Source organism: Burkholderia sp. HI2500 (assembly GCF_002223055.1).
In the GTDB taxonomy this organism is placed as follows: domain Bacteria; phylum Pseudomonadota; class Gammaproteobacteria; order Burkholderiales; family Burkholderiaceae; genus Burkholderia.
Genome location: NZ_NKFL01000006.1, coordinates 1,431,390 through 1,489,060 on the forward strand (window position 1 = coordinate 1,431,390; position 57,671 = coordinate 1,489,060).

The window sequence follows — 57,671 nt, forward strand, 5'->3', positions numbered from 1 at the left end:
TACGGCATCGGCAAACACCTGCCAGTGCGCCCGTTGCGTAACCAGCGCGGCCAACGGCGCCGTCTGCCCGGTCGCCGCCAAACCGGCGATTTCGCCTTCGACCATCGCCAGTTCGCTGCCGCCGACGCCCGTGCACTCACCCGCCGCAAAAACACCATCGCGGCTCGTGCGCTGGTGCACATCGACCGCCACCGCGCCATCGTCGATCCGGCAGCCGAGATGACTCGGCAGCGCGGTGTTCGGCACGAGGCCGAAGCCGCACGCGAGCCGGTCGCAGTCGACGTCGAACTCGCGATCGCCCTGACGAATCCGCACGCGTTCGAGCCGCTTGTCGCCGAACGCCTCGACGACATGCGCATCAGGCCGATAGGCGGCGGTGACGAGCTTCGCGGCCTGCGCGAGCTTCGACGGCCAGCGCCACAGCCCTGCCCCGAAACCGGCCACGTCGCCCCATGCGGCCTGTTCGAGCACGTGCGACACGCGCGCGCCAGCCTGACGGGCCGTCGCCGCGCTCGCCAGCAGCAGCGGCCCGCTGCCCGCGATCACCGTGCGCTGCCCGCGCACGTCGAGGCCGTACTTGATCAACGCCTGCAAGCCGCCCGCGCCGGTAACACCCGGCAGCGTCCAGCCCGGAAACGGCAACAGCAGCTCGCGTGCGCCGCAGCAGAGAATCAGCGTGCGGAAATCGAGCAACAGCCCGCGTTCGTCGTCTTCGAGCAGCAGCGTGCCCGGCTGCGTTTCGGCGACGATGCGCGTCGCCGCGAGATGCGTGACGTTCGGCTGCCGCAATACGGCGAGCCGCTCGGCGGCGGCCGGCGTCGGCATCGCCGCCGCGCCTTGCCGCCAGATCTGCCCGCCCGCCCGCGGGTTGTCGTCGACGATCGCAACCGTCGCACCACTGCGTGCGGCGGCCCGCGCGGCCGACAGCCCGGCCGGCCCCGCGCCGACGATCGCGACGTCGACGCTCAATCGTTCCTGTTTCATCGCGTGCGCTCCACCTGCATTCCGTCGCGGCACAGCGTCTGGCAGGCCAGCCGGCGGCGTCCGTCGATCGTCATCCTGCACTCCTGGCAGATTCCCATCCCGCAAAACGGCGCACGCGCCGCACCCGTGCACGACACGCGCGTCGTGTCGTCGCCGCTCGCCGCGACGGCGGCCGCGACGGTCGCGCCGTCGGCCACCGTCAGCGCGCGGCCGTCCAGATGAATGATCATGTCAGCCTCCGCCGGGCCGCCCCAAGGAGGCTGACCGCCCCCGCGGGGGGCAGCGAACGATGAGAGCGTGGGGGTCGTTTCATCTCAGCCTCCGCCGGGCCGCCGCTGCGAGGGGCGCCGTGCATGGGACGGGAGTCAGCTCTGAAGCGCCAACACCGGTCGACAGCGAACGATGAGAGCGTGGGGGTCGTTTCATGTCAGCGCTCCGGCTACGAGGGACGCGCTCAGAAAGCGTCCCGGCAAATACGGTTCGATATCGATGGGCGGCCGTTCGCCGGCCATCAGCGCCGCGACGAGCCGCGCGCTGCCCGGCGCGGTCGTCACGCCGAGCCCTTCATGCCCGACCGCGAGCCACACGCCCGGCCGCGCCGGATGCTCGCCGAGCAGCGGCAGCCCGTCGGGGCTCGCGGAACGGAACCCCGTCCATGCGCGGATCCCGTTCAGGTCGGCCAGGTCCGGCAGATAACCCACCGCGCGGCGCAGCATGCGCGCGAGCACGGGCGGGTCGACTTGCGCGTCCTCGGTGTCGAACTGGCGCGACGAACCGATCAGCAACTGGCCGGTCGGCCGCGGCTGCACGTTGAACGCGACCGACGTGCCGTCGCTCGCATGCGCGCTCGCCGCATAGCCCAGCTCGACGAGCTGGTGCGACACCTGGCCCGGATAGCGGTCGGTAATCAGCAGATGGCCCTTTTTCGGGCGCAGCGGCAACTCGGGCAGCAGCGTGCGCGCGGCGACGCCGTTCGCGACGACCACCCGCTCCGCGCGCAGCGTGTCGCCGCTCGCGAGCGTCACGCTCGGGCCGTCGACCGCGACGGCCCGGTCGCGCCGCAACGTGATGCGCGGCGCGCGCTGCAGCAGCCAGTTCGCGGTGACGGGCGCATAGAGGATCGCGTCGCCGGGAATCTTCAGCGCACCGCCGAGGCCCGCGCGCAGCATCGGCTCCAGCCGCGCGAGCGTCGCCGCGTCGATCAGCTCGCCCGCCACGCCATGCGCGGCCAGCGTCGCCTGCTTCGCGCGCGCCAGATCCATTTCGTGCGCATCGGCGGCGAGCCACAACGTGCCGCAGTTGCGGTACGCGCACCCTTCCGGCATCTCGCCGCTCAGCGCGCGCCACAGTTCGATCGAGTAATGGCTGAGCGCGAGTTCGGCCGCGTTGTCGTCCATTGCGACGAGATGCCCCATGCCCGCGCCGGTTGCCCCGCCGCTCGCGTCGTCGACGACGAGCACGCGCAGCCCGCGCTGCGCGAGTTCGTGCGCGCACGCCGCGCCGACGATGCCGGCGCCGATCACGACGACATCCGTCTTCGTGTCGCTCACGGCGCAATACCCCAGCCGAATGGATCGTCTTCCTCGATCAGCAGCGTCGCTTCCGCGCTCAGGTGCGCACTGCCGCGAATCGTCGGCACGATGCCGCCGTCGGCCACTTCGTAGCTCGCCTGGAACACGCTGCCGATCACGCTCGCCTGCCGCCAAACGGCGCCCGGTTCGAGCTTGCCGTCGGCCGCGAGGCACGCGAGCTTCGCGCTCGTGCCGGTGCCGCACGGTGAGCGGTCGTACGCGAGGCCCGGGCACAGCACGAAGCTGCGGCTGTCGTGCTCGGGATCGTCGACGAACAGCTCGATATGGTCGATCTCGCCGCCGTTCGCGCCGGTGATGCCCGCGCGTTCGAGCCCTTCGCGCACGGCCGACGCATACGCGGTGAGCGCCGCGACGTTGTCGCCGGCAACGCGCTGCCCATGGTCGCTGATCAGGAAGAACCAGTTGCCGCCCCACGCGACGTCGCCCTTCACGGGGCCGTAACCCGGCACGTCGAGCGCGACGCCCTTCGCATGGCGATACGCAGGCACGTTGCGCACGCTGACCGACAGGTCGTCGTGCAGGGTCGCCTCGACGGTGCCGACGGGCGTCTCGATCCGGTGCACGCCGGGCGCGATGCGCCCCATATGGTGCAGCGTACGCACGACACCGATCGTGCCGTGCCCGCACATCCCGAGATAGCCGCTATTGTTGAAGAAGATCACGCCGGCCGCCGCCTCGGGCGACACGGGTTCGCACAGCAGCGCACCGACCAGCACGTCGCTGCCGCGCGGTTCGAGAATGCAGGCGGTGCGGTAGCGGTCGTGCTCGCGCGCGAGCACGTCGCGGCGCTCGGCCATGGTGCCGCTGCCGAGCGCGGGGAAACCGGACACGACGAGCCGAGTGGGTTCGCCGCCCGTGTGCGAATCGATGATCTGGATGCGCTTCATCATGAGCTGTCCGAAGTGGGGAAAGGAGCACAGCTTCCTCCGTCGCGCGTCCGCCCGCTTGTGGCTTTTCGATGAGGACGACGACGAAATCGGCATAGTGCGAAGCGCCCTTCCCGCGCCGTCCGGCCGCTGTGCCGATTTCGTCATTTTGCTCCGCGATACGACTCAAGCGTGATGGGCATTTGCGCGGCGATACTGGTTGCCACACCGACACCTGTCGGCCGACCGATACAAACACGTAGGAGATTGAAGTGAGCCGAAACGCCATTCAGTGGACCGGGGTTTTCCCGGCCGTCAGCACCCAGTTCAAGCCGGACTTTTCCCTCGACATCGATGCCACGCACCGCGTGGTGAAGAACCTGGTGAACGACGGCGTATCGGGCCTCGTGGTCTGCGGCACGGTCGGCGAGAACACGTCGCTGTCGACGAGCGAGAAGCTCCAGGTGATCGAGGCCGCACGCGACGCGGCCGGCGGCAAGATTCCGGTGATCGCCGGCATCGCCGAATTCACGACCGAATTCGCGCGCAACACGGTGCGTGAGGCGCAGCGCGTCGGTGTCGACGGCGTGATGGTGATGCCCGCCCTCGTCTACTCGGCGAAGCCGCACGAAACCGCCGCGCACTTCCGCGCGGTCGCAACCAGCACCGACCTGCCGGTGATGGTCTACAACAACCCGCCGATCTACAAGAACGACGTGACGCCCGACGTGCTGATCGCGCTGCAGGATTGCGAGAACATCGTCTGCTTCAAGGATTCGTCGGGCGATACGCGCCGTTTCATCGACCTGCGCAACGCCGTCGGCGATCGCTTCGTGCTGTTCGCGGGCCTCGACGACGTCGTGGTCGAGAGCATCGCCGTCGGCGCCGAAGGCTGGGTGTCGGGCATGTCGAACGCGTTCCCGAAGGAAGGCGAGACGCTGTTCCGCCTCGCGAAGCAGAAGCGCTTCGACGAAGCGCTCGCGCTGTATCGCTGGTTCATGCCGCTGCTGCACCTCGACGCGCGCCCCGACCTCGTGCAGTGCATCAAGCTGTGCGAAGAGCTGGTCGGCCGCGGCAGCGCGATCACGCGCCCGCCGCGCCTCGCGCTGCAGGGCGACACGCTCGCGGAAGTGAAGGCCATCGTCGCGAAGGCGCTCGAAACGCGCCCGGCGCTGCCCGACGTCGGTCTCTGACCGACTTCCCCTGCGGCGGCACGCGGGCTTTCCCCCTGCGCGCCGCCGTCTTCGGTCCGGCATGGCCTGCGGGCCCGTTCATACCGGCGCCCGAGCGCGCCGCGCGTGAACGCCCCGCAGCCCGCCCCGGTCGTTCGAACCGGGCGACGCCGGCCGGCAGGCTGGCGCCGCTGCTCCGTCGGAGCGCGGCGCACCTCGAGCCTGTGCCGACATTCCTCCAGGAGACACGCCCATGCCAGGCCAAGGCAACGCTCACCCGTCTGTCCCGCTTTCCCGTTCCGCGCACCCCGACGCGGGTCACGGCAAGTTCAAGAAACAGCTGTCGCTGACCGATCTCACGTTCATCGGTCTCGGCGCCATTTTCGGTTCGGGGTGGCTGTTCGCCGCGAGTCACGTGTCGACGATCGCGGGCCCGGCCGGCATCTTCTCGTGGCTGCTCGGCGGCTTCGCGGTGCTGCTGCTCGGCATCGTCTACTGCGAACTCGGCGCCGCGCTGCCGCGCGCGGGCGGCGTCGTGCGCTACCCGGTGTTCTCGCACGGCCCGCTGCTCGGCTACCTGATGGGCTTCATCACGCTGATCGCCTTTTCGAGCCTGATCGCGATCGAAGTCGTCGCCGCGCGCCAGTATGCGGCCGCGTGGTTTCCGGGCCTGACCGTCGCAGGATCGAGCGACCCGACCACGCTCGGCTGGCTCGTGCAGGCCGCGTTGCTGGGCTTCTTCTTTTACCTGAACTATTCGAGCGTGAAGACGTTCGCGAAGGCGAACAACATCATCAGCCTCTTCAAGTTCATCGTGCCGCTGGCGGTGATCGCGGTGCTGTTCACGTTCTTCAAGCCCGCGAACCTGACGATCCAGGGCTTCGCGCCGTTCGGTATGCCAGGCATCGAGATGGCCGTGTCCGCCGGCGGCATCATCTTCGCGTACCTCGGGCTCACGCCGATCGTGTCGGTCGCGAGCGAGGTGCGCAATCCGCAGCGCACGATCCCGATCGCGCTGATCCTGTCGATCCTGCTGTCGACGCTGATCTACGTGCTGCTGCAGCTCGCGTTCATCGGCAGCATCCCCACCGACATGCTCGCCGCCGGCTGGCACGACGTGAGCAAGGCGTTCTCGCTGCCGTACCGCGACATCGCGCTGGCGCTCGGCGTCGGCTGGCTCGCGGTGATGGTCGTCGCCGACGCGATGATCTCGCCGAGCGGCTGCGGCAACATCTACATGAACGCGACGCCGCGCGTGGTCTACGGCTGGGCGAAGACGGGCACGTTCTTCAAGGTGTTCACGCGCGTCGACGAAGCATCGGGCATTCCGCGCGCGGGCCTGTGGCTCACGTTCGGCCTCGCGATCTTCTGGACGCTGCCGTTCCCGTCGTGGGAAGCGCTGATCAACATCGTGTCAGCCGCGCTGGTGCTGAGCTATGCGGTCGCCCCCGTCTCGGTCGCCGCCCTCCGACGCACCGCACCCGACCTGCCGCGGCCGTTCCGCGCCAGCGCATTCGGCATCACCGGCCCCGCGTCGTTCGTGATCGCCGCGCTGATCGTCTACTGGTCGGGCTGGAGCACGGTGTCCTGGCTGCTCGGCCTGCAGATCGTGATGTTCGTGATCTATCTCGCGTGCCGTCGCTGGGTGCCGACCGCGCACCTTAGCCTCGCCGAGCAGGTGCGCTCGTCCGCGTGGCTGATCGCGTTCTATGCCGCGATGATCGTGCTGTCGTATCTCGGCGGCTTCGGCGGCACGGGCCAGCTTGCCCATCCGTACGACACGGTCGTCGTCGCGGCCGTCGCGCTCGTCATCTATTACTGGGGGGCGAACACCGGCGTGCGCTCGGAGAAGCTGCAACTCGACGACGACGAGGACTGACGCACTCGTTCCTTCTCCCATGATCCCTTCGGCCGGGCGCTCCACGCCCGGCTCCTGTTTTTCCCGAGGAAAACCATGCAACTCACAGGTCAGCTCCTGATCGGCCCATCCGCCGTCGCCGGACAGAACGGCACCCTCCACGCGATCGCCGCCGCCACCGGCGAACGGCTCGAACCCGCCTTCGGCGGTGCGAGCCTGCACGACCTGGAAACGGCCTGCGCGCTCGCCGACGACGCCTTCGACACCTATCGCGAAACGTCGCTCGAAGCCCGCGCCGCGTTTCTCGACGCGATCGGCCGCCACATCACGGCGCTCGGTGACGACCTGATCGAGCGCTGCGTCATCGAAACGGGCCTGCCGCGCGCGCGCATCGAAGGCGAGCGCGGCCGCACGGTCGGCCAGCTCGCGCTGTTCGCGTCGCTCGTGCGCGACGGCGCCTTTCTCGACGCGCGCATCGATCCGGCGCGCCCCGAGCGCAAGCCGCTGCCGCGCGTCGACCTGCGCCTGCGCAACGTCGCGGTCGGGCCCGTCGCCGTGTTCGGTGCGTCGAATTTCCCGCTCGCGTTCTCGGTCGCCGGCGGCGATACCGCGTCGGCGCTCGCGGCCGGCTGCCCGGTGATCGTCAAGGCGCATTCGGCGCATCCGGGCACGTCGGAACTCGTCGGCCGCGCAATCCAGCAAGCCGCGCGCGAATGCGGGATGCCGGCCGGCGTGTTCTCGCTGCTGTTCGACGCGTCGCGCGAGATCGGCCAGGCGCTCGTCGCCGATCCGCGCATCAAGGCCGTCGGCTTCACCGGCTCGCGCCGCGGCGGCGTCGCGCTGATGCACATCGCGGCCGCGCGCCCCGAGCCGATTCCCGTCTATGCGGAAATGAGCTCGATCAATCCCGTGCTGCTGTTTCCCGCCGCGCTCGACGCGCGCCACGATGCGATCGCGCCGCAGTTCGTCGCGTCGCTCACGCTCGGCGCAGGACAGTTCTGCACGAACCCGGGCCTCGTGCTCGCCGTCGACGGGCCCGGGCTGCGCGCGTTCGAGGAAACGGCCGCCGCTGCGGTGCGTGCCGCGCCCGCGCAAACGATGCTGACGCCGCCCATCCACGCCAGCTACGAACAGGGCGTCGCGGCGCTGCGCGATCACGCGGCCGTCGAGCTGCTCGCACAAGGCGCCGAAGGCAACCGCCTGCAGGCCCGCGCGGCACTGCTCGCGACCTCGGCCGACGCGTTCGTCGCGCATCCCGAATTGCGAGAAGAAGTGTTCGGCCCCGCTTCGCTGATCGTGCGTTGCCCGGACGCCGACACGCTGCATCGCGTGCTGAAGTCGCTCGAAGGCCAGCTGACGATCGCGGCACACCTCGCCGATGGCGACGCGCCGCTGTTCGCCGCGCTGCGCCCGCGGCTCGAGCGCAAGGCCGGCCGCATTCTCGTCAACGGCTTCGGCACGGGTGTCGAGGTCGGCCATGCGATGGTGCACGGCGGCCCGTTCCCGGCCACGTCCGACACGCGCACGACGTCCGTCGGCGCACGCGCGATCGAGCGCTTCCTGCGCCCGGTGTCGTATCAGGACCTGCCTGATGCGCTGCTGCCGGACGCGATCCGCAACGGCAATCCGCTGAACGTGCCGCAACGTATCGACGGCGTGCCCGCGCCGCGGGAGGCGTGAGATGACCGCCTCCACCGACGAAATCGTCCTGTCGCTCGATGACGTCCACGCGCTCGCGCTGCGCGTGCTGACGCACAACGGCATGTCCGACGCGCATGCGCGTGCCATCGCCAACGTGATCACGCAGGGCCAGCGCGACGAATGCCATTCGCATGGCGTGTACCGGCTGCTCGTCTGCGTGCGTTCGCTGAAGAAGGGCAAGGTCGATCCGCAAGCCGTGCCGACGCTGCGCCGGTTGTCGTCGTCGATCGTCTCGGTCGACGCACATCGCGGCTTTTCGCTGCTGGGCTTCGAGACCGGCCTGCCGGTGCTCGTCGAGATGGCGAAGCAGCACGGCATCGCCGCGATGACGATCAACCACTGCTACCACTTCTCCGCGCTGTGGCCGGAGGTCGAGGCCATCGCGGCCGAGGGGCTGGTCGGCATCGCGATGAACCCGAGCCATAGCTGGGTTGCACCGGAAGGCGGCAAGGAGCCGGTGTTCGGCACGAACCCGATCGCGTTCGCATGGCCGCGCCCGGGCGGCGTGCCGTTCGTGTTCGATTTCGCGACGAGCGCGATCGCGCGCGGCGACATCGAGCTGCATGCGAAGCAAGGCAAGGCGATCCCGCCGGAATGGGCGATCGACGCTGACGGCCGGCCGACCACCGATCCGAAAGCCGCGCTGCAGGGCGCGATGCGCACGTTCGGCGGCCACAAGGGTTCGGCGCTCGCGGCGATGGTCGAACTGCTCGGCGGCGCGCTGATCGGCGACATGACGAGCCGGGAATCGATGGACTTCGACGAAGGCGTCGGCGCGACGCCGTGCCACGGCGAGCTCGTGATCGCATTCGACCCGAAGGTGTTCCTCGGCGACGATCTCGACACGGGGCTCGCGCGCGGCGAACGGATGTTCGAATCGATCGTCGCGCAGGGTGCGCGGCTGCCGTCGCAACGCCGCTTCGACGCCCGCGCGCGCAGCATCGCGAACGGCGTGAGGATTCCGAAGGCGCTGTACGACGAGATCCTGACGCTGCTCGACTGACGCGCGATCGAGCGGCGCGGCTTCGTCGTCGGCAAGACGGGCGATGAAGCCGCTGCTGGGCTCCGCTGGCGATGGCCGGCTTCCGGCTTCGCGTGCTCCCGCCATTCCGTCTTCGCGCCGCGCTTTGTTCGGTTCTTTCGGCCTGTGCGCCCACGCGCTGCCCGCCGCGCCCCACCCGCGCCGGTCGGCCTTGCCCGCCGGCGCCGCGCGCCCGGCGGCTGTGGGATAATCACGAAGTTTGCCCAGGGCGCAGCTCAAGAGGTTGTTTGCACGGGCGCGAGAGAGGCCTTTATTCCCCGTGCCTCCACCCTTTTCCCGCGATATTTCTTCAGCAACGACCATGCCCACTTACCGTTCCAAAACCTCCACCGCTGGCCGCAACATGGCAGGGGCGCGCTCGCTCTGGCGCGCCACCGGCATGAAAGACGACGATTTCTCGAAGCCGATCATCGCGGTCGTCAACTCGTTCACGCAGTTCGTGCCGGGGCACGTGCACCTGAAGGATCTCGGCCAGCTCGTCGCGCGCGAGATCGAGGCGGCCGGCGGCGTCGCGAAGGAATTCAACACGATCGCGGTCGACGACGGCATCGCGATGGGCCACGACGGCATGCTGTATTCGCTGCCGAGCCGCGACATCATCGCCGACTCGGTCGAATACATGGTGAACGCGCACTGCGCGGACGCGATGGTCTGCATCTCGAACTGCGACAAGATCACGCCGGGGATGCTGATGGCCGCGATGCGCCTCAACATCCCGGTGATCTTCGTGTCGGGCGGCCCGATGGAAGCGGGCAAGACGCGCCTCGCGAACCCGGTCACCAAGGCCATCGAGGTGAAGAAGCTCGACCTCGTCGACGCGATGGTGATCGCGGTCGACCCGTCGTATTCCGACGCCGAAGTCGCCGAAGTCGAACGCTCGGCCTGCCCGACCTGCGGTTCGTGCTCGGGCATGTTCACCGCGAACTCGATGAACTGCCTGACCGAAGCCCTCGGCCTGTCGCTGCCCGGCAACGGCACGGTGGTGGCCACCCACGCCGACCGCGAGCAACTGTTCAAGCGCGCCGGCCGTCGCATCGTCGAACTCACCCGCCAGCACTACGAGCAGGACGACGAACGCGTGCTGCCGCGCTCGGTGGGCTTCAAGGCATTCGAGAACGCGATGACGCTCGACATCGCGATGGGCGGTTCGACCAACACGATCCTGCACCTGCTGGCGATCGCGCAGGAAGCCGGCATCGACTTCACGATGAAGGACATCGACCGCCTGTCGCGCGTCGTGCCGCAGCTGTGCAAGGTCGCGCCGAACACGAACAAGTACCACATCGAGGACGTGCACCGCGCAGGCGGCATCATGGCGATCCTCGGCGAGCTCGACCGCGCCGGCAAGCTGCACACCGACGTGCCGACCGTGCACGCGCCGTCGCTGAAGGACGCGCTCGACCAGTGGGACATCGTCCGCACGCAGGACGACGCGGTCCGCACGTTCTACCAGGCCGGCCCGGCCGGGATCCCGACGCAGGTCGCGTTCAGCCAGAACACGCGCTGGCCGAGCCTCGACCTCGATCGCGCCGAAGGCTGCATCCGCTCGTACGAGCATGCGTTCTCGAAGGAAGGCGGCCTCGCCGTGCTGACGGGCAACATCGCGGTCGACGGCTGCGTGGTGAAGACGGCCGGCGTCGACGAGAGCATCCTCGTGTTCGAAGGCACGGCACACGTGACCGAATCGCAGGATGAGGCAGTCGACAACATCCTGAACGACAAGGTCAAGGCCGGCGACGTGGTGATCGTGCGCTACGAAGGCCCGAAGGGCGGCCCCGGCATGCAGGAAATGCTCTACCCGACCAGCTACATCAAGTCGAAGGGCCTCGGCAAGGCATGCGCGCTGCTGACGGACGGCCGCTTCTCGGGCGGTACGTCGGGCCTCTCGATCGGCCATTGCTCGCCGGAAGCGGCAGCGGGCGGCGCGATCGGCCTCGTGCGCGACGGCGACAAGATCCGCATCGACATCCCGAACCGCACGATCGACGTGCTGGTGTCGGACGACGAACTGGCGCGCCGCCGCGAAGAGCAGAACGCCAAGGGCTGGAAGCCGGCGCAGCCGCGTCCGCGCAAGGTGTCCGCTGCGCTGAAGGCCTACGCGAAGCTGGTCATGTCCGCCGACAAGGGTGCGGTGCGCGACCTGTCGCTGCTCGACGACTGATTGGGGTAGCAACTAGCAAGGCCGGCTGCTTGTAACACGTAGCCGGTCAGGCTGCGGGCCGTCGCCCGCTCGCCCGATCCAGAAGCCGCTCTCCGGAGCGGCTTTTTTTCGTCCTGCGCCGACCGAATGCATCGGCATCGTCAGTGACGGAATTCTTCCGGGCCGCCGCCTCCGCCACCACCGTGGCTTCCGCCGCCGTTCCCGCCGCCTTGCGGACGCCCACCGCCGCCACCCCAACCACCGCCCGGGTGCACCGGTACCGGCATCGAACGGCCCTCACCGCCCGGCGCGGGAGGCGGACGCATGACGGCGGCCGGTGGCGGATGCATGACGGCCTGCGGCGGCGCTGCCGGACGCGGATTGCCGGCTGCACCCGGCATCGGCGCAGGCGCAGGCGCCGGCGCGGGCGCAGCCGGCGGCGGCGTGCGAATCGCGCCGTTCCAGCCGCCGCGTGCAGCGGACGGCCGCGCGTCATGCACGGGCGGCGGTCCGCCCGGTGCGGCCTGCGGCGGCCCACCCGGTTGCGGGCGCCCCTGTCCCGGCGGCACGCCGCCCGGGCCGAGCCGCGGTTCCGCTCGGTGTTCCCACCGATCGCGGTCATGGAACCAGGGGCGGTGACGGTAGTAGCGATCCCAGTACGCACCGATCGCGAACCCCGTGATCGGCACGCCGACGATCGCGCCATATTCGAGCAGCGGCGCATAACCGCCCTGGTACGGATAGTCGATCAGTTGCGCGTCGATCCAGCCGCGCACGCCCGGCAGCGCGACGTCGCACCACGTGTAGTCGCTCAGGCAGCCGAACACGTCCAGCGCGGTGCCCGGCGGAATCTGCGCGACGACCGGATAGTCGGGCGCGGGCCCGGCGAACAGTTCGGCCGGCGAATTCGTGTAGCCGGTGCTCTGTGCCTGTGTAATATCCGGCGCGGCCGCCAGGCCGAGCAGGACGACGCACAGGCTACGGACAATCGTGTTCCTCATGATGCTCTCCCGCGCGGTGCCGCCGCGCGCCGGTCAGTGCCGATGCCCGCCCCAGCCGCCGCCCCAGTGGCCGCCGCCCCACGGACGATGCCCGTACCCGCCGCGTCCACGCCAGCCGCCGCCCCATCCGCCCCAGAAGCCGACCGAGATCGCCGGTGCGCCCCAGCCGTACCAGCCCGGGTAATACGCGGGGGCATAGTACGGATACGGATAGGGATACGGTGGCGGATAGGCCGGCGCGACGTAGACGGGCGCCGGATCGACCACCGGCGGCGCGACCGCCGCCGCAGCCGGGCCCGGCGCAGTGGTGGCCGGCGCAGCCGGCGTGACGGGGATCTCGCGCTGCGTCAGCGTGGCCGGCGCCGGTGTGTAGTACGGCGCATAGCCATACGGACTCGTGTAATAACAGCCGCCGAGGGCCAGCGTCGTCAATGCGAATACCGCATACCTCGCGGCAGGAATCGGGGTCATCGGTTGCTCCGGCAGAATCCACGCGTCGCCGCCAGGCGCGCGCCTGACTCTAGCTTACGTCCCCTGCAGATTTCCGCCCGGTATGATCGGTTACTTTTTGTTTCGTGCACCGGACGGGCGCGCGGGCACGCCGCATGCTGGCACGTCTGCCGCACCCGCGTTGAAGTTCGCGCAAATGCCCTCAACTTGAACGATGTCAGGCTGGCCGGCGCGGACGGGGTTCGCGAGCAACCGGCGGCCCGAAACCAGCGGACTTCGGCCCGCCCAGACAGGAACGCGGCTCACGCCGCCATCGACATGACTACGCCACGGCCCACTCCCCGGGCGGACACGCCGCTCGATCCGATCATCCAGTTGCTGGCGCTCGCCGGCGAACAGGGTTATCTGACCCACGCCGACCTCGTCGACGCGCTGCCGCCCGAAAGCGACAGCCCCGACGCGCTCGACGTCGTGCGCGCCGCGCTCGCCGACATCGGCATCGCCGTGCTCGACGAGCCGGCCGCGCCTGCGCCGTTCGCCGGTTCGGCGCCTGTCGACGTCGATCGCGATGCGCTCGACGAAGGCCGCGCGATGCTCGGCGACCTCGCACGCGGCACGAGCGCGTCGACCGATCCGCTCGCCCTCTACATGCGCCGCATGCAGGCGGTGCCGCTGCTCACACGCGAAGGCGAAATCGTGCTGGCGCGCGAGATCGAGACGGGCCGCCACCAGATCCTGCACGCGCTCGCCGGCTATCCGGCGGCGGTGGACGCGCTGCTCGCGCGTCATCGCGCCCCGGTTTCGACCCGCGCAGCCGGGTCGTCCGACGACGACGCCGGCGACACGCCTGCGCCCGCCAGCTACGACGCGCTGCAGGCGGCCGTCGCGGCCTTGCGCGGCGCATTGCACGCGCACGGCTACCGTTCAGACGAATACCGTGACGCACGCAACCACGTCGCCGCCCTGCTCGGCTCGATCGCGTGGGTCGCACCGGCCGTCGACGACGCGAGCGGCGTCGTGCGCACGCTCGTGTCCGCGCCGCATCGCGCCGCGGCGGGCGAAGCCGCCTGCTTCGACACGGTCGCGCGGCGGGCACTCGCAGCCGCGCTCACCGACGGCCAGCAGAAAGTGCGCGACGCCACGCGCGCGATGCTCGAAGCGAACCTGCGGCTCGTGCTGTCGATCGCGCGCAAGTACATGAACCGCGGCGTCGACCTGCCCGATCTCGTGCAGGACGGCAGCCTCGGCCTGATGCGCGCGATCGAGAAATTCGAATACCGGCGCGGGTTCAAGTTCTCGACCTATGCGACCTGGTGGATCCGCCAGGCGATCGCGCGCGCGGTCGCGGATCGCGCCCGCACGATCCGCGTGCCCGTGCACGTCGGCGACCAGTACCAGCGGGTGCAGCGGCATGCGCTGCGTTTTCGGCAGCGCACGGGCCGCCGGGCGACGCCGGCCGACCTCGCCGCCGAAACCGGCCTCGACGAGGACAAGCTGCGCGCGGTGCTCGCGCTGCCTGCCGAGCCCGTGTCGCTCGACGCGCCGCTGCCCGACGCGGACACCGGCCTCGTCGAGCTGATCGAGGACCAGGCGTCGGCCAGCCCGTTCGAGCAACTGGCCGACACGCGGATGCGCGAATGCGTGAGGTCGCTGCTCCGGTCGGTCACGCCGGCCGAGGCAGACGTGCTGCGCCGGCGGTTCGGGCTCGGCGGCGCCGAGCCTGACACCTACGACGCGATCGCGCAGGACGCGGGCATGTCGCGCGAACGCGTGCGGCAGATCGAGAAGCGGGCGCTCGCCGCGTTGCGCACGGCCGCCGAGGCCGAAAACGCGCAGTCGTTCCTCGACGCGTGACCGCCTCACGCGACGCACGGTCGTGCCGCTTTCCGGCACGACCGTGCGCGTCGAACCTGTGCTACGGTTGCCATTGACGTGCGTCAAGTTTTCTTCATCGCGTGTCGCGACAATGATGAAAGGCCGACCGGCGCATCGTTCGCCGTGTCCATTCCGTTTGTGCTTCCCCGGATCCCTCGCCATGCAGACGACCGTCAGCCAAACGTTCGAGGAAAACCGGCATATCGCGGCCTGCCTGCGCGAGGCGGCGCAGCGGCTGGCTGACCAGGGCGCGAATCCGTACCGGGTCGCCGCGTACCGCGCGTCGGCCGAGACGGTCGACGCGCTCGACCTCGACATCCGCTCCCTGTTCGAATCCGGTGGCGTCGATGCGCTCGGGATGCTGCCCGAGGTCGGCACGGGCGTCGCCCAGGCGATTGCCGAGCTGCTGGTGACGGGGCGCTGGCGCCAGCTCGACCGGCTGTGCGGCGACGCCGAACGCACCTCCGCGTTCGAAGCGGTGCCGGGCATCGGCCACGCGCTCGCGCTGCGCATTCACGACCTGCTGCACATCGATACGCTCGAGGAACTCGAACGCGCGGCCCGCAACGGCCAGCTCGAAACGATCTCGGGCGTCGGCCCGCGGCGCGCGGCCGGCATCCGCGCCGCGCTCGACGACGTGCTGAGCCGCCGCCGGCGCTGGCAGGGCCACGTGCAGGACGCCGGCCGCGGCACGGAGCCGCCCGTCGAACTGCTGCTCTACATCGACCGCCTGTACCGCAACAAGGCCGCCGCCGGCGTGTTGCCGACGCCTGGCGTCGTACAACGCGTCACCGCGCATCGGCGCCCGAATGCGGACGACTACGTGCCGCTGCCCGTGATGCACATGACCAAGGGCGGCTGGCATTTCACCGCGCTGTGCCTGCATGCCGCGATGCGCACGCCGGAGGCGTCCCGCCCGACGGACTGGGTCTCGCTCTATTTCTACGACGCCCTGCAACGCGAGCATCAGCGGACCGTCTTCACCGAAACGTACGGCTCGCTCGTCGGCAAGCGCATCGTGCGCGGGCGCGAGCAGGAATGCCGCGTGTACTACGCGGGATGACTCAGTCGTCGCCGGTTTCGTCGACGTCGAACGGGACGTCGAGCACCGACGCGACTTCGCGACATGCATGGGTGAGCACGCGCGATCGGCGGCCGGAATAATCTGCCGCGAGATAGAACCAGGTCGAATGCGGCCCGCAATCGTCTTGACTGTTCCGTTTCGGTACGTCGAACCAGAACTTCACCATGTAGCCGCCCTTCCAGCGAACCGGAATCACCTGCGTGAGCTGCATTCTCGTGATTGCACCGTGGCGGAACCGGATGGTGTCGTCACCGACGCGGAACCCCGACCACGCGCCGTCGTTCGACACGAACACGGTCAGCATTTCGTCCGGCAGCACGACGGTCGGGGCGTCTTCCTGGGCCAGCTCGGCCGTCGACACCATCGCCGCCCCCGAACCGTCGCGCCCCGTCTCGACATCCACGTACGCTTCGATCGTCAGCTTCGCCTTGTCGTAGAAACTGCGCGTGACGTCGGACCGCACGGCGTCGGCGATCAGCACCAGTTGCTAGAATCGTGCACGCTCGCCGTATCGAAACGGCACATCGGGTGCGTCGCCGGGCTCGTCAGCCAGTTCGTCCTCCGGACTATCGGTCCGTACAGGCGGAGCGGCCATGACAGGCGGTTCAATGCCCCCGCACCGCCGAGTCACCCAATCGATTCCCAACGCCAGCAGCACTTGCGGCGTCACCATCACGACGGCCACCGTCGCGAGCCCGGCGAGCACCCCGTAATGCGGCGCGACCCGCGATGCCGCATACGCGGCAGGAAACACAAGCAAAATCCACACGCTGCAACCCCGTTGTTCCAGTTTGCGATGTCTGGCACCGCATGACTCCGCGCATCACCCTGCCATCGGCCAACCCGCCGATGCATACTCGCCGCCTACGCACCCTCCGTCTTCGTGCGGCGGGCCGGATGGCGATGCGCGGCGATCCGCAGCAGCTTCTGGAACGACGGGCATTCGAGATGGTTCGATGCCGGGCACACGGCCGCATGCCGCAACGCATCGCGCACGGCGCCGAGACGGCGGATCGTGCGGTCGAGTTCGTCGGCCTTGCCGTCGAGCTTCGCGCGATCGATCGCAGGCATGCCGTCCGTGCCGACCATCGCGAGGATGTCGTCGAGCGAAAAGCCGGCCTCGCGGCCCAGTGCGATCAGCGCCAGGCGCTCCAGCACCGACTCGTCGTATTGCCGCCGCAGCCCGTGGCGGCCGATCGGGACGATCAGCCCCTTTTCCTCGTAGTAGCGCAGCGTCGACGCGGGCAATCCCGAGCGTCGCGCCACCTCGGCAATGTCCAGCCGGCTCATGCTTGACCTCAAGTGAACTTGAGGTTGCAAGATAGTCGTTCGACTCGATGAAGACAAGCCCGGATCGCCATGAAACCGTTGAAACCACGCCGTATTCCGCTGCACCGCGCAGCCTGTTCCCTTCTCTGCGGAGGCACGCGATGAGCCTGCCCGACGTCCTGCCCGACCTGCTGCTGATCGGCACGGGCGCCACGCTCGTGATGGATCTGTGGACACTGTTCCGGCGGCGTGCATTCGGCATTCCGTCGCTCGACTATGCGCTGGTCGGCCGCTGGATCGGCCACATGATGCACGGCCGGTTCCGGCATGCGTCGATCGGAGCCGCGGCGCCCGTGCCGGGCGAACGTGCGCTCGGCTGGATCGCGCATTACGCGATCGGCATCGCGTTCGCGGCACTGCCTCTCCTGATCGCCGGCCCGGCGTGGATCGACGCGCCGACCCCGCTCCCCGCGCTAGTCGCCGGCCTCGCCAGCGTCGTCGCACCGTTCTTCGTGATGCAGCCCGCGTTCGGTTTCGGCATCGCGGCGTCGCGCACGCCGAACCCGGGCGTCGCGCGCCGGCGCAGTCTCATCACGCATCTGTCCTACGGTGTGGGGCTTTATCTGGCTGCGTACACGCTCGCGGCACTGACCCGTTGAGCAGATGGACTTCCGGAGGCCGTAACAGCTAGCGTCGGCTCAACCGAGCCGACGTCGATACCCACGCAAGCGCTTCGTCGAACATGGCGAGCGTATCGTCTCGTGTGCCAGCCGGACGACGGCCACGCCGGGCATCGGCACCCGCGCAACGGCGACGACAACGCCGCGTGCCGGCATGCGGGCAAACGCCGCATGCTCGCGCGCTGCCGCCCGGTGCTTTCAAGTCGTTCATCCGGCCCGCCCGACCGGCGGGCCACGTCACTCCCCGCCGCAATCGATCAGGTTGTGGCGCACGCGCCCGAGCAGCCGCACCAGCGTGTCGCGCTCGTCGGGCGTGAAGCCGCGCAGCCCGTCGTCGGCGACGGTGTCACCCACTTCGAGCATCTGCGGAAAGATCTCGCGCGACTTGTCGGTCAGCCGGATCACGAATGCGCGGCGGTCGTCGTCGTTCGCGATGCGCTCGATCCAGCCATAGCTTTCCATCCGGTCGAGCAACCGCGTGAGCGAGATCGGCGCGATCTCGAGCCATTCGGCGAGCCGCGCCTGATTCATCTCGCCCTTCCACGTCAGGTACGCGAGCACGCGGCTTTGCGCCCGGGTCAGCCCGATGCGCTTCGCGCGCCGGTCGAACAGGCGTCCGTTCAGGCGGGCGACATCGGCGATCAGATAGCCGATCCGGTTCTCGTAAGTCTTGTCCATCCGGCGATTATAGGGGTCAAGCCGGCCATGCCTCGGCGATAAGCGGATATATAATAAGCGTGCTTATAATTCCAGCCATACCGGATCGCCGCCCACGGCGACCGCCCCGTGGAGACACCCGCTTGAACCCCGCCGCCGACGCCCCCGCCTCGCCCGCCCTGAACCGGCCGATGCTGACCCTGTCGATCATGCTCGCCACGCTGATCCAGACCCTCGACAGCACGATCGCGAACGTCGCGCTGCCGCACATGCAGGGCACGCTGTCCGCGTCGCAGGACGAGATCACATGGGTGCTGACCTCGTATATCGTCGCCGCGGCGATCGCGACCCCGCTCACCGGCTGGCTGTCCGACCGGCTCAGCGTGAAACGGCTGCTGATCGTGTCGATCGCGGGCTTCACGGTCGCGTCGGCGCTGTGCGGGCTGTCCGAGACGCTCGTGCAGATCGTTGGCGCGCGCCTGCTGCAGGGCGTATTCGGCGCCGCGCTGGTGCCGCTGTCGCAGTCGATCCTGCTCGACATCAATCCGCGCGAGAAACAAGGCCAGGCGATGGCGATCTGGGGAATGGGCGTGATGGTCGGCCCGATCCTCGGCCCGACGCTCGGCGGCTGGCTCACCGACAGCTACAACTGGCGCTGGGTGTTCTTCATCAACGTGCCGATCGGCGCGTTCGCGCTCGCCGGCGTGATGACCTTCCTGCCCGCACGCGCGCCGCGCCCGCACGTGAAGTTCGACGCGTTCGGCTTCGCGACGCTGGCGCTCGCGATCGGCGCGTTCCAGGCGATGCTCGACCGCGGCGAACAACTCGACTGGTTCGGCTCGTACGAGATCCGCATCGAGGCGATCGTCGCGGCACTCAGCTTCGCGTTCTTCCTCGTGCATACGGCGACCGTCGGCAAGGCGTCGTTCTTCAAGTCGGAACTGCTGCGCGACCCGAACTTCGCGACGGGCACGCTGTTCATCTTCGTGGTCGGCGCGGTGCTGTACGCGACCCGCGCGCTGCTGCCGCCGATGCTGCAGAACCTGATGGGCTACCCGGTCGCGACGACGGGCCTCGTCACCGCGCCAAGCGGCGCCGGCACGATGATCGCGATGCTGTTCGTCGGCAGGCTGCTGAAATACGTGGATGCGCGGATGCTGCTGCTCGCGGGGCTGGCGATTTCCGCGCTCGCGCTCTGGCAGATGATGCAGTACACGGTCGTGCTGTCCGAAGCGGACATCGTGTGGCCGGGCGTGGTGCAGGGCTTCGGGCTGGGGCTCGTGTTCGTGCCGCTGAGCGCGCTGTCGTTCTCGACGCTGCCGCCCGACCTGCGTGCGGACGGCACGGCCACCTACAGCCTGATGCGCAACATCGGCAGCAGTATCGGCATCTCGATCGTGCAGACGCTGATGACGCGCAACACCCAGGTCGCGCATGCCGACCTCGCGACCCACATCACGCCGTTCAACCCGGCCGTGCAGGCGATGGTCGGCAGCCGCGTCGACATCGCGCTGCTCGACCGCACGATCAACCAGCAGGCGTCGATGATCGCGTACCTGAACGACTTCAAGCTGATGTTCGTCGCGACGCTGCTGATGATTCCGCTGTTGCTGCTGATCCGCCCGCCGCAGAAGGCGGCGAGCGTGGAAATCGCGCACGCGGCGATGGATTGACGGGCGCACGCGCGGCGCGCGCCCGCTTCGCCCCGCGTCAGGCCTTCATCGTGCCCGTGCGCACGTAGCGCTCGTGCCACGACAGCGCCTCGGCGAGCAGGTGCGGCGTGTGCTTGCCGAAGCTTTCGCGCGACGCACGCTCGAAGTAGTCCTCGAGCATCGGCCGGTAGTCGGGATGCGCGCAGGTCGCGATGACCTTGCGTGCGCGCTGCTTCGGCGACAGGCCGCGCAAGTCCGCGAGACCCTGCTCGGTGACGACCACCGCGACGTCGTGCTCGGTGTGATCGACGTGGCTCGCCATCGGCACGATCCGCGAGATCGCGCCGCCCTTCGCGGTACTCGCAGACATGAAGCACGACAAGTAGCCGTTGCGCGCGAAGTCGCCCGAGCCGCCGATGCCGTTCTGGATCTTCGTGCCCATCACGTGCGTCGAGTTCACGTTGCCGTAGATGTCGGCCTCGATCATCCCGTTCATCGCGATGCAGCCGAGCCGGCGCACGAGCTCCGGATGGTTGCTGATCTCCTGCGGGCGCAGCACGATCTTCTCGCGGAACGTCGCGATTTCGTCGGCGAAGCGCTGCACGGCGGCCGGGCTCAGCGACAGCGCGGTGGCCGACGCGAAGCTCAGCGTGCCGTCCTGCAGCAGGTCGAGCATGCCGTCCTGAATCACTTCCGTGTACGCGGTCAGGTTCGAGAAGCCGGCCGAGCTGAGCTCAGCGAGCACCGCGTTCGTGATGTTGCCGACGCCCGACTGCAGCGGCAGCAGGTTTTCCGGCAGGCGGCCGCGCTTCACTTCATGGCGCAGGAAGTCGATCAGTTGCAGCGCGATCTGCTTGGACGTCGCGTCCGGCGCGGAGAACGCGTTGCTGCGATCCGGCGCATCCGTCTCGACGATCGCGACGATCTTGTCGGCCGGGCAGCGCAGGTACGGCTCGCCGATCCGGTCGCCGCTCTTCGTCAGCGGAATCGGCTTGCGGTGCGGCGGCAGCGCGGTGCCGTAATAGACGTCGTGCATCCCGTCGAGGCCGAGCGGCTGGCGCGAGTTGACCTCGAGGATCACGTGCTTCGCGCGTTCGAGCCAGGTCTTGTTGTTGCCGATCGACGCGGACGGAATCAGCAGCCCGTCCTCGCGGATGCCCGCGACTTCGACGATCGCGACATCGAGATCGCCGTACAGCCCGAACCAGGCGTACTGCGCGACATGGCTCAGGTGGACGTCCTGGTAGTCGACTTCGCCGCCGTTGATCTTGTCGCGCAACGTCGGGTCGGACTGGTACGGCAGGCGCATCGAGATGCCGTTGGTGCGGGCGAGCGCGCCGTCGAGTTCCGGCGCGGTCGACGCGCCCGTCAGCACGTTGATCCGGAAGTCCTCGCCGCGCGTGTGCGCCGCGTCGATGTGGGCGGCAAGCGCGGCCGGGACGGCCTTCGGATAGCCGGAGCCCGTGAAGCCGCTCATGGCGACGGTCATGCCGGGACGGATCAGCGCGGCGGCTTCGTCGGCGGTGCGGACGAGCGAACGCAGGGCGGGAGCGAGGATGCGTGATGAAGACATGGCTGGTTTCTGACGCTTGGGGTCTGTCGTTGACGTCGCGAGGGGTGTCTCCTGAGCGACATGAAGCCCTTGGGGCCGCGAGGGGCGGCCGGCACCACAGGCACGGTCGGAGTATCGCAGAGGCCATCGCCGCAAAATGTCCGCTAAATGCAAAAGATCCTTGCCGGATTTGCCGGGTATCGAACGACCGTTCTGTGACAGGCGTGCCGTTTAAATCGGATGCACACGAAAGGTGCGCGAAAGCATCGGGCGAACGACCGGTCGCCGATCGACAACTCACGCGCATCAATCGAAGAATTTCCACTGCGCTTTATCGCCTGCGGATCAGCAATGACCGACGCCCGTCCGGCGCGGCCAATTGTCGCCCGATGCGGCTTGTCCCGACCTGACGCACGTCAAGCTCGCACGCGCCTCGCGACGCGCGGCGGGAAGCGCGAAAAGCGCCGCCGCACCGGCCTGTGAGGCCCGTCCGTCCTTGACAGTCGCGCGTTGCGAACCACACTGGAATACGGATGCCGCCGCCCCGTCTGGCCGCCCTTTCGCGCACGCTTTTTTCGGCCGGCCGATCGCCGCAAGACGCGGTAACACTCCCTCATGTCAGGACATTGATCGAATAAAAAGCACCAAATTACAATTCCGTATATATTTCGCCGATGGACCAAAGAAAAACCGCCACACGTTCCGAACCGCCCCTGCCGCGCACCTGGGATGCGCGGCTGGCGCGCTCGCTTGTCCGACCGCTCGTCGACACGCCCGTCACCCCGAATCACCTCACTACCGTTCGCCTGCTGATCGGCCTCGCCGGCGCCTGGTGCCTCGCGCACGGCGGCTTCGGCTGGAGCAATGCAGGCGCGCTCCTGATCGTGCTGTCGAACTTCGTCGACCACACCGATGGCGAGCTCGCGCGCATCAGCGGGAAATCCAGCAAGATCGGTCATTTTTACGACCTCGCGGCAGACGCGCTCGTCACGGTCGCGCTGTTCGTCAGCATGGGCGTCGGCATCGTCGCCCAGGGCGGCCAGATGGCTGCGTCGCCGGTGCTGCTCGGCGCGGTGGCCGGCGCGGCCGTCGCGCTGATCTTCTTCCTGCGCATGCGGATCGAATCGTTCGCCGGCAAGGCCGGCACCAAGCAGGCATTCGCCGGCGGCTTCGAGACCGAAGACGTGCTGTACCTGCTGCCGCTCGTGACGCTGTTCGACGGCGTCGAGCCGTTCCTGCTCGCGGCGTCGATCGGCGCCCCGCTGTTCGCGGCGTGGGTCGTGTTCGACTGGTGGCGCATCGTTCGGCGCGGCAACGTTTCGCAGAACCCTACTGAAATCCAGGCTTCCAAATGACTCCTAGCACGCGCGACGACTCCGTGCTGAGCCCGGCACGCCCCGCGCCCGTGCGCGCGGCCGCGGCCGACCCCGATCGCACCGTGGCCGACCGTGTCGGCCAGCTCGACCTCGACCGCCTGCGCGGCGACTACACGCGCCAGGGCTCGTTCCTTTATCTCGACACCTTCCTGCCGGCCGACGCGCACGCGGAACTGGCCGACGCCGCCCGCGCGCTGCAGGCCGGCCTGAACCGCAATTACCTGCCCGGCCACAAGCAGGGCGGCAGCGTCAGCCGTCATACGATCGACGAGCAGGCGCCGTACATCGCCGAGCTGTATCGCTCGAAGGCACTGATCTCGTTCCTCGAGAAAGTCACGGGCGACAAGCTGATGCTGTCGCCGGACGACGATCCGCACGCATACGCGCTGTATTACTACACGAAGCCCGGCGACCACATCGGCTGGCACTACGACACGTCGTACTACGACGGCCGCCGCTACACGCTGCTGATCGGCGTGATCGACGAATCGTCGTGCCGGCTCGACTACGAGCTGCACACACGCAATCCGGACGTAGCCGACGAGCCGGGCTCCGTGCAGATCGCCGACGGCGGCATCGTGCTGTTCGACGGCGACAAGCTGCGCCACCGCATCACGCCGCTCGGCCAGAACGAGATGCGCGTGTCGCTCACGTTCGAATACGTGACGAACCCCGGCATGCGGCCGTGGAAGCGCTTCATCTCGAACATGAAGGACGCGATCGCGTATTTCGGTTTCCGCCAGGTGTTCAAGCAACTGGCGACGCGACGCACGAGCGGGTCATGACACGCGCGGGCCTCATCCTGCTGTCCCTCGGGACCGCACTCTTCATCGCACTGCTGGCCTGGCAGGGCGTCGGCGCCGTGGCGTCCACGTTCCTCGCGGCCGGCTGGGGGCTCGCGCTCGTCGCGGCGTTCCACGTCGTGCCGCTCGCGATCGACGCGGTCGCGATCTCCGTGATGTTCCGCCCCGGCCAGCCGGGCGCCGAGCTCGGCAACGCGCTGCGCGCGCGCTGGGTCGGCGAATCGGTGAACAGCCTGCTGCCCGCCGGGCAGATCGGCGGCCCCGTGCTGATGGTGCGCCACCTCGCGCAGCGCGGCACGCGGATGGCCGACGCGGCGGCAGCCGTCACGGTCAGCACGACGATGCAGGCGCTCGCGCAGATGGCGTTCGCGCTGATCGGCATCGCCGCGTTCAGCCTGTATGCGACGCACGAATCGGTCGCGCACCTGCGCACGCCCGCGCTGATCGCCACCGGCGTGCTCGGCGCCCTCGCCGTCGCGTTTTATGCGGCGCAGCGGCGCGGGCTGTTCGGCCGCGGCCTGCGCCTCGCGTCGAAGCTGCTCGGCCCGCGCGACTGGTCGTCGCTGGCCACCCGAGCCGATGCGATCGACGACGCGGTCGGCGCGCTGTACCGCGATCGTGCGAAGGTCGCGAAGACGTTCGCATTGAGTCTCGTCGGCTGGATCGTCGGCACCGCCGAAGTGTGGCTCGCGCTGCACTTCCTCGGGCATCCGGTGAGCTGGCTCGACGCGCTGCTGCTCGAGAGCGTCGGCCAGGCCATTCGTGGCGCGGCCTTCGCGATCCCGGGCTCGCTCGGCGCGCAGGAAGGCGGCTACCTGCTGCTCGCGCCGCTGGTCGGACTGCCGCCCGACGCGGCGCTCGCGCTGTCGCTTGCGAAACGCGCGCGCGAACTCGCGCTCGGCCTGCCCGGCCTGCTCTATCTGCATTTCAGTGAAAGAAACTGGCAGCGGCGCCGTGCGCCGCAGCCGCTCGCCGACTGATCGTTCAGATCCGCCGGCTTTTTGGTTGGAGAACCCATGCGAGCCATCATTCTTGCGGCAGGCCTCGGCTTGCGCCTGCAACAACCGCCCGAGGCGCAGTTCCCGAAGTGCCTGCTGCGCTTCGACGACGTGTCGCTGCTCGAGCGCCATCTGCGCGTACTCGATGCCGCGGGCGTCGACGAGATCGTGCTCGGGCTGGGCTTCCAGCACGAGAAGGTCGAGCAGGAATTGAAGCGTCTCGGCCGCCAGGCCGAGATCGTGATCAACGACCGCTACGACCTCGGCAGCGTGCTGACCGTGCATACCGTCGCCGAGGCGATGACGCGCGGCGGCGACGTGCTGCTGATGGACGCCGACGTGCTGTATGACGAGAACATCCTGCACGCGCTGGTGGCCGATTCCGACAAGGCGGTCGACCGCCTGCTGATCGATCGCGACTTCGAGGCCGGCGACGAGCCCGTCAAGCTGTGCCTGAAGAACGGCGTGCCGGTCGAGCTGCGCAAGCAGCTCGCAGTCGACCTCGACTACGACACGATCGGCGAATCGGTCGGCTTCTTCCGCTTCACCGAAGGCACCGCGCGCCGCCTCGCGACGATCGTCGCGGGCTACGTCGACAGCGGCCGCGCGAACATGCCGCACGAAGAAGCCGTGCGCGACCTGCTGCTCGAAGGCGGTCATTCGTTCGACGTCGCCGACGTCACCGGCTCGCCGTGGATCGAGATCGACTTCCCGAACGACGTCGCGCGCGCCACGCAAGAAATCCTCCCCCTGATTCAACGTACTACCGCAGGAGCTGCACGATGAATGCACGCGAACCCAACTTCTCCGAATCGCGCAGCGCACGCCTGCGCCGCATGCTCGTCAGCAACGAACTCGAATTCCTGATGGAAGCGCACAACGGCCTGTCCGCGCGGATCGTCCGCGAAGCCGGCTTCAAGGGGATCTGGGCATCGGGCCTCGCGATCTCCGCGCAGTTCGGCGTGCGTGACAACAACGAGGCGAGCTGGACCCAGGTCGTCGACGTGCTCGAATTCATGGCCGACGCGAGCGACCTGCCGATCCTGCTCGACGGCGACACCGGCTACGGCAACTTCAACAACGTGCGCCGCCTCGTGAAGAAGCTCGAGCAGCGCGGCATCGCGGGCGTCTGCATCGAAGACAAACAGTTTCCGAAGACCAACAGCTTCATCGGCGGCGAGCGCCAGCCGCTCGCGGAAATCGACGAGTTCTGCGGCAAGATCAAGGCCGGCAAGGATTCGCAGACCGATCCCGACTTCTCGATCGTCGCGCGCGTCGAAGCGCTGATCGCGGGCTGGGGGATGGACGAGGCGCTGCGCCGCGCGAACGCATATGCGGAAGCCGGTGCGGACGCGATCCTGATCCACAGCAAGCTGTCGCGCCCGGACGAGATCCTGCAGTTCGCGCGCGAATGGAGCGGCAAGGCGCCGCTCGTGATCGTGCCGACCAAGTACTACAGCACGCCGACCGACGTGTTCCGCCAGGCCGGCATCAGCACCGTGATCTGGGCGAACCACCTGATCCGCGCGTCGGCATCCGCGATGCAGGCAACCGCACGCGAGATCCACGAGAGCGAAACGCTGATCAACGTCGAAGACCGCGTTGCATCGGTCAACGAAATCTTCCGCCTGCAGGACGCCGACGAATATTCGGCGGCCGAGCGCATCTACCTGTCGTCGTCGTCGCGCGCGTCGAACGCCGCGATCGTGCTGGCGGCCAGCCGCGGCAAGGGCCTCGAAGCCGTGACCGAAGACAAGCCGAAGGTCATGCTGCCGGTCGCCGGCAAGCCGCTGCTGCGCTGGCTCGTCGACGGCTTCAAGACGCACGGCGTGAACGACATCACCGTGGTCGGCGGCTATCGTGCCGACGCGATCGACACGTCGGGCATCAAGCTCGTCGTCAACGAACGCCATGCACAGACGGGCGAACTCGCGTCGCTCGCCTGCGCGGCCGACCGCCTGACCGGCGACACCGTGATCTCGTACGGCGACCTGCTGTTCCGCAGCTACATCGTGCGCGACCTCGCGGAGAGCGAGGCCGAGTTCAGCGTGGTGGTCGATTCGTCGCTCACCGAAACCAACCAGAGCGTGCGCGACTTCGCACTCTGCTCGGCTGAAGACGATCGCGGCCTGTTCGGCCAGAAGACGTACCTGCAACGCGTATCGAGCGACGTCGCCGCAGGCACGCCGCACGGCCGCTGGATCGGCCTGCTGAACGTGCGCGGCGCCGGTGTCGACCGCCTGAAGGCCATGCTCGCGACGCTGCAGGCGCGTCCTGATTTCGACACGCTCGACATCCCGTCGCTGCTCAACGAACTGATCGCCGCCGGCGAGAAGATCGAGGTGCAATACGTGCACGGCCACTGGCGCGGCGTCAACGATCTCGAGGACTTCCGCCGCGCGGGCGACTTCGCGCACGGCCAGACGCCGCTGTCCGAACCGGGTGCCGGCAACGGGGGCGCGCAATGATCGAAGCGGCCCAGTTCGTCGAGGCCGCGCGCGAGCGCGGTTTCGACTGGTACGCGGGCGTGCCCTGCTCGTACCTGACGCCGTTCATCAATTACGTGCTGCAGGACCCGACGCTGAATTACGTGTCGGCCGCGAACGAAGGCGACGCGGTCGCGCTGATCGCGGGCGCGACGCTCGGCGGCAAGCGCGGGATCGCGATGATGCAGAACTCGGGGCTCGGCAACGCGGTGAGCCCGCTCACGTCGCTTACGTGGACGTTCCGCCTGCCGCAGCTGCTGATCGTCACGTGGCGCGGCCAGCCGGGCGTGGCCGACGAGCCGCAGCACGCGCTGATGGGCCCGATCACGCCCGCGATGCTCGACACGATGGAGATCCCGTGGGAGACGTTCCCGACCGACCCCGAACAGGTCGGCCCGGCACTCGACCGCGCGATCGCGCACATGGACGCGACGGGCCGCCCGTACGCGCTCGTGATGCAGAAAGGCAGCGTCGCGCCGTATGAGCTGAAATCGAACCCGGCCGCGAAGCCGCGTGCGCATGTCGCCGCGCAAGCGTCGTCGCGCGCTGCGTCGGCCGAAGCCTGGCCGACCCGCCAGGACGCGCTGCAGCGCGTGATCGCGCACACGCCGGTCGATTCGACCGTCGTGCTCGCGTCGACCGGCTTCTGCGGCCGCGAACTCTACGCAATCGACGATCGCCCGAACCAGCTGTACATGGTCGGCTCGATGGGCTGCGTCACGCCGATGGCGCTCGGTCTCGCGCTCGCACGCCCCGACCTGCGCGTGGTCGCGGTCGACGGCGACGGCGCCGCGCTGATGCGCATGGGCGTGTTCGCGACGCTCGGCACCTACGGCCCGGCCAACCTCACGCACGTGCTGCTCGACAACGGCGCGCACGAATCGACGGGTGGCCAGGCCACCGTGTCGCAACATGTTTCGTTCGCGGGCGTGGCTGCCGCGTGCGGGTATGCGTCGGCGGTCGAAGGCGATACGCTGGATGTGCTCGATACGGCGCTTGCTTCGTCGGCCGATGGTGCGCAGTTCGTGCGACTGGCAATCCGCACCGGCGTGCCCGACGGCCTGCCCCGCCCGACCGTCACGCCGGTCGAGGTCAAGACCCGTCTGATGCGGCACATCGGCGCCGCACAGACCGAAGCCCACGTTGAAGGAGCCCATTGATGCTGCTGCTGAACCCCGGCCCGGTCACGCTCACCGAACGCGTGCGCCGCAGCCTGCTGCAACCCGACCTGTGCCATCGCGAAAGCGAATTCTTCGATCTGCAGGATGAGGCGCGTGCGCGGCTCGTTGCTGCGTATGAGCTTGATCCGGCTGAGTGGACGGCCGTGCTGATGACCGGTTCGGGTACGGCCGCTGTCGAAAGCATGATCGCGGCGCTCGTGCCGAAGGACGGCAAGCTGCTCGTGATCGAGAACGGTGTTTATGGCGAGCGGATCACGCAGATCGCGACGCAGTATGGGATCGCGCATGATGTGCTCAAGCATGAGTGGATGCAGGCGCCGGATCTTGCGCAGATTGGTGCGAAGCTCGATGCGGGTGGTTACTCGCACGTCGCCGTGATCCATCACGAAACCACGACGGGCCGCCTGAACGACCTCGGCGCGATCGCGGAAGTCTGCCGCTCGCGCGGCGTGAAGATGCTCGTTGATGGTGTGAGCAGCTTTGGGGCGGAAGCGATCGATTTTGCCGGTGGTGATATCGATGCTGTGGCTGCGACCGCGAACAAATGCCTGCATGGTGTGCCGGGCGCAGCGTTCGTGATCGTGCGTCGCAGTGCGCTCGCGAAGGCCTCAAGCCGTACTTACTACCTCGATCTCGGTCGTCTCGCGAAGCTGCAGGACCAGCGCAATACGCCGTTCACGCCTTCCGTGCATGCGTATTACGCGCTCGTCGAGGCGCTGCGCGAGTTTGCCGAAGCCGGCGGCTGGCGTGCGCGGCATGCGCATTACAAGGCGCTCGCCGATCAGGCGCAAGCCGGGCTTGCGGCGCGCGGAATGCCGCTGGTGTTGCCGGAAGGTGAATCGTCGGTCGTGCTGCGTGCGTACCGGTTGCCGCAAGGTGTGACGTACGAAACGCTGCATGACGGGCTGAAGGCTCGCGGCTTCGTGATCTATGCGGGGCAAGGCGGGCTGTCGAAAGAACTGTTCCGTATCTCGACGATGGGCGCGATTCAGGCGGCTGATGTTGAGCGGTTGCTGGAGGGGTTTACGGCACTGACGCGGTAAGCGTTATCCGCACCTCATCTACGAAAGGCCCGGGCAATGCTCCCGGGCCTTTTTTATTGTTCGCGATGCTCCGGCAAAGGCTGAACTCATTGACAACGTTCGGCTGGCAGCGGTGGCTGGCCGGTTGTCGACCCACATCGGCCGCGTGTATTTAACGGAATGGTGGCTGCTTTGGAGGTCTTCGAGACTTCGCGTCATCCCGATCGCATTCAGCCCTGAGGTGCCTCCAGCAGCACGTACCTGCGGGCGCGGCAATGCCAAATATCACCGGTCGATCCAGCGATCAATGTTGCGTTCAAATCAACTGCGTGGACCGAGACGCGGTGCTTCTTCCAGTCTGGACCTACCCCCCGTCCATCAGTCAGTCGTTCAGCCTCTGGTCGATGCCGGACAATACCAAGCGTTTACCCCTACAATACATTTTATTTAATTCTAGATAATCTTTCTAGAAACGGGAGCCCAAGGAGCAGACGGGCCGCTCACCAGCGGCCGCGCTCCCGACCATAACGCTACGGAATGCTAATCAGTCTTTCCTCGGGTGATGGGCTGCTCTGACGAATACTCACATTCGGAAACGTCGCCAACGTCGCGACTTCGACAGGAGACGCCGCTTGCATTTTCAACAGCAACCCAGTTCAACAAGAGGCTAAGCATATGAAATCTCAACTCAAACCCGGCAACGCCGCGCTGACACTCGCCTGCGTTGCCATGGTCTACGGTCAAGCGGCTCTCGCGGACGTGATCGTGAAGATCGGCAGCGCCGAACCGCTGACCGGCAACATTGCTCACATGGGCCAGGATGCGGCCGATGGCGCCAAGCTCGCCGTCCAGCAGATCAACAAGGCCGGCAATCTGGTCATCGGCGGTCAAAAGGTCATCCTGGAGGTCGAGTCGCTGGATGACCAGGCCGATCCCAGGATCGGTACGAACGTCGCGCAGAAGCTGGTCGACGATGGCGTCGTGGCCGTGATCGGCCACCTGAACTCCGGCGTGTCCATCCCCGCGTCCAAAATCTACCGCGACAACGGCGTCACGCAGATCACGCCGGGCTCCACCAACCCGCAGTACACACTGCAAGGCTACAAGACCGCCTTCCGCGTGATCGGCACCGATGCCCAGCAGGGCCCCGCCCTCGCGAAATACGCCAAAAACCAGAAAGTCAAGACGGTCGCCATCGTCGACGACGCCACGGCCTACGGCCAGGGTCTTGCGGACCAGTTCGAGAAGACCGCCAAGGCCGAAGGCATCCAGGTGCTATCGCGCGATGCGACCAACGACAAGGCCACTGACTTCAAGGCCATCCTGACCAAGATCAAGTCCGAACGCCCCGACGCGATCATGTATGGCGGCGAGGACGCCACCGGCGGCCCCTTCGCCAAACAGGCCATGCAACTGGCCCTACGCGCCAGGATCCTGGCGGGCGACGGTGTCTGCACGACCGATTTGGCCAGGTTGGCCGGCGACGCCGCCGACAATCTGGTCTGTTCCGTCGCGGGCGGCGATCTGTCCGCGATGGCGGGCAGCGCTGCGTTCAGCAAGGAACTGAAGGCCGTGTACGGCCACGATCCAGTGGTCTACTCGCCGGTTGCGTACAGCGCCGTCTACGTGATCGTCGATGCGATGAAACGCGCCAACTCGATCACGCGCGCCGGCATCCTGTCCGCCATGCCCGCGACCAATCTGAACACGCTGATTGGCAATATCCGGTTCGACGAGCACGGCGACCTGAAGGACAGCACCATCTCCCTTTACAAGTACGTGAAAGGCAAGCGAACCCTGCTGGAAGTCGAGAAGATGTGAACGAGGCGGGGCCGACGCGGGCGCCTTCAAGCCCCCCGCGCCGGCCCCGCACCGGGCGCATCTTCGCCGAGATCGTTGAGTGGCCGCCGTCCGCGGATCAGCGCCCAGCCTTTCCGCTGCGAGTTGCACGACCAAGCTCCGCGATGAGCCGGATTCGTGCCTTTGATGCGTCCAGGCCGTCATAACCTGCCGTGGTCAGGCCGAGGTTGTGGGCGCGCTCATAGGCATATTTGGGTACGGCTGAATTGACCCGGAAACCCTGGGCACAGCGTGTCGATAGCACGACGGGGATATGCCGCGCGGCTTCGCTCAGGAATCTCTCCGACTGCGCCGAGAACCCCCCTGCCCCCTTGCCTGCCACGACGAGACCGTCGAGTTCGGAGATAGCCGGCAAGCCGACGAGTGGCCCGAAGGTCTCCATGACGATCGCAACGCGGGCGCCGAGGTCGGATACATCGAGATCCGCGTAACTCTCGTCAACGGTTCCCGAACCTGTGAGCGTCACAATGTCGGCCTCGATGGAGCCGCGGATCGCTGTTTCCGGTCCGAAGGGCTGAATGGCCTGCGGCCATACCTTGACGATCGAGACCGGATCGAAAATCCGTCCCGCGAAGGTCACGAGAGCGCTCGCGCCCCTCTGCATGGCCTGTGCCAGACGTCCGGAATCCGCCAGATTGCGCGGACCGTCGGCATTGGCATTGCCGCCGGGGATCGCCGCACCGGTCAAAACGACGGGCCGATCGCGATCAAAAAGCAGAGCGGCCGCATAGGCGACGTCTTCCATTGCGTCGGTGCCGCAGCACATGACGAAAGCTTCGCTCTCGCGATCCTGCCGCATGACGTCACGAGCGCGGCAAAGTGAGGCAAAAGTCAGATCGCAGCTATCGACAGGATCGATATCACGTCCGATCCAGTCTGCTTGACCGCTCGATACGATCAGATCACGCGCCAGTAGACGCTTGATCGTCCCATCACTCTGATAGCTTTCCGTGATGGTGCCGCCGCAATTCAGAAGTCCGATTTTCATGGAGGGAGCCTTTACGCAAGCGTATCGGGAATTTCCGCGTACATATCCGCGATGGCCTCGGCATTCTTGATACCCGTGCCCGTCAGCAGGACAACCGTTTCCTCTCGCGCCTCAATCGCCCCCAGTTGCGTGAGCCGATCAAATCCTGCAACCGCGGTCGCCGAAGTCAGCTCCGGCAGAAGGCCCAGTCGCGCAATCCGCCTGAGCGCGTCGACGATTGCTTCTTCCTCCACGGCCACAGTCGTACCGCCCGTCTCCCTGACAGCGTTGATCACTTGCGCCAGCCGTAGAGGATGGGCGATGGCCGTCCCCTCGGAAACCGTCTTTCGGACCTCGCGGGGAATGGGCGTCGTGACGCCCGCCTGAAAGCTGGCATCGATAGGAGAACAGTTCAATGGCTGGCATACGAAGAGCCTGGGCATTTTGTGAATCTGGCCCGCGCGCATCAGTTCCGAGAACGCCAAATAACAGCCGAGTACATTGCTGCCCGCGCCTGCAGGCATGACGATGTTGTCCGGCGCCTGGAAGTTGAGGTCCTCCCAGATCTCGTAGCCGACCGACTTGGTCCCTTCGAGGAAAAATGGCTGCCAATTGTGGCTGGCGTAGAAGATGCTCGCGGACTGCAGGACGGCCTCGTCCTCGCACGCCTGTCGCGGGCCGTCGACCAGCTGTACCTCCGCCCCATAGGCTCGCATCTGGGCAATCTTCGCGGGCGACGCGTATGCGGGCGCCAGAATCTTCACGCGCACGGCGCCTGCAGCGCCATACGCCGCCACCGACGCTCCGCCGTTTCCCGAACTGTCCTCCAGAACGGACGCGATGCCTTGCTGCCGCAACATCGAGAGCATCACCGTCGTGCCGCGATCCTTGAAGCTGCTTGTGGGGCTGAACCACTCCAGCTTGAAATGCGGCCGGTGGTCGCCCCACGTCTTCTGGATCAACGGGGTGCACCCTTCCCCCATGGAGATGGGGGAGACGATCTCGACTGGAAGCGACGCGCGATAGCGCCATTGGGAGCGAACGTGTCGATCGATGTCGTCCCGGGAAATGCCAGCCTGCGGCGAGATCAGGAGCGGCCTGCGGTCGTCCGAACACCACCGAGGCGTGTCGAGAGGATAAGTAGTGCCGCTGAGCGGCTCGACATAGTGCGGTTTCAAGTTTTCCGCCTCCGCTTTGGCACCTACCGGATCGCTGCAAGAGCAAGACGATGACGGCTGGGACGTTGGGGGTGAAACACACGGCCCGCGCGCTGCCCATGCAGTTCGAAGGCCACGCGCACCGCCGCGATCACGGCGTCCGGCACGAGCAATTGAGCGACGACATGCTGGTCGACGAGAAGTCGCGTGGCGTCATTTGACATCGCTGTACACCGTTGCGCGCGAGACGCCCAGGTAGACGGCAATGGTGTCCATCGCCCGACGGACCTCGAGCAGGCCGGCCGCCGCTCGCTCCTTCAGGAGCGAGCGGCGGTCCTCCGGCTTGAGCGAGCGCGGTGTCGACGCCATGCGTGCGGCGAACTCGTCGATACGGGCGCGAATGAGATCCGCGCCAGCGGGGTCCAGCGATTCCCTGGCAGGCGCGGTGCCCTCGACCGCCATGAAGCTGCTCAGCATGTTCTGAAATCCCCGGAACAACGTGAGGTCGATATTCAGGCACAACGCGGCGATGTAGTCGCCTTTGGAGTCCTTGATACCGATGGAAGTGCTCTTCACCTGACGGCCGTCCGAGAACTGATTCGGATAGTTGGCGATGATCTGCTCGTAGGCGGCGTCCATGATCCGCGCAAGCCCCAATTCAGTGGCAGGCTGTCCGACTTCTCGACCTGACAGGTTGTTGTGGATCGCGAGCACCGCGTGCTCCGGGTCGAGGAGATCATGGACCACGACCTCGGTAAACGGGGCGAAGGTCCTGGCCAGCCCTTCGGCGACCTGTTTGAGCTGCCCCAGCAGTAGCTGCTGTTCGGGCGTCTTCTTCGGCATGTCGGGTCCAGTGATTTTCCTTGGCATGCCGGGCAGTTTGGCCACGTCAAGACGATTTGTCAAATTCAAAACAATTCGTCTAGATTAACATCCTGAACATGGCCGGAAGCAACGGCCGGTTCCTGGTTCTTGTCTTGATTACTGGCCCGATTCGTCTGCTGACCATACGGCCAGTTCATAGCCATCGGGATCAAGGAACTGGAAGCGCCGACCGCCAGGGAACGAGAAAATCTGGCGGGTGATGGTGGCTCCCGCCGCCTCGATCCTTCGACGGGTTTCAACCAGATCGTCAGCGTAGAGAATGACTAACGGGCCGCCGGGCCGAACGGGCTCACCGGTCGTCAACCCGCCTGTGATCCGGCCGTCGCGAAACTCGGTATAGGTGGGACCATAATCCGTGAAGGTCCAGCCGAACACGCTGCCATAGAAGGCCTTGCTTCGTGCAATGCTGTTAACATTGAATTCGATGTTGTCGATCTGCCGGTCTTTCCCTCGAATGCTCATCCGTGCCACTTTCCTTGGTGTTTGTCGAGAATCGATTATAGGCACCGTGGCCACGCCCATGACGACGCGGGGTCGTTCTGAAGACGTTCGTTTCCGGCCGTTGAGCGATTTCCACGGCAATCCATAAAAAACCTCCCACATGACCCCGAGAATCGCTCGTTTTGTTCCGCTGCTGGCGCTCGCCGCGGCACCGTTCGCTCACGCTGGCGATAAGCAGTCCTGCAACGACGAAACCGTCACAGCCATCGCCCGCTGGGCCGGCATCGCAAGCGCACGCATCGCGACGCGCGACACGAACCGGCTCGTCGTCGCATCGGCATGCAAGGCCATGCCGAACGCGCCGGAAACGACGATCGCGGCCGTTGCGTTCGATTCGCTGCCCAAAAGCAAGAACCCCGACGAAAGCAGCAAGCTGCAGGTCGTCGCGCTCGTCGAAGGGAGCAAGGTCGTAGCGGCAGACCGTTCGGTGATCCAGGAGGACGCGGCGATACAGATCGGCGAGAACAGTTACCGCATCGATACGGCGCCGTACCGACTGTCGCCCGATGTACGGGCATTCGGCGTCGTGTTCAGCAGTACCGCGCACGGACCGAGCTGTCCGGATGCCTACATGGAGAACGAACTGACACTGTGGATTCGCGAAGGCGCCCGTATCCGCCCCGTGTTTGGTACCAATCTCAATGGCTGGGTCGCCACCACCGGCACCGCGTGCGGCCCCGATACCAGCGACCTGCGTAGTGAGTCCGCCCGCATGACGATTGCGGTCGAGAAGACGTCGCACAACGGCTTTGCGGACCTGTCGATTACGGCACACGTCATGAACGCGGAAAGCAACGACGACAAACAACCGGACGCGGGAAAACGCACCGTGCGCACGGTCGTCAAATACGACGGCAAATCATACGGGAGCGATATGTACCGGGACTTCTGGTATTCGCCTGCCTCGAAGAAGCGATTCAAATGACGGTGACGCGAAGCCACGGTGAGTCCGCCCCACCCGCCTACTCCGCCACTTTCGCCCCGATCGCCTCACCCGAAGCCGGCATCCGCAGCGCATCGTCACGCACACGTCGCGCCTCGCGCGCCGAATAACGATCCTTCAATCGCAGGAACGGCTTCTCGACGAGGAAATAGCTGGCCGTCGCCGCCAGCAGCGCCCACACGATCCCAAGCGGAAACGCATGCGGAACCTGCAGATCCGGATTCGCAAACGGCTGCTGCCACAGATAAAGACTGAACGAGATCGTGCCGACGAACACAACCGGCCGCGCGCGCAACCACCGCGCACACCAGAATTCGCTGCGGAAATTCAGCACGACGATCACGATTGCGATCAGCGCGGCCTCGACCGTCACGCCATAGGTCGCATTCCAGAAACCGCCGAGTCGATGTTCGGCGAGCGGCATGCCGATCAGCACGATGACGATGATCGCGGTCACGATGCGCGTCTCGTTGCGCCACGTACGAATCCATGCCTCAAGCCGCTCGCGATTGAGCGACACATAACAGCCGATCAGGATCGGATCGACGCCCGTGTGCAGCATCATCCCGAGCTGCCCGCGCAGCGCAGGCGCAACGAAATACGTCACGGCGCGCACCAGCGGCACGACCAGAATCAACGCAGCCAGCCAGCGCGTGCCGCCGCGCCGCATCCCATGCACGAACAGCAGCGGCCAGAACCAGTAGAACTGTTCCTCGAGCGCGAGCGACCAGAAATGGCCGAGATACCACGCGCCGTCGGGATGCAGCGTGTTGTCGCCGGTCAGCCCGAACCACGCCGAGTAATTCCACAGGTGCAGCGCCGCATACAGCCACTGCCGGCGGTCGACGTCGAACCAGCCGGCGAAGGCCACGATCGCGACCACCGCGAGATACACGTAGCAGGCCGGCCAGATCCGCAGCGCGCGGCGCACGTAGAACGACGTCAGCGCGATGCCGCCCGTGCGTGCGAACTCGGCGCGCAATACGTTGGTGATCAGGAAACCGCTGAGGACGAAGAAGATCAGCACGCCGAGCCGGCCGTCGGCGATCAGCCGCAACGGCGCGTACCAGCCCGTGTAGCCGCCGGGCAGCACGTGCTCGGCGTGCCCGACCACCACCATCGCGACCGCGACGGCGCGCAACCCGGTCAACTGCGTGACGCGATGGTTCATCGGCTGGTTTCCGTTGGCACGGTGGATGGGCAGCACGCCGGCGCCCCCGCTTCGGCACGCCGATATGCCGCCGGGATTTTGTATGAAAAATATCGGAATGAAATTGCTTCAAAAATCCCGGGCCGCTCCCGGCGGCCGCGCACACCGCAACGAGCCGACACCCGGGGCAGCGAATGGGCATAATGACAAGCCTTGTCCGGCGGCGGCCGGGTCGATGCCGACACAACGATTTTTGCGGCGGCGCAATATCCGTAGCCCCCGCCCGCACCCCGGCCCGCGTGTCGTCCGCCTCCTGCCGCCCCTTACCCGGAGCCTGCCTGTGTACCCACCGATCGAACCTTACGCCCACGGCCACCTCGACACCGGCGACGGCCACCGCATCTACTGGGAGCGCTGCGGCAACCCGGCCGGCAAGCCCGCCGTGTTCCTGCACGGCGGCCCCGGCGCCGGCTGCAGCCCCGACCACCGCCGCCTGTTCGATCCGGAGCGCTACGACATCCTGCTGTTCGACCAGCGCGGCTGCGGGCGCTCGACACCGCACGCCAGCCTCGAGAACAACACGACCTGGCATCTGGTCGCCGATATCGAACGCCTGCGCGAGATGGTGGGCACGGAAAAGTGGCTCGTGTTCGGCGGCTCGTGGGGCAGCGCGCTGTCGATTGCCTACGCGGAAACGCATCCCGAGCGCGTGAGCGCGCTGGTCGTGCGCGGCATCTTCACGATGCGTCGCGCGGAATTGCTGTGGTACTACCAGGAAGGCGCATCGTGGCTGTTCCCTGATCTGTGGGAAGACTTCGTTGCGCCGATCCCGGAAGCCGAGCGCGGCGACCTGATGGCCGCCTACCATCGCCGGCTGACCGGCAACGACGAAGCCGCGAAGCTCGAAGCCGCGCGCGCGTGGAGCATCTGGGAAGGCCGCACGATCACGCTGCTGCCCGACCCCGCCCTCGCCGCGCACTTCGCGGACGGTCACTACGCACTCGCGTTCGCGCGGATCGAGAACCACTACTTCGTGAACCAGGGCTTCGTGGAGGAAGGCCAGTTGCTGCGCGACGCGCATCGCCTCGCCGGCATTCCGGGCGTGATCGTGCAGGGCCGCTATGACATCGCGACGCCTGCACGCACCGCGTGGGAGCTGTCCAAGGCGTGGCCTGACGCAACGTTCGAGATCGTGCCCGGCGCCGGGCATGCTTACAACGAGCCGGGGATTCTGGAAGCGCTGGTCGCGGCGACGGACCGGTTCGCGGGCTAGCCGCGCGATATCAGGAAGTCGTTTCCCGGCGCGCCGAATCCGCAGGCGCGTCGGGATTCGCCCCCTGCTCCCAATCGCCGGGCCTGGGCGGCTTCGTCACGCGAATCAGCACCAGCGCAACGCAGAACGTCACGACCACGTAGACCATGATCGGCTGCCACGGAATGACAACGGCCGTGCGTTGATACTCCTGCGGCATATGGCGAACCAGCGGCGTCGCGATCGACACATAGCCCGTCAGCATGCCCAGCATCGCGATCGCAGCCGTCATCAGCGACATGCCGCAACTCCACATGCGCCGCCCGCGCGGCGCGATGGCCGTGCCCAGGACCAGCGCGACTGCCGCCGCCTGCAGCAGATTCTTCGGCCGGATGTTCGGAATGAGGTAAGCGAAAGCGCCCGCATGCGCCGCCGCGTACGATATCGCCCAGTAATACAGGGCCGACGCCACGGCCAGCAGGCCGAAAGACACGAAATGCCGCACCGTCGAACCCGACGCGGCCTGCGGCAGGTGCAGGTAGTCGCTGCTGAGCCTGTTGTACATCAGCGCAAAGCCGATGATGCCGAACGGCAACCCGACGAGCACCGGGACCCACGTCGACAGCAGGAGCCACACGACACACGATACGCACCAGGTCGCTAGCGCCAGCGTGCGTCCCCAGCGGCGGCGCAACGCAAGCGCAACGTGACTGATCAGCCCCGCAACCGCCGACACGAACAGTGCGCACTGCAGCGCCCGGAACTGCCACGACCACGCCGAAAACGCATTCAGCGATCGCTCGTGCTGGACGAACAGCACGAACGGGACGAACTGCAGCAGCGATGTCAAGTTTTGCAGGGTGCCGTGATACGCGATCACGCGAATCGTCGTATAGCGGCGGGAAGCAGGAATGGCAGCGCCTGTCGTGAGCATGGGCAGCGTCGAAAAGCCGGTCGGACCGGAAGCATACTCCTTTGATCCGTTCAGCCGCGCCGCTCGTGTGCCACATGTGCCGTCAAAGCGCCGCTTCGACGATCGCCTTGCCGCGGATCGCCCGCTCGACGAGCTGTTCGTCGCCGACCTTGCGGATCGCGTCGTCGAGCAATCCTTCCGGCGCTTCGGTCGCCACCTTCAGCAAGCCCGACAGGCCGCGCGCGTCGAGCACCACCAGCGTTTCCATCGAATCCGCGCGGCTCACGAGCACACGGCGCCATGCCGGCCCCGCGCCGAAGCTCGCGCAGAGCGCAATCGTGTCGCTGCCGAGCGTGTAGTCGAAGTTCTTGATCATGATGCGCCGCCGTTGCAAGGGAATGGCGCTGCGCGACGGTGCGGCGCCGTGACGTCGACGCACCGGCGCGTGCCGCCGGCGTGTCGGACCGGGATCCGAACCGTTCGCCGGCATCACCATGCTAGGCGCGCAGAATTAACGAAGACTTAAAGCGTTCGCACGGTCTCGCACCCCGGTCGGACGCGCATCGTACGTGTCAAACCGACCGGTCATCGCGCCAGCGAAGCTCACCACGAATAGCCCTGCATGCCGTAATTCGTGTCGTGTCGGCGTCCCCACCACGGCAGGTAGGCATTGTTGCCGCCGCGTGCGCGAAACCAGTCCTTGTCGGCATCGATCGTCGTGAGCTCCGACGGTGGCCGGACAACGACTGCGACCGGGTGATCCGGATCGGTCGTGCCGGCGACGAGTGCATTGCCGCCGAAGTGGTTGATCCGGCCGATGGCGAGCGCGACGTCGGTCAATGCGCTGCCTGTTCCCATGTCGCCGAGTACGGCGGCCGTGTTGAACGTCTGCTTGCGGTGGTCGTATTCGGGAAGGGTTTCGGTCAAGGTTTGCGCGAGCGCGGCAAGACGGGCCGACGATGCGTCGCTGCCTTTACCTGCGTCGTGAACGATGTAGTTCAGGTCCGTGGCCGCGACGCCGGCATTGCGTGCCGATTGGTCGATGGTCGCTTTCCACGCCTGCACGGTGCGCGTCGTGCCGACTTTCTTCGGAAAATCGAGCGTGTTACCGGTCGCGGCCTTGCCGATCCACGCGAGCGGTTCACGCTCCGTGTTGAAGGCTGGGCCGGCGAGGAACAGCACGACAAGGTTCTCGTTGATCTGTGCATCCGTGGGCGGGAAGTTGGGTGCGTCCCAGTTCATCACCCAGACGCTCTTGTCGGGGTTCGCCTGCAAGTAGTCCAATGCGTTGTTCAGCGATGTGAAGCCGGCATTCGGGCCGCCTTGCGTGATTTGTACGTCGGGAGGCGTGTCGCGACTCCACAAAGTCTTGGGTGACGGCGGGCCGATCTCGAAGAAGTTCATCATCCGATCGATCATGCGCGATCGGGCATAAGCCGCGTCGAGGCGAAGTGGAGTGGCAATTTCGACCCGGATACCCGCGAGTTCGCGCCAATCGTTTTGCTTCTCGGGCTTCACCGTGTAGAAATATTTTGCGTTGCTGATATAACGGGTGCGTATGAGCAGGATGAATTTATCAATGTACTTGGCATAGAAGCCCTTGAATGTCTCCTCGCCGCGATTGCCGTACACCAGTGCGCCAATTGATTGAAGCGTCGCAAAGGATTGAGGATCGGTTCGAACCATGTCATCGCTTTTGTTCGGCGCGGCAAGCCCTTGCGTCCACAGCAATTGCCATTCTGTCGGGTAGTCCATGCGTTGCAACGGGTTCAACCAAATCAGGCCGACGACCTGCGCAATGAATGGCTTCGCCGGCTCTTCGACTGCGGGAACTGCGTTCGCTATCGGCTCAGGGGCGGGTGCGGAATACACCGAACGGACCATGGCCGTCGTGAACAGAAACGCCACGAGCGCCATCAGACTCGGCACTACTACAAATCGCTTCATCCAATCTCCTATTTCGAATTGGGTCGAGTCGGGTTGCTCAACGTGCGCCATCAGTACGGCTGCGATCGTCCACGCTGCGACCGCAACGGCGACACGTCGAGGCCATGTAGAAATCAGAATCTTCAAATCGCGCCCCCGACCTTGAGATAGACTTGTCCTTCGCGTTCGTCCACGATCGAGGAGGGAATCTTGGCTTCGCTTTTCTCGGCATGTACCCATTCATCGAGGGGCGTTCTATCGAGCGTTCCTGACGCAAAATAGTCGCAGTACTTCTTGTTCGGATTGCCATTGGGGATGCCGTCCCCCATCCGCCAATCCGCCTCGACCCGCAAGTCGTAGAGTTGATCCGGCGTCAGATAGCAAACCCCGATCGCCACATCGTACGCAAGCGCCTTTTTCGCATGCTCCGGATTGGTCATCGTCGTGGAATGGTTCGTCGGGCTGTTGGTCGAGCCACGATCGAGCCAATCGACAATCTGTTTATCGCGCCATTCCTTGTAGCCCTCCGGCATTTCGCTCTTGCCGTCCTCGCCGATCACGTGGCCATCACCATCGAGCCATTCCGTATTCAGCGTTCGCCGCGCCTCCATCCGCATCAACGCGCGGTCCTCGTAACGCTGTCCGGCTTCGCTCTCTGCCGTGCCTTGCGCGACGCTGTCATTGTTCTTCGCCTCGTACTGATCGTAGGGATCGTCCGCGCGCTTGTCTGCCTCGCTCTTGCTTGCGTCGCGCCATGCGGCCGGCGGATCGTTGCCTTCGTTGAAGTCGCTGGTCGCATTGCCGTCCTTCGTTTCGATGCGCTTGCCGAACCGCAACGCCTTCGGCGGGAACGGTTCGTCGAGTGCCGGCGCGTCCGCCACCACGGCCCAGCCCTCCGGCGGATTGGCGTTCACGCGGAACATATTCAATGTCGAGCTGATCTGGGTCACGAAAAACATGATCGGCGCGGATGCAAGCGTGGCCGCTATCCCGAACACGGACTCGTTTCCCTTGAGTGCACCGATGAGGTTGAATTTGGCAGGCGGTGAAGGCGGATACCAGAATCCCGACGTCGTTCCCTCTTTGCCATGCCGCCAGTCATCCTCCCAATACCGATATTTCTCCTGCACGCCGACGTGGAAGCCGGAGGCAAAGACGCGCTGCGTCAGCACGCCGGGGACGCTGATATCGTTCAGCTCGTTCTCGTCGATGCCGCGCCAGCCGATGCCTTGAACCGTGACGGCCGAAATCACCTGGTCGTGCGGACAGCAATACGCGGTGACGCGACCATACGTCGATCCGTTCAGGCCGTGGCGTACCCGATCCTCGTGTGCGGCATAAGACCGCTTGCTGGTCGGCGATACCCGTTCGTTCGCCATGTCTTCATCGATCTTGTCTGCGGGAAGTTCATAGGCCTTCCGCGTGCCGATGATCGACAGAAACTTGCCGAACGTTTTCGTGCGCGCGGCGTAGGTCTGCCGCCCGCGACGACCGCTGCCGTCCCTGGTCGCGCGTTGCGACCAGGTATCCATGAACGTATCGGATGGATTCGGGCCGTCTGCGCGCGCAAGACTGTACGGCGCATTCGCCAGCACGTAGGCGTCGGCCACGCAATGCCCGCTACGTCCCCACGGATCTTCGACATCGGGTAGTGCGTCGCCGAAGAAAGCCGCGGCAAGGCCCACGATGTTGCCCTGGCTATGGCACACGACGGTAATCGGCACGTCGGCCTGCATGCGGCGGATCGACTCGATCAACCTCGCAAGGCGCAACGCCGCGAGCACGCCATACGCGCGGGGCGGCGCGCGATACAGCGGCCGATTGGTCGGATTGATGCCCTGCACGGTTATCCACCCGGCCGCGCGGTCGTCGAGGCCGCCGTGCCAGAGATCGGGCAGGCTCGCGCAACCGTTCGTGAACGGGCCGCCGCCCCAGTAGTCCTTCTCGTTCAGGAAGATCTTGTCGCCGTATTCTTTGAGTTCCTCGGCTGTCGCCCGATAGCCCCACCGGAAATGAATGACCGGTGAAAACGACGGATCGGGCTTGACGTAGTTGTCCGCAAGCAGCTTCGGATTCAAAAACCCGTCCGGCGTCACGCTTTCCGTGTACTTCGCCGGCACCAATTGCCCGGCGTCGATGCCGTGATACATCAATTGATCGTCCAGCCGGCCGAGCCGGCGATTCAGGCCATCGCACAGCCCCTGCTCGGCGGCTTCGAACCATTCGCCTTCGGAATTCACACCATGGACGAAGATGACGATACCGGGCAACGGCATTTGCTTGATGCAGATCAGCCGAGTGTCTTTCGTCCACATCGACACCCCGTCGCCTCGGCCGACGACGATCGGTGGAGGCTTGCGTGGCGTTCCGGTGCTGTCCGACTCGGTGGCATCGATCAACCGTGCGACGGGTTCGTCCGTCGCCGATCGATGTTCGGGATAAAGCTGGGTCACCCTGGCTCCTGCGCGCGGTTTGGTGTTGTTCTGCCGTTCCGCCGCCAGTCATTCAAGCTGACGCGACGTGAACGCAGATGCGGATCATCGGAAATCCGCGCACCAGCGCACAAGTGCAGTTTTCTCTTTTCCTACAGAATTGAACTCGTCCGATTCAATCGAACGGAATGACACGTGACTTTCCGGTCATGTCTCACGGTCGAGTACGAAGTGTCTTCCGAGCCGCGCGCATGGACCGTCCGGTTCGCAGCCGTCACGAACGTACGCGCCTGCAGACACGCGATCAACAACCGACCGCTCCGATCGGCGAACCCGCGTCAAACGACATCGAGCGGCTCCACCGTCACCCCGACCTTCAGCTCCTGATCCGCGCCGCCGCCGCGAATCACGCCGCGCAACGGCGTCACGTCCGCATAGTCGCGGCCGATCGACAGCATCACGTAGTCGTCGCCCGGCGCGCGATCGTTGGTCGGATCGAGCTGCAGCCAGCCGTTATCCTCGGGCCATGCCGGGTCATACACCTCGACCCATGCATGCGATGCGTCGGCACCAATCAGCCTCGGCTGCCCGGGCGGCGGCTGCGTGAGCAGGTAGCCGCTCACGTAACGCGCGGCCAGCCCGAGCGAGCGCAGCGCGCCGATCATCACGTGCGCGAAATCCTGGCACACACCCTTGCGCAAGCGCAGCGCATCGAGCGCCGACGTCGTGATGTCGGTGCTGTTCGGCGTATACGCAAAATCGGCATGCACGCGCCGCATCAGTTCCCACGCGGCCTGCACGAGCGGCCGTTGCGGCGTGAAGCTCGCGGCCGCATACGCGGCGAGTTCGGGATCGCACATGACATGCGGCGACGTGAACACGAATTCGCTCGCCGCGTCGTAAGGCTGCCCTGCGCGGAACCGCAAGCGGTCGCGCACTGCTTCCCACGCCATCGCCTGTTTCGCGTCGGGTTTCGCGATGGCGGGCGGCGGCTCGCCGCGCGCCCCGCGCGACCACACCGGCGGCGTCACGCGTACCGTGCTGCAACTGCGCACGAGCAGCGCATCGTGCGGCTGGTTCAACGCAAACGACGCGCGCGCGTTGCCGAATGCATCGATCTCGGTCCCGACCGATTCCGGCGCGGGGTCGATTTCGAGCGCGAACGACAGCACCTGCTGGCGCGGCGTGACGAGCGGCTGCAGGCGTGCCTGGTGCTGCGCCGATTCGACGCGCGCCGCGTAACGGTATTCGGTGTCGTGCGTGACGCGCAGCAACCGGCCGGGCGCACCGTCGGCCTTTGCGGCCGGCGCCGATGGCGGTGCCGATGCGTTCCGCGCATTGCCGGAACCGTGCGGCGCTTTCGCCGCGCCTTTCGTCGTCACCATAACGTCCTGCCCGCCTCGCGCACGTGGCTGAAATAGCGTTCGCCGATCCGGTTCGACAATTCCCATACTGCCTTCACCGTGGTGTCGAGCGCTTCGAGCAGCTTGTCGTGCCGGCCGCCGTCGGCGGTCTCGCACAGCTCGTGCAGCAACCACGCGGGGACGTCGGGAATCGTCTCGGCCAGCTCGGACAGCGCGTAGCCTTCGCTGCGCTCGACCTTCGTCAGCCGGCCGCGCAGCGCCTGCACGACCCAGCCGAGCGAGCGCGGATTGTCGGTATCGAGCACGACGAGCGACAGCAGCGGCGCGACGTCGAAGCCGCGCTGGAACCGCGAACGGAACGTGATCGTGCTGTCGAACAGTTCCAGCACGAGCTCGAAGCCGTCCTGCCGGTGCACCGCGCCTTCGTCGAAGGCCGCCTTCAGCACGCTGCACAGGAAGTCCAGCCGGTCGATCTGCCGGCCGATCGACAGCAAGCGCCAGCCGTCGTCGCGCGTCATGTTGTCGGTCTGCGCGCCCGTGATCGCGCCAAGCAGCAGGCCGAGGCGCTCCAGCAACTGCAGCGCCTCGTTGCCGATCTGCTCCTCGGCTTCCGGCAGGCCCGCGCTGTCCGCGAACAGTTGAGTCGCGTCGTCGATCAGCCGCCACTGATCGCTCGACAGTCGCTCGCGGATCGCGGCGGCCGCGCCACGCATGCCGAACAGGCAGGACGCAATGCCCGACGTGCGATCCGCGCCGCGCGTCAGCGACGTCGCGAGCGCGTGCTGGAACGCGCGCGGCGCATCGACGGCGTTCGGCGCGTCGGCCGCGATCAGGCCCGTGTCGCGGCACAGCGTGTCGAGCAGTTCCAGGTGCGCGGGGCTGTCGACGTCGTCCTCGCCGCGCAGCCGTTCGAGCGCGGCACGCGCGAGGCGCATCAGGTTGGTTGCGCGTTCGGTATAACGGCCGAGCCAGAACAGGTTTTCAGCCGCACGACTCGCGATCGCGCGCGGGCGTTCGACGAGATCGTCGGGGCCGAGGTGCGTCTGCAGCAGCGTCGTCGAATCGACGATGCCTTCGGTCATCACCCACGTATCGACGGTGCTGCCGCCGCGCGGCATCGGCGCGTTGAACAGCGTGTCGCGCGTGCCGACCCGCGACAGCCCGCCGGGCAGGAGCCGCCAGCGCTGCGCACCGTCGGCAAGTGCGAACACGCGCAGCAGCACCGGCTTCGGCACGATGCGCGCGCCGCCGTTGCTGTCGGGTGCGTCGTGGCGCGGCCAGGTCGGCGCCTGCGACAGCGGCAGGTCGGCCTGCACCGTGTAGTGCTCGGGCCGCGCGAGAATCCGCGCGCGCCACTCGGCCAGCTGCGCCTGCGTGAGCCGCGCGCCGATCACCGGCTCGAATGCGCCGCCTTCCTGCACGTCCGGTGGATAGGATGCCTTGACGATGCCGCGCGCGAGCTGCGGCAGCGCGTCGTCGCACGCGGCCGCTTCACCGCACCACCACGAATGCACGGCCGGCAGCGTCAGCGTTTCGCCGAGCAGCCCTTCCGCCAGGCGCGGCATGAAGCCGAGCATCGCCGGTGATTCGAGAAAGCCCGAGCCCGGCGCGTTCGCGAGCAGCACGTTGCCCGCGCGCACGGCCTGCAGCAACCCCGGCACGCCGAGCATCGAATCGGTCCGCAGTTCGAGCGGATCGAGCCATGCATCGTCGACGCGCCGCAGGATGCCGTGCACCGGCTCGAGCCCGCTCAGCGTCTTCAGGAACACGCGGTTGTCGCGCGCGGTCAGGTCGCCGCCTTCGACGAGCGTGAGGCCGAGGTAGCGCGCGAGATACGCATGCTCGAAATAGGTCGCGCTGTGCGGCCCCGGTGTGAGCAGCACGATCCGCGAATTCTTGCGAGCCGGGCTGAGCGCCTGCATGCTCTGCAACAGCGCGCGGTACGCGGACGCGAGCCGCTGCACGCGCAGCCCGCGAAACCCGCGCGGAAAGAGCCGCGACACGATCAGGCGGTTTTCGAGGAGGTAGCCGAGGCCGGCCGCGCCCTGCGTGTGCTGGGCGACGATCCGCCACTGCCCGTCCGGGCCGCGCGCAAGGTCGAACGCGACGACGTGCAGCCAGGTATCGCCCGGCACGCGCGCGCCGCGCATCGCGCGCAGGTAGCCGGGATGCCCGGTGACGAGCGCGGGCGGCAGCAGCCCGCGTTCGAGGATCGTCTGCGGCCCGTACAGGTCGGCCAGTGTCGCGTTGAGCAGCCGCACGCGCTGCAGCACGCCGCGCTCGATCGCGACCCAGTCCTCGGGCGTGACGATCAGCGGCAGCAGGTCGAGCGACCACGGGCCGGCCGCGCCGTCGCCGGCGCGCTGCTCGTGCAGTTGATAGAACAGGCCGTTCTCGCGCATGCGCCGGTGCAGCGCGTCGGCGCGGCGATCGAGGTCGGCCACGCCGTCGCTGCCGATCGACGTGAAGAAGCTGCGCCACGCGGGCGCGAGCGCAGGCGCGTTCAGGCCGGCCGCGCTGCCGCGCAGTTCGTCGTAGCGGCCGGCGGCAGCCGGCGCCGCAAGCGCGGCGGCCAGTTCCGCGGCATCCGGCTGCGCGCCGGTATCGAAAAGCGTGGGCATCGCGTCGAGGGCGGCGAGATGATCGGTGTCAATGGGCGGCACGATGTCGTTCCGTCGTCAGGGCGCGGCCGCGCACGCGCGCCGCCACCCGGGCGGCGGGGCGCGGCGCGCGGCCGCAATCTGCCCGCATCCTAGCATTCCGGCGGGGCCGCCAGCGACCGAAACCGCCGGGTATCGCGAACCGCGCATCGTCATCCGCGTCGTCATCGTCCGGTCACGGCCGCCGCAGGTCGAGCGTGAACGGGAATTCGCGGCTCGGCGCGGCCGCCGCGACATCCATCCGCCCCGGCGTATGCCCCATCTCGACGAAGCGTGCAAGCCGGCGGCTCTCGGCTTCGTACGCATTGACCGGGAACGTCGCGTAGTTGCGCCCGCCCGGATGCGCGACGTGATAGCGGCAACCGCCGAGCGAGCGCTGCAGCCACGTATCGACGATATCGAACGTGAGCGGCGCGTGCACGCCGAGGGTCGGATGCAGCGCGGACGGCGGCGACCACGCCTTGTAGCGCACGCCCGCGACGTATTCGCCGACGGTGCCGGTCGGCTGCAGCGGCAGCGCGCGGCCGTTGACCGTCACGACGTGCCGGTTGTCGTTCAGCCCCGTTACGCGCACTTCGAGCCGTTCGACCGACGAATCGACGTAGCGCACCGTGCCGCCGGGCGCGCCCTCCTCGCCCATCACGTGCCACGGCTCCAGCGCGCCGCGCAGCGACAGCTCCATGCCGTTCACCGCGATCTGGCCGAACAGCGGGAAGCGGAATTCGAAGTGCGGCGCAAACCACGCCGGATCGAACGCGAAGCCGGCGTCGCGCAGTTCGGTCAGCACGTCGTCGAAATCCATCTGAAGAAACGCGGGCAACATGAAGCGGTCATGCAGCGCGGTGCCCCAGCGCGTGAGCGGCGTCGTGTACGGCGCGGCCCAGAAACGCGCGACCAGCGCGCGCAGCAGCAATTGCTGCACGATGCTCATCCGCGCATGCGGCGGCATCTCGAACGCGCGCAGTTCGAGCAGACCGAGCCGGCCGGTCGACGAGTCCGGCGAATACAGCTTGTCGATGCAGAACTCGCTGCGGTGCGTGTTGCCGGTCACGTCGATCAGCAGGTTGCGCAGCACGCGGTCGACGAGCCACGGCGGCATGTCCTGCCCGAACAGCAGCTTGTTGCGCTGGATCTCGGCGAACGCGATGTCGAGCTCGTAGAGCTGGTCGTTGCGCGCCTCGTCGACGCGCGGCGCCTGGCTCGTCGGCCCGATGAAGAGCCCGGAGAACAGGTAGGACAGCGACGGATGGTTGTGCCAGTACGCGATCAGGCTCGCGAGCAGGTCCGGGCGGCGCAGGAATGGGCTGTCGGCCGGCGTCGCGCCGCCGAGCACGAAGTGGTTGCCGCCGCCCGTGCCGACGTGGCGGCCGTCGACCATGAACTTCTCGCTGCACAGCCGCGACTGCCACGCGGCGTCGTACAGGAATTCGGTGTGATCGACGAGTTCGTCGAAGTTGCTGGCCGGATGAATGTTCACCTCGATCACGCCGGGATCGGGCGTCACCTGCAGCAGCTTCAGCCGCGCGTCGCGCGGCGGCGGATAGCCTTCCAGGACGAGCTTCACGCCCAGCGCGTGCGCGGTCAGCTCGATCGCGCCGAGCAGCTCGAGATAATCCTCGAGCGCGGCCAGCGGCGGCATGAACAGGTACAGGATGCCGTTGCGCACTTCGACGCACAGCGCGGTGCGCGTGATCCACGCGGCCGATTCGAAGCGCTCGGGCTGGCGACCCGGGTCGCGCGCGGCCGGCCGGCCGTTGCCGGCCGTGCCGTCGTCGCGCCACTGCATCACGGTCTGCGCGGATGCCTCGCGATGCACGCCGGACAGGTAGCGCGGCGCATCGGCCGGCCCTGCGTAGCGCGCGCGGATCGCAGCGGCATCCGGCAGCGCGTCACGCGGCGCGAACGGGTCGCGCTCGACGAGGTACGGATAGTCGGCGCGGCTCGCCCACGGCAGCGAATCGAGCGGCAACCGATAGCCCATCGGCGAATCGCCGGGCATCAGGTACATCCGCTCGTCGCGGAAGAACCACGGGCCCGTCTGCCAGCGCGGGCCGTCGAGGCCGGGCGCAGCTTCCGTACGCTTGACCGGCAGCACGTAGCCGACCACGCTGTCGAGCTGCTGCTCGAACACCTTGCGCAGCCGCGCGCGTTCGAGCTCGTCGTCGAGACGCGAGTCGAACGGGTCGACGTTGACCGGCAGCCGGCGCTCGCGCCACAGGTAGTACCAGACGTCCTCGTAGCCGGGCCGGATGAATTCGCCGGTCAGGTTCAGCCGCGCGGCGAGCGCGTCGATGAAGCGCTTCGCGTCGTCGGTCGTATACGCGGACGGCTCGCGCTCGTCGGCGAACAGCGACGGATCGTGCCATACGGGCTGGCCGTCCGCGCGCCAGAAGATCGACAGCGCCCAGCGCGGCAGTTGCTCGCCCGGGTACCACTTGCCCTGCCCGAAATGCAGGAAGCCGCCGTCGCCGTATTCCGCGCGCAGCCGCTGCACGAGTTCGGTTGCATAGCCGCGCTTGGTCGGGCCGAGCGCGTCGGTGTTCCACTCGGCGCCGTCGCGATCGTCGATCGACACGAAGGTCGGCTCGCCGCCCTGCGTGAGCCGCACGTCGCCGGCCGCGAGCGCGCCGTCCACCTGTGTGCCGAGCGCGAGCACGCCGTCCCACTGCGATTCCGTGTACGGCTTCGTCACGCGCGGCGATTCGTACACGCGCGTCACGGTCATCTCGTGCTCGAACGACACCTCGCACTCGTCGATCAGCCCCTCGACCGGCGCGGCGCTGGTCGGCTGCGGCGTGCAGGCCAGCGGAATGTGGCCCTCGCCGGCGAGGAGACCCGAGGTCGGGTCGAAGCCGATCCAGCCGGCACCCGGCAGGTACACCTCGCACCACGCATGCAGGTCGGTGAAGTCGACCGACGTGCCGCTCGGGCCGTCGAGCGATTTCACATCGGGCGTCAGCTGGATCAGGTAGCCCGACACGAAGCGCGCGGCGATGCCGAGATGACGGCACAGCTGCACGAGCAGCCACGCGCTGTCGCGGCACGAGCCCGAGGCCAGTTCGAGCGTCTGCTCGGGCGTCTGCACGCCCGGCTCCATCCGCACGAGATAGCCGATGTCGTGCTGCAGTTGCTGGTTCAGCGCGACGAGGAAGTTCACGGTGCCGGCCGGCGTGCGGTCGACGCCGTCGAGATACGCGCGGAACAGCGGCGACGCGCTCGTCTGCGGATCGCACACGAGATACGGCGCGAGCTCGGTCTTCAGCGCGTCGTCATAGCTGAACGGGTACTGCTCCGCGCTGGCTTCGAGGAAGAAGTCGAACGGGTTGTACACCGACATCTCGGCGACGAGATCGATCGTGATCTCGAAGTGCTCGGTGCGCTCCGGAAACACGAGCCGCGCGAGATAGTTCGAGAACGGGTCCTGCTGCCAGTTGATGAAGTGCTGCGCGGGCTCGACCGTCATCGAATACGCGAGGATCGGCGTCCGGCAGTGCGGCGCGGGCCGCAGGCGCACGACCTGCGGGCCGAGGTTGACGAGCCGGTCGTAGCGATAGCGGGTGGTGTGATGCAGCGCGACGTGGATGGACATGGGAGCTCGGTTCGGGTTGGGCCAGCCGCGCGCCGCGTCGCGCTCGATGCGACGCGGCACCCCGGCCTGGCGGATTCGGCGAAAACGTGCGCGAGGTCAGACGAGCTCGGGCGTCTGCACGACGCTGATCTCGACACCGACGGCCGTCGCGCCGAGCCCCGTCACCGGCTGCGCGTCGCGATAGTCGAGGCCGACCGCGATGCGCACGTAGCGCTCGTCCGGGCAGCGATTCATGAACGGATCGAACCCGACCCAGCCGAGCCCTTCCACATACGCCTCGGCCCACGCATGGCCGGCCGGCTGCTGCGTCAGCCCGGCCGCCTGCGACTGCGCGCCGTGCGCCGGCTGCGGCATTCCCTGCGACTGCGACTGCGATTGCGACTGGGACTGTGACTGCGACTGCGCCGCATGCGACGCGCCGAGCACCTGCTGCATGCCCTCGCCGCTCTGCAGCGCGAGCGCTTCTTCCTGCTCGACGTCGCCCGCGTTCTGCTTCGCGTCGGCGATGCGTTGCATCGCGCTGTCCGCCAGCACGTAGCCCGAGATATAGCGCGCGGGAATCTTCAGCACGCGCGCGGCCGCGATGAACGCATGCGCATGGTCGCGGCTCGTGCCCTCGCCGCTTTGCAGCGCGGTTTCCGCGTCGACGGGGGCGTCGGCGGCCAGGTTCGGTGCATACGCGATGCGGTCGTGCACTTCCGTCATCAGCCAGTGCAGCGCGTCGAGGCTGTGCGGCTCGATCGGCAGCGCTTGCGCCAGCGCACGCACGGTGTCGCCGGCCTTCGTCAGCGCCGTTTCGCGCTCGAAGATCCACGGCGGCGCATAGCCTTCAGGATGACCGAGTATGCCCGCGCGGTCCTGCGTCTCGACGACGCCGGCCGCGATGACGACGATCTCGGCCTTCGCGCCGCGGTCGTGCCGCACGAGGTCGATCCGGTTGCCGAGCCCGTCGGCATAGGACAGCGACGGCTCGACGCCGTCGATCGTGACCTGCCACGCGCGCACCGTCTGCCCGGGGCCCGACTGCGGGCGCAGCCGCAGCCGTTGCAGCGCATGGGTGGCTTGATCGTCGAACTGATAACGCGAGATGTGTCGGATGGCGAGTCGCATGGCAAGTCTCAGTCGAAGTTGTAAGCCTGGGCGATTTCGAGCCCGAGGCTGTTGTTGCGGCCGATGAAGTCGGTCAGGAACTCGTGCAGGCCACTCTTGAAGATCCGCTCGACCGAGGTGTCGGACAGCATTTGCAGGATCTTCGTGGCCGTGTCGTGACACGGGTGTGTCACACCGTAATCCTTTGCGAGCAGGTTCAGGCTCGACACGACGCGCCCGTAGCAATAACGCAGCGAACGCGGCATGCGGCCGTTCAGGATCAGGTAGTCGGCGATGTTCATCGGCTTGTACTGCACGTCGTACACCCAGCGGTACGAACGGTGCGCGGCGACGCAGCGCAGGATCGTCTCCCACTGGTAGTTGTCGAGGATCGTGCCGACGTGCGACACCGACGGCAGCAGCAGGTGGTATTTCACGTCGATGATCCGCGCGGTGTTGTCGGCGCGCTCGACGAACGCGCCGATCTGCGCGAAATCGAAGATCTCGTTGCGCAGCATCGTGCTGTAGAAACTGCCGAGGATCAGCGCGGTTTCGCGCTTCACCTGGTCGAGCACGGCCGGCAGTTCGCTCTCCGGCACCGGCTGCGCGAGCGCGCGGCGCAACGCGAGCCACGCGCCGTTCACGCTCTCCCATGCCTCGCGGGTGAGCGCCGTGCGCACCATCCGCGCGTTCGAGCGCGCGGCGTCGATGCACGACAGCACGCTCGACGGGTTGTCGCGGTCGCGCAGCAGGTAGTCGGTCACGGTATCGGCCGCATACGCGTCGTATTTCTGCCGGTAGCCGTCGTCCGTGCCCGAGCTGACGAGCACCGACGACCATTCGGCCGGCGCGTCGGACGTGCGCGTGAGCGCCATCCGCAGCCCGGCATCGACGATGCGCGCGATGTTCTCCGCGCGCTCGATATAGCGGTACATCCAGTAGAGACCGCTTGCAGTACGTCCCAGAAGCATCTCGTGTCCACTCCGTCTTCGTTCGGTTGGCGCCCCGGTCGCGGGGCGCGCGGTCGCGTCCGGCTCAGTCGGCCAGCACCCAGGTGTCCTTGGTGCCGCCGCCCTGGCTCGAGTTGACGACGAGCGATCCCTCCTTCAGCGCGACGCGCGTCAGCCCACCCGGCGTGATGCGGATGCGATCCGACACCAGCACGAACGGCCGCAGGTCGACGTGGCGCGGCGCGAGGCCGGCTTCGGTCAGGATCGGCGTCGTGGACAGCGCGAGCGTCGGCTGCGCGATGTAGTTCGCGGGGCGCGCGCGCAGCTTCGCGGCAAAGGCTTCGAGCTCGGCTTTCGACGCGCACGGCCCGACCAGCATCCCGTAGCCGCCCGAGCCGTGCACTTCCTTCACGACCAGTTCGTCGAGATGGTCGAGCACGTATTTCAGGCTGTCGGCCTCGCCGCAGCGCCAGGTCGGCACGTTCTCCAGCAGCGCCTTGCGGCCCGTGTAGAACTCGACGATCTCCGGCATGTACGAGTAGATCGCCTTGTCGTCGGCGATGCCGGTGCCGGGCGCGTTCGCGATCGTGATGTTGCCCGCGCGGTACACGTCCATGATCCCCGCGACGCCGAGCACCGAATCGGGGCGGAACGTGAGCGGATCGAGGAACGCGTCGTCGACGCGGCGATACAGCACGTCGATCGGCTGGAAGCCTTCGGTCGTGCGCATCGCGACGCGGCCGTCGATCACCTGCAGGTCGCTGCCCTCGACGAGATGCACGCCCATCTGGTCGGCGAGGAACGAATGTTCGTAGTACGCGGAATTGTGGATGCCGGGCGTGAGCACGGCGACGGTCGGGTTGTCGGCGTTGCCGCCCGGCGGGCACACGGCCGCGAGCGACTGGCGCAGCATCTGCGGATAAGTCTCGACCGGGCGCACCTTCACCTGCTGGAACAGCTCCGGGAAGAGCTGCATCATCGTCTCGCGGTTTTCCAGCATGTACGACACGCCGGACGGCGTGCGCGCGTTGTCCTCCAGCACATAGAATTCGTTCTCGCCGGTGCGCACGATGTCCACGCCGATGATGTGCGTGTAAACGTTGCCGGGCGGCCGGAAATCGATCATTTCCGGGATGAACGCTTCGTTGTGCGCGATCAGGTGCTTCGGCACGATGCCCGCGCGCACGATTTCCTGGCGGTGGTAGATGTCGTCGAGGAACGCGTTGAGCGCCATCACGCGCTGCTCGATGCCGAGCGACAGCCGGCTCCATTCGGCGCCCGAGATGATGCGCGGGACGATGTCGAACGGAATCAGCCGCTCGGCGGCCTCCGCGTCGCCGTAGACGGCGAACGTGATGCCCGTCTTGCGGAACACGCCTTCCGCGTCGTAGGCCTTCTGGGCGAGGCTCGCGGGATTCTGCGTGTCGAGCCACTGCTTCAGGCGCGCGTAGGGCGCCCTTACCATGTCGCCGGATTGCAGCATTTCATCGAATGGCTTCATCGATCTTTTCTCCATCGATCGTTTTCCCCGGCATTGCGCATGCCGGACCGGCGTAATGAATGCTTTGCAAGGAACGTGCCTTGCGCGATCCCCTCGATATCCCCCCGTTTTTGCGCCGCGCCGGGCACGCCCGCGCGGCATTGCGCACCATCACGGTGCAGCGCCCGACGCGACGGGCGACGACGGTGCGTCGCCGGCGCGCACGGTTCATGCTGCGCCGCGTCTTTCGAACATAGTTCCCCCGCGTGTCACGAATGTGCAATCTGCACTGCACAAAAAAACGGCCCGCCCGCGCATCGGACCACCGGAACGAAAGAACGGGAAGGCGGGCCGGCACGCGCACGGCGCAACCGGCCCTGGGGGAAGTACCGTCTGCGGCCGCACCGGCAGTTCGACGCGATGAACTGTCCGGTTAAGCCGGGTCCGGCACCTCAACGCTATGCAGCCGTAATCCCGCCGACAACGCCCATGCATATTTCGACTGACACCCATCGAAAAAAAACATCGGGTCGAGCGGCGCGAGGCGCGGTACGCTAGAACGTTCGTGCAGCAAACGGTGCCGCCGCCTTTCAGGCGCCCGACTATAAAAAGCGAAGATCGAAATGGAAGCAAAGTGGCTGGAAGATTTCCTGAGCCTTGCGGATACCAAGAGCTTTTCCCGGGCCGCGCGTAACCGGCACCTCACGCAATCGGCATTCAGCAGACGAATAGCGGCACTCGAAACCTGGATGGACGCGAAGCTGGTGGATCGGAGCATCAACCCGATCACGCTCACGCCAGCCGGCCAGATGTTCCGCGGGCTCGCCGCGGACATCCTGCGCAGCATGTATGCGGCGCGCAATCTCGTGAACGGCTACGACCAGTTCGCGGCCAGCGACCAGGTCGTGCGTTTCGCGGTGGCCCACACGCTCGTCTTCACGCTGTTTCCCGAATGGCTCAAGCAGCTCAACGGCGAGGTCGGCCACGTCACCGCACGCGTCAACGCGGTGAACGTGCCGGAAGGCGTGCAGCAGCTCGTCGAAGGGGAATGCGACCTGCTGCTCGGCTATCACCATCCGCAGCTGCCGATCGTGCTCGACCCGAATCACTTCCCGTTCGTCAGCCTCGGCGTCGAGCGGATCCTGCCCGTGTCGACACCCGATGCGCGCGGCAAGCCCGTGTTCCAGTTGCCGGGCACCCCCGATGCACCGCTGCCGCTGCTCGCGTATTCGTCGGGCGCGTTTCTCGGCAACATCGTCGAGATGCTGCTGCTGAATGCCACCGAGCCGTACATGCTGCACCGCTGCTTCGAGACGCACATGTCCGAGGCCCTGAAGGGCATGGTCGTGGCCGGGCACGGGATCGGCTGGCTGCCGGAAAGCTGCGTCGCGAAGGAACTCGCGGAAGGCACGCTCGTGTGCGCAGGTTCCGGCGACTGGATCACCGAGCTCGAAATCCGCCTGTACCGATCGGCCCGCAAGCGCGGGCTCGCGGCCGAGCAACTGTGGACCTACATCATGAACCGGCCGCGCACGGCGGTCGACGGTGCAGCCGGCGCGGCCGAACCCGCGGCCGCACCGGCGATGCGCATCGCCCGGCGCAGCGCGGGCGGCAGCCGCTGATCGTCGCGTTCGCGTCGTTCCCGCGGACGACGCGAACGCAAGCACGGTTGGCGACAATCCGGTGTGCGCATCCATTCGCGCCGCGTCGCTTCCCGGATTACACGCCCCGCTTTCCGGTAGCAAGCAACGATCCCGCTTTAGCCTGAAAAATGACCGTGCCGGACGCGTAATCGATATCAGATGATTCGCAATCGTTTGCATCCCGTGGATGAACTTTTTACGTCCGGCATTGCACATCGGCATTTTCCGTCTGATTATCAGGACAGAAATACCCTGTTACAGAACAAATTAAAAGTTTCGATTTACCTGTAACAATCTAAAATACCAACAACGCCTCCCCCGCATTTCATATCGTGCGACCTGTATCTGGATCGATTTCAATTTTTCCGGAACACAGCCGCAAAAATTCCTTTTATCAGTCGTTATTTTTCGGCACGAATGGCGATACGTCCGACGTGATTCAATGCGTGGCGGATCATCGCTACCGACTAGCAATATTCATATTCGGCAATATCGACTTTCTTCATAGTTAATGGAATCATACGAATCCGTCGCAATCCTATTTAAATAGGATATTTAACGTCGTCCCATTCAGGCCACACGCGGTTGTTGGTTCAAAGTCCATCGTGTATCAATAGCGTGTCGCAAAAAGAACGTTGGCAAATCTGACTCGGAATAAATGCTCGCCATTGATTCCGGACGGGAGGTTGCAATGTCTTCCTCGTTTCGACAGCATGCTCGCCCTTTGCTGAGCGTCTTCATCTGCGCGCTCAGCATGAATGCGATGGCCCAGACGCTCGCGTCCCAGCCGTCCGCGTCCGCGCCCGCCCCTGCATCCGGCCCGGGTGCGGATCGCTACGTCATTTCGTATATCTGCGGCGATGCGCGGATCGACGGTACGGCACCGCTACCGCCCGACGGACGGCCGTACAACCTGGGCGTGTCGTTTGCTTCAGCCAAGACGGGGCAGCCGCTCGCCAACGTCCAGGTGCGCCTGCGGCGACATGGCCGCGTGCTCGTCGAATTCAATGCATCGGGGTCGCGTTGCCTGTTCAGCGTGCCCGATGCGAGCTACCGGGTCGAAGGAACCTATCAGGGCGCGACCCAGTTCGCGATCGTCGAAACGGGTGCGCTGACCACGCAGTTGAAATGGTGAGCGCCACCTGAGCGAACCGCATCACGTCTTACACCACAACGTATCGAATCGAGGAGACATGAATGACTCGTGCAGAACGACAGGACGGCTCGCCCGCCCACCAGCCGAAACCCTCCTGGGGTCCTGGAAAGAACGCGGCGCTCAGCTTCGCCGCATTCGCCGCGATCTTCGGCCTCTTCGCGTACGCCGAACGGGACACGACGGTCGGCCATGCGAGCGTGACGCACGACATCTCCGGCGCGATCGGAACCGCCGTCGGGAAAACCCGCAACGCGATCATGGCCCTTGCCTCGCACGCACCCGCAACGGGCACGTCCGGAACATCGGCCGAGCC

Annotated in this window: 48 protein-coding genes (2 of these 48 cut by a window edge); 23 read left to right on the forward strand and 25 right to left on the reverse strand. The window is 66.8% G+C overall.

Annotated elements, in window-relative coordinates; translation table 11 throughout:
* The 4 genes from CFB45_RS24160 to CFB45_RS24175 form a co-directional block, all read right to left on the reverse strand.
* Nucleotides 1-984 carry the 5' portion of an NAD(P)/FAD-dependent oxidoreductase gene (locus CFB45_RS24160; RefSeq protein WP_089427720.1) on the reverse strand. It extends 285 nt beyond the left edge of the window, so the window shows 984 of its 1,269 coding nt (coding positions 1-984); the start codon lies at nucleotides 982-984; its stop codon lies off the left edge, out of view.
* Complete coding sequence (locus CFB45_RS24165) at nucleotides 981-1,214, reverse strand: 2Fe-2S iron-sulfur cluster-binding protein (protein ID WP_012338331.1); 234 nt, start codon at nucleotides 1,212-1,214, stop codon at nucleotides 981-983. The genes CFB45_RS24160 and CFB45_RS24165 overlap by 4 nt, the downstream gene beginning before the upstream one ends.
* Nucleotides 1,215-1,406: 192 nt before the next feature.
* Nucleotides 1,407-2,534 carry an NAD(P)/FAD-dependent oxidoreductase gene (locus CFB45_RS24170; RefSeq protein ID WP_089427721.1) on the reverse strand — a complete coding sequence of 376 codons (1,128 nt, stop codon included), beginning with the start codon at nucleotides 2,532-2,534 and terminating at the stop codon, nucleotides 1,407-1,409.
* Nucleotides 2,531-3,463, reverse strand: a complete 933-nt coding sequence (locus CFB45_RS24175) for a 4-hydroxyproline epimerase (RefSeq protein ID WP_089429122.1) — start codon at nucleotides 3,461-3,463, stop codon at nucleotides 2,531-2,533. The genes CFB45_RS24170 and CFB45_RS24175 overlap by 4 nt, the downstream gene beginning before the upstream one ends.
* A gap of 251 nt (nucleotides 3,464-3,714) precedes the next feature.
* On the opposite strand from CFB45_RS24175, the gene CFB45_RS24180 reads away from it, so the two are divergent.
* The 5 genes from CFB45_RS24180 (at nucleotide 3,715) to ilvD (ending at nucleotide 11,376) form a co-directional block, all read left to right on the forward strand.
* Nucleotides 3,715-4,635 (forward strand): dihydrodipicolinate synthase family protein, encoded by a 921-nt coding sequence (locus tag CFB45_RS24180; RefSeq protein ID WP_006484863.1) that lies wholly within the window; start codon nucleotides 3,715-3,717, stop codon nucleotides 4,633-4,635.
* 232 nt (nucleotides 4,636-4,867) lie between these two features.
* Entirely contained in the window at nucleotides 4,868-6,493 is a 1,626-nt protein-coding gene (locus tag CFB45_RS24190) for an APC family permease (protein ID WP_089427722.1), read from the forward strand.
* Nucleotides 6,494-6,568: 75 nt separating this feature from the next.
* Nucleotides 6,569-8,152 (forward strand): aldehyde dehydrogenase (NADP(+)), encoded by a 1,584-nt coding sequence (locus CFB45_RS24195; protein WP_089427723.1) that lies wholly within the window; start codon nucleotides 6,569-6,571, stop codon nucleotides 8,150-8,152.
* Nucleotide 8,153: 1 nt separating this feature from the next.
* Nucleotides 8,154-9,176, forward strand: coding sequence for an Ldh family oxidoreductase (locus tag CFB45_RS24200; RefSeq protein ID WP_089427724.1), 1,023 nt, complete (start codon nucleotides 8,154-8,156; stop codon nucleotides 9,174-9,176).
* A 340-nt stretch (nucleotides 9,177-9,516) separates the two neighbouring features.
* Nucleotides 9,517-11,376 (forward strand): dihydroxy-acid dehydratase, encoded by a 1,860-nt coding sequence (gene ilvD / locus CFB45_RS24205; RefSeq protein ID WP_089427725.1) that lies wholly within the window; start codon nucleotides 9,517-9,519, stop codon nucleotides 11,374-11,376.
* A 140-nt stretch (nucleotides 11,377-11,516) separates the two neighbouring features.
* On the opposite strand, the gene CFB45_RS24210 is transcribed toward ilvD, so the two are convergent.
* A complete protein-coding gene (locus CFB45_RS24210; RefSeq protein WP_089427726.1) occupies nucleotides 11,517-12,356 on the reverse strand; it encodes an SH3 domain-containing protein in 840 nt (279 codons plus the stop codon).
* 33 nt (nucleotides 12,357-12,389) lie between these two features.
* A complete protein-coding gene (locus CFB45_RS24215; RefSeq protein WP_089427727.1) occupies nucleotides 12,390-12,827 on the reverse strand; it encodes a hypothetical protein in 438 nt (145 codons plus the stop codon).
* A gap of 297 nt (nucleotides 12,828-13,124) precedes the next feature.
* Between CFB45_RS24215 and CFB45_RS24220 the strand changes: the two genes are divergently transcribed.
* A complete protein-coding gene (locus CFB45_RS24220; protein WP_089427728.1) occupies nucleotides 13,125-14,660 on the forward strand; it encodes a sigma-70 family RNA polymerase sigma factor in 1,536 nt (511 codons plus the stop codon).
* A 181-nt stretch (nucleotides 14,661-14,841) separates the two neighbouring features.
* Nucleotides 14,842-15,744: a helix-hairpin-helix domain-containing protein gene (locus CFB45_RS24225; RefSeq protein ID WP_089427729.1), complete on the forward strand. Its 903-nt coding sequence runs from the start codon at nucleotides 14,842-14,844 to the stop codon at nucleotides 15,742-15,744.
* 1 nt (nucleotide 15,745) lies between these two features.
* Here the strand turns inward: CFB45_RS24225 and CFB45_RS39095 are convergent, their stop codons facing one another.
* Complete coding sequence (locus tag CFB45_RS39095) at nucleotides 15,746-16,246, reverse strand: hypothetical protein (protein ID WP_089427730.1); 501 nt, start codon at nucleotides 16,244-16,246, stop codon at nucleotides 15,746-15,748.
* Nucleotides 16,247-16,629: 383 nt separating this feature from the next.
* Complete coding sequence (locus CFB45_RS24235; RefSeq protein ID WP_089427731.1) at nucleotides 16,630-17,055, reverse strand: helix-turn-helix domain-containing protein; 426 nt, start codon at nucleotides 17,053-17,055, stop codon at nucleotides 16,630-16,632.
* 140 nt (nucleotides 17,056-17,195) lie between these two features.
* Here CFB45_RS24235 and CFB45_RS24240 point away from each other — a divergent pair, with 140 nt between their 5' ends.
* Entirely contained in the window at nucleotides 17,196-17,693 is a 498-nt protein-coding gene (locus CFB45_RS24240; protein ID WP_089427732.1) for a DUF2938 domain-containing protein, read from the forward strand.
* Nucleotides 17,694-17,951: 258 nt separating this feature from the next.
* On the opposite strand, the gene CFB45_RS24245 is transcribed toward CFB45_RS24240, so the two are convergent.
* Complete coding sequence (locus tag CFB45_RS24245; protein WP_047850156.1) at nucleotides 17,952-18,392, reverse strand: MarR family winged helix-turn-helix transcriptional regulator; 441 nt, start codon at nucleotides 18,390-18,392, stop codon at nucleotides 17,952-17,954.
* Nucleotides 18,393-18,514: 122 nt separating this feature from the next.
* Between CFB45_RS24245 and CFB45_RS24250 the strand changes: the two genes are divergently transcribed.
* A complete protein-coding gene (locus tag CFB45_RS24250; protein ID WP_089427733.1) occupies nucleotides 18,515-20,044 on the forward strand; it encodes a DHA2 family efflux MFS transporter permease subunit in 1,530 nt (509 codons plus the stop codon).
* A gap of 37 nt (nucleotides 20,045-20,081) precedes the next feature.
* Here CFB45_RS24250 and CFB45_RS24255 read toward each other — a convergent pair whose 3' ends face one another.
* On the reverse strand, nucleotides 20,082-21,596 hold the full coding sequence (locus tag CFB45_RS24255; protein WP_089427734.1) for an acetyl-CoA hydrolase/transferase family protein: 1,515 nt from the start codon (nucleotides 21,594-21,596) through the stop codon (nucleotides 20,082-20,084).
* 653 nt (nucleotides 21,597-22,249) lie between these two features.
* Here CFB45_RS24255 and CFB45_RS24260 point away from each other — a divergent pair.
* From CFB45_RS24260 to CFB45_RS24295, 8 genes are all read left to right on the forward strand, one after another.
* Nucleotides 22,250-22,930 carry a CDP-alcohol phosphatidyltransferase family protein gene (locus CFB45_RS24260; protein WP_089427735.1) on the forward strand — a complete coding sequence of 227 codons (681 nt, stop codon included), beginning with the start codon at nucleotides 22,250-22,252 and terminating at the stop codon, nucleotides 22,928-22,930.
* Nucleotides 22,927-23,736 (forward strand): HalD/BesD family halogenase, encoded by an 810-nt coding sequence (locus CFB45_RS24265; protein WP_089427736.1) that lies wholly within the window; start codon nucleotides 22,927-22,929, stop codon nucleotides 23,734-23,736. The genes CFB45_RS24260 and CFB45_RS24265 overlap by 4 nt, the downstream gene beginning before the upstream one ends.
* The gene (locus tag CFB45_RS24270) at nucleotides 23,733-24,734 is read left to right on the forward strand and encodes an HpnL family protein (RefSeq protein WP_089427737.1); all 1,002 of its coding nucleotides are present in this window, start codon (nucleotides 23,733-23,735) and stop codon (nucleotides 24,732-24,734) included. Before CFB45_RS24265 ends, CFB45_RS24270 begins: the two co-directional genes overlap by 4 nt.
* A 36-nt stretch (nucleotides 24,735-24,770) precedes the next feature.
* Nucleotides 24,771-25,538 carry a phosphocholine cytidylyltransferase family protein gene (locus CFB45_RS24275; RefSeq protein ID WP_089427738.1) on the forward strand — a complete coding sequence of 256 codons (768 nt, stop codon included), beginning with the start codon at nucleotides 24,771-24,773 and terminating at the stop codon, nucleotides 25,536-25,538.
* A complete protein-coding gene (gene aepX / locus CFB45_RS24280) occupies nucleotides 25,535-27,220 on the forward strand; it encodes a phosphoenolpyruvate mutase (protein ID WP_089427739.1) in 1,686 nt (561 codons plus the stop codon). The genes CFB45_RS24275 and aepX overlap by 4 nt, the downstream gene beginning before the upstream one ends.
* On the forward strand, nucleotides 27,217-28,398 hold the full coding sequence (gene aepY, locus CFB45_RS24285) for a phosphonopyruvate decarboxylase (protein WP_089427740.1): 1,182 nt from the start codon (nucleotides 27,217-27,219) through the stop codon (nucleotides 28,396-28,398). The genes aepX and aepY overlap by 4 nt, the downstream gene beginning before the upstream one ends.
* Entirely contained in the window at nucleotides 28,398-29,462 is a 1,065-nt protein-coding gene (locus CFB45_RS24290) for a 2-aminoethylphosphonate aminotransferase (protein WP_089427741.1), read from the forward strand. The genes aepY and CFB45_RS24290 overlap by 1 nt, the downstream gene beginning before the upstream one ends.
* A 654-nt stretch (nucleotides 29,463-30,116) precedes the next feature.
* Nucleotides 30,117-31,262 (forward strand): branched-chain amino acid ABC transporter substrate-binding protein, encoded by a 1,146-nt coding sequence (locus CFB45_RS24295; protein WP_089427742.1) that lies wholly within the window; start codon nucleotides 30,117-30,119, stop codon nucleotides 31,260-31,262.
* Nucleotides 31,263-31,359: 97 nt separating this feature from the next.
* On the opposite strand, the gene CFB45_RS24300 is transcribed toward CFB45_RS24295, so the two are convergent.
* Together CFB45_RS24300 and CFB45_RS24305 are read right to left on the reverse strand one after the other, a co-directional pair.
* Entirely contained in the window at nucleotides 31,360-32,289 is a 930-nt protein-coding gene (locus CFB45_RS24300) for an asparaginase domain-containing protein (protein WP_089427743.1), read from the reverse strand.
* Between the two features lie 11 nt (nucleotides 32,290-32,300).
* Nucleotides 32,301-33,446 (reverse strand): threonine synthase, encoded by a 1,146-nt coding sequence (locus CFB45_RS24305; protein ID WP_089427744.1) that lies wholly within the window; start codon nucleotides 33,444-33,446, stop codon nucleotides 32,301-32,303.
* Nucleotides 33,447-33,496: 50 nt separating this feature from the next.
* On the opposite strand from CFB45_RS24305, the gene CFB45_RS39100 reads away from it, so the two are divergent.
* The gene (locus tag CFB45_RS39100; protein ID WP_179255099.1) at nucleotides 33,497-33,646 is read left to right on the forward strand and encodes a hypothetical protein; all 150 of its coding nucleotides are present in this window, start codon (nucleotides 33,497-33,499) and stop codon (nucleotides 33,644-33,646) included.
* Here the strand turns inward: CFB45_RS39100 and CFB45_RS24315 are convergent.
* Entirely contained in the window at nucleotides 33,639-34,268 is a 630-nt protein-coding gene (locus CFB45_RS24315; protein ID WP_089427746.1) for a helix-turn-helix transcriptional regulator, read from the reverse strand. The two genes, CFB45_RS39100 and CFB45_RS24315, sit on opposite strands and share 8 nt — an antisense overlap.
* 138 nt (nucleotides 34,269-34,406) lie before the next feature.
* On the reverse strand, nucleotides 34,407-34,772 hold the full coding sequence (locus CFB45_RS24320; protein WP_089427747.1) for a VOC family protein: 366 nt from the start codon (nucleotides 34,770-34,772) through the stop codon (nucleotides 34,407-34,409).
* A 139-nt stretch (nucleotides 34,773-34,911) separates the two neighbouring features.
* Here CFB45_RS24320 and CFB45_RS24325 point away from each other — a divergent pair, with 139 nt between their 5' ends.
* Complete coding sequence (locus CFB45_RS24325) at nucleotides 34,912-35,736, forward strand: multidrug ABC transporter ATPase (RefSeq protein ID WP_089427748.1); 825 nt, start codon at nucleotides 34,912-34,914, stop codon at nucleotides 35,734-35,736.
* 37 nt (nucleotides 35,737-35,773) lie between these two features.
* Here the strand turns inward: CFB45_RS24325 and CFB45_RS24330 are convergent, their stop codons facing one another.
* Complete coding sequence (locus tag CFB45_RS24330) at nucleotides 35,774-36,925, reverse strand: acyltransferase family protein (protein ID WP_089427749.1); 1,152 nt, start codon at nucleotides 36,923-36,925, stop codon at nucleotides 35,774-35,776.
* A 319-nt stretch (nucleotides 36,926-37,244) separates the two neighbouring features.
* Between CFB45_RS24330 and pip the strand changes: the two genes are divergently transcribed.
* On the forward strand, nucleotides 37,245-38,177 hold the full coding sequence (gene pip / locus CFB45_RS24335) for a prolyl aminopeptidase (RefSeq protein WP_089427750.1): 933 nt from the start codon (nucleotides 37,245-37,247) through the stop codon (nucleotides 38,175-38,177).
* Nucleotides 38,178-38,187: 10 nt separating this feature from the next.
* Here pip and CFB45_RS24340 read toward each other — a convergent pair whose 3' ends face one another.
* The 10 genes from CFB45_RS24340 to CFB45_RS24385 form a co-directional block, all read right to left on the reverse strand.
* Complete coding sequence (locus tag CFB45_RS24340; RefSeq protein ID WP_256978337.1) at nucleotides 38,188-39,090, reverse strand: hypothetical protein; 903 nt, start codon at nucleotides 39,088-39,090, stop codon at nucleotides 38,188-38,190.
* Nucleotides 39,091-39,172: 82 nt separating this feature from the next.
* On the reverse strand, nucleotides 39,173-39,445 hold the full coding sequence (locus tag CFB45_RS24345) for a hypothetical protein (protein ID WP_089429124.1): 273 nt from the start codon (nucleotides 39,443-39,445) through the stop codon (nucleotides 39,173-39,175).
* 227 nt (nucleotides 39,446-39,672) lie between these two features.
* Nucleotides 39,673-41,016 (reverse strand): virulence factor, encoded by a 1,344-nt coding sequence (locus CFB45_RS24350; RefSeq protein ID WP_089427751.1) that lies wholly within the window; start codon nucleotides 41,014-41,016, stop codon nucleotides 39,673-39,675.
* Between the two features lie 122 nt (nucleotides 41,017-41,138).
* Complete coding sequence (locus CFB45_RS24355; protein WP_089429125.1) at nucleotides 41,139-43,310, reverse strand: T6SS effector phospholipase Tle3 domain-containing protein; 2,172 nt, start codon at nucleotides 43,308-43,310, stop codon at nucleotides 41,139-41,141.
* Nucleotides 43,311-43,765: 455 nt separating this feature from the next.
* Complete coding sequence (locus CFB45_RS24360; RefSeq protein ID WP_089427752.1) at nucleotides 43,766-44,812, reverse strand: transglutaminase family protein; 1,047 nt, start codon at nucleotides 44,810-44,812, stop codon at nucleotides 43,766-43,768.
* On the reverse strand, nucleotides 44,806-47,412 hold the full coding sequence (locus tag CFB45_RS24365) for a circularly permuted type 2 ATP-grasp protein (RefSeq protein ID WP_256978442.1): 2,607 nt from the start codon (nucleotides 47,410-47,412) through the stop codon (nucleotides 44,806-44,808). The genes CFB45_RS24360 and CFB45_RS24365 overlap by 7 nt, the downstream gene beginning before the upstream one ends.
* A gap of 214 nt (nucleotides 47,413-47,626) precedes the next feature.
* Complete coding sequence (locus CFB45_RS24370) at nucleotides 47,627-51,040, reverse strand: transglutaminase family protein (RefSeq protein ID WP_089429126.1); 3,414 nt, start codon at nucleotides 51,038-51,040, stop codon at nucleotides 47,627-47,629.
* Nucleotides 51,041-51,136: 96 nt separating this feature from the next.
* Entirely contained in the window at nucleotides 51,137-52,150 is a 1,014-nt protein-coding gene (locus tag CFB45_RS24375; RefSeq protein WP_089427754.1) for a transglutaminase family protein, read from the reverse strand.
* Between the two features lie 8 nt (nucleotides 52,151-52,158).
* Nucleotides 52,159-53,100, reverse strand: a complete 942-nt coding sequence (locus CFB45_RS24380) for an alpha-E domain-containing protein (protein WP_089427755.1) — start codon at nucleotides 53,098-53,100, stop codon at nucleotides 52,159-52,161.
* 64 nt (nucleotides 53,101-53,164) lie between these two features.
* Nucleotides 53,165-54,580, reverse strand: coding sequence for a circularly permuted type 2 ATP-grasp protein (locus CFB45_RS24385; RefSeq protein WP_046547558.1), 1,416 nt, complete (start codon nucleotides 54,578-54,580; stop codon nucleotides 53,165-53,167).
* Nucleotides 54,581-55,182: 602 nt separating this feature from the next.
* Between CFB45_RS24385 and CFB45_RS24395 the strand changes: the two genes are divergently transcribed.
* From CFB45_RS24395 to CFB45_RS24410, 3 genes are all read left to right on the forward strand, one after another.
* On the forward strand, nucleotides 55,183-56,181 hold the full coding sequence (locus CFB45_RS24395; protein WP_089427757.1) for a LysR substrate-binding domain-containing protein: 999 nt from the start codon (nucleotides 55,183-55,185) through the stop codon (nucleotides 56,179-56,181).
* A gap of 712 nt (nucleotides 56,182-56,893) precedes the next feature.
* A complete protein-coding gene (locus CFB45_RS24405; RefSeq protein ID WP_089427759.1) occupies nucleotides 56,894-57,337 on the forward strand; it encodes a hypothetical protein in 444 nt (147 codons plus the stop codon).
* Between the two features lie 62 nt (nucleotides 57,338-57,399).
* Nucleotides 57,400-57,671: the 5' end (the start) of a hypothetical protein gene (locus CFB45_RS24410; RefSeq protein ID WP_089427760.1), read on the forward strand. Its footprint extends 532 nt past the window's final position; 272 of the gene's 804 nt are visible here — the first part of the coding sequence; it begins with the start codon at nucleotides 57,400-57,402; the stop codon falls past the right edge of the window.

Bases quoted from the DNA above. Each gene is read 5' to 3' on its own strand.
- CFB45_RS24165 (WP_012338331.1), bottom strand. From the start codon at position 1,214: ATGATCATTCATCTGGACGGCCGCGCGCTGACGGTGGCCGACGGCGCG.
- CFB45_RS24175 (WP_089429122.1), bottom strand. From the start codon at position 3,463: ATGAAGCGCATCCAGATCATCGATTCGCACACGGGCGGCGAACCCACT.
- CFB45_RS24190 (WP_089427722.1), top strand. From the start codon at position 4,868: ATGCCAGGCCAAGGCAACGCTCACCCGTCTGTCCCGCTTTCCCGTTCC.
- CFB45_RS24195 (WP_089427723.1), top strand. From the start codon at position 6,569: ATGCAACTCACAGGTCAGCTCCTGATCGGCCCATCCGCCGTCGCCGGA.
- CFB45_RS24200 (WP_089427724.1), top strand. From the start codon at position 8,154: ATGACCGCCTCCACCGACGAAATCGTCCTGTCGCTCGATGACGTCCAC.
- ilvD (WP_089427725.1), top strand. From the start codon at position 9,517: ATGCCCACTTACCGTTCCAAAACCTCCACCGCTGGCCGCAACATGGCA.
- CFB45_RS24210 (WP_089427726.1), bottom strand. From the start codon at position 12,356: ATGAGGAACACGATTGTCCGTAGCCTGTGCGTCGTCCTGCTCGGCCTG.
- CFB45_RS24215 (WP_089427727.1), bottom strand. From the start codon at position 12,827: ATGACCCCGATTCCTGCCGCGAGGTATGCGGTATTCGCATTGACGACG.
- CFB45_RS24220 (WP_089427728.1), top strand. From the start codon at position 13,125: ATGACTACGCCACGGCCCACTCCCCGGGCGGACACGCCGCTCGATCCG.
- CFB45_RS24225 (WP_089427729.1), top strand. From the start codon at position 14,842: ATGCAGACGACCGTCAGCCAAACGTTCGAGGAAAACCGGCATATCGCG.
- CFB45_RS24235 (WP_089427731.1), bottom strand. From the start codon at position 17,055: ATGAGCCGGCTGGACATTGCCGAGGTGGCGCGACGCTCGGGATTGCCC.
- CFB45_RS24240 (WP_089427732.1), top strand. From the start codon at position 17,196: ATGAGCCTGCCCGACGTCCTGCCCGACCTGCTGCTGATCGGCACGGGC.
- CFB45_RS24245 (WP_047850156.1), bottom strand. From the start codon at position 18,392: ATGGACAAGACTTACGAGAACCGGATCGGCTATCTGATCGCCGATGTC.
- CFB45_RS24255 (WP_089427734.1), bottom strand. From the start codon at position 21,596: ATGTCTTCATCACGCATCCTCGCTCCCGCCCTGCGTTCGCTCGTCCGC.
- CFB45_RS24260 (WP_089427735.1), top strand. From the start codon at position 22,250: ATGGACCAAAGAAAAACCGCCACACGTTCCGAACCGCCCCTGCCGCGC.
- CFB45_RS24265 (WP_089427736.1), top strand. From the start codon at position 22,927: ATGACTCCTAGCACGCGCGACGACTCCGTGCTGAGCCCGGCACGCCCC.
- CFB45_RS24270 (WP_089427737.1), top strand. From the start codon at position 23,733: ATGACACGCGCGGGCCTCATCCTGCTGTCCCTCGGGACCGCACTCTTC.
- CFB45_RS24275 (WP_089427738.1), top strand. From the start codon at position 24,771: ATGCGAGCCATCATTCTTGCGGCAGGCCTCGGCTTGCGCCTGCAACAA.
- aepX (WP_089427739.1), top strand. From the start codon at position 25,535: ATGAATGCACGCGAACCCAACTTCTCCGAATCGCGCAGCGCACGCCTG.
- aepY (WP_089427740.1), top strand. From the start codon at position 27,217: ATGATCGAAGCGGCCCAGTTCGTCGAGGCCGCGCGCGAGCGCGGTTTC.
- CFB45_RS24290 (WP_089427741.1), top strand. From the start codon at position 28,398: ATGCTGCTGCTGAACCCCGGCCCGGTCACGCTCACCGAACGCGTGCGC.
- CFB45_RS24295 (WP_089427742.1), top strand. From the start codon at position 30,117: ATGAAATCTCAACTCAAACCCGGCAACGCCGCGCTGACACTCGCCTGC.
- CFB45_RS24300 (WP_089427743.1), bottom strand. From the start codon at position 32,289: ATGAAAATCGGACTTCTGAATTGCGGCGGCACCATCACGGAAAGCTAT.
- CFB45_RS39100 (WP_179255099.1), top strand. From the start codon at position 33,497: ATGACGGCTGGGACGTTGGGGGTGAAACACACGGCCCGCGCGCTGCCC.
- CFB45_RS24315 (WP_089427746.1), bottom strand. From the start codon at position 34,268: ATGCCGAAGAAGACGCCCGAACAGCAGCTACTGCTGGGGCAGCTCAAA.
- CFB45_RS24320 (WP_089427747.1), bottom strand. From the start codon at position 34,772: ATGAGCATTCGAGGGAAAGACCGGCAGATCGACAACATCGAATTCAAT.
- CFB45_RS24325 (WP_089427748.1), top strand. From the start codon at position 34,912: ATGACCCCGAGAATCGCTCGTTTTGTTCCGCTGCTGGCGCTCGCCGCG.
- CFB45_RS24330 (WP_089427749.1), bottom strand. From the start codon at position 36,925: ATGAACCATCGCGTCACGCAGTTGACCGGGTTGCGCGCCGTCGCGGTC.
- CFB45_RS24340 (WP_256978337.1), bottom strand. From the start codon at position 39,090: ATGCTCACGACAGGCGCTGCCATTCCTGCTTCCCGCCGCTATACGACG.
- CFB45_RS24345 (WP_089429124.1), bottom strand. From the start codon at position 39,445: ATGATCAAGAACTTCGACTACACGCTCGGCAGCGACACGATTGCGCTC.
- CFB45_RS24350 (WP_089427751.1), bottom strand. From the start codon at position 41,016: ATGAAGCGATTTGTAGTAGTGCCGAGTCTGATGGCGCTCGTGGCGTTT.
- CFB45_RS24355 (WP_089429125.1), bottom strand. From the start codon at position 43,310: ATGTGGACGAAAGACACTCGGCTGATCTGCATCAAGCAAATGCCGTTG.
- CFB45_RS24360 (WP_089427752.1), bottom strand. From the start codon at position 44,812: ATGGTGACGACGAAAGGCGCGGCGAAAGCGCCGCACGGTTCCGGCAAT.
- CFB45_RS24365 (WP_256978442.1), bottom strand. From the start codon at position 47,412: ATGCCCACGCTTTTCGATACCGGCGCGCAGCCGGATGCCGCGGAACTG.
- CFB45_RS24370 (WP_089429126.1), bottom strand. From the start codon at position 51,040: ATGTCCATCCACGTCGCGCTGCATCACACCACCCGCTATCGCTACGAC.
- CFB45_RS24375 (WP_089427754.1), bottom strand. From the start codon at position 52,150: ATGCGACTCGCCATCCGACACATCTCGCGTTATCAGTTCGACGATCAA.
- CFB45_RS24380 (WP_089427755.1), bottom strand. From the start codon at position 53,100: ATGCTTCTGGGACGTACTGCAAGCGGTCTCTACTGGATGTACCGCTAT.
- CFB45_RS24385 (WP_046547558.1), bottom strand. From the start codon at position 54,580: ATGAAGCCATTCGATGAAATGCTGCAATCCGGCGACATGGTAAGGGCG.
- CFB45_RS24395 (WP_089427757.1), top strand. From the start codon at position 55,183: ATGGAAGCAAAGTGGCTGGAAGATTTCCTGAGCCTTGCGGATACCAAG.
- CFB45_RS24405 (WP_089427759.1), top strand. From the start codon at position 56,894: ATGTCTTCCTCGTTTCGACAGCATGCTCGCCCTTTGCTGAGCGTCTTC.